The sequence below is a fragment of the Streptomyces sp. MP131-18 genome (assembly GCF_001984575.1).
Classification (GTDB): Bacteria; Actinomycetota; Actinomycetes; order Streptomycetales; family Streptomycetaceae; genus Streptomyces; species Streptomyces johnsoniae.
Map to the genome: position 1 here is coordinate 4246276 of NZ_LZNS01000001.1, position 57671 is coordinate 4303946.

General features: G+C 67.8%; 53 protein-coding genes and 2 pseudogenes (2 of these 55 only partly in view). 17 read left to right on the plus strand and 38 right to left on the minus strand.

Annotated elements, in window-relative coordinates; all coding sequences use genetic code 11:
* Positions 1-145, minus strand: the 5' end (the start) of a protein-coding gene (locus tag STBA_RS19145) for an ATP-binding protein (RefSeq protein ID WP_077060416.1). The gene continues 662 nt to the left of window position 1, outside the view; only the first 145 of its 807 coding nucleotides appear in the window; it begins with the start codon at positions 143-145; the stop codon falls past the left edge of the window.
* A gap of 273 nt (positions 146-418) precedes the next feature.
* Between STBA_RS19145 and STBA_RS19150 the strand changes: the two genes are divergently transcribed.
* The 3 genes from STBA_RS19150 to STBA_RS19160 all read left to right on the plus strand — a co-directional run bounded on the left by STBA_RS19150 (position 419) and on the right by STBA_RS19160 (position 2147).
* Positions 419-1285, plus strand: coding sequence for a helix-turn-helix transcriptional regulator (locus STBA_RS19150; protein ID WP_077060417.1), 867 nt, complete (start codon positions 419-421; stop codon positions 1283-1285).
* On the plus strand, positions 1282-1503 hold the full coding sequence (locus STBA_RS19155) for a DUF397 domain-containing protein (protein WP_077060418.1): 222 nt from the start codon (positions 1282-1284) through the stop codon (positions 1501-1503). Before STBA_RS19150 ends, STBA_RS19155 begins: the two co-directional genes overlap by 4 nt.
* A 194-nt stretch (positions 1504-1697) precedes the next feature.
* Complete coding sequence (locus STBA_RS19160) at positions 1698-2147, plus strand: GntR family transcriptional regulator (RefSeq protein WP_077060419.1); 450 nt, start codon at positions 1698-1700, stop codon at positions 2145-2147.
* 274 nt (positions 2148-2421) lie between these two features.
* Here the strand turns inward: STBA_RS19160 and STBA_RS19165 are convergent, their stop codons facing one another.
* From STBA_RS19165 to STBA_RS37850, 11 genes are all read right to left on the minus strand, one after another.
* Entirely contained in the window at positions 2422-3231 is an 810-nt protein-coding gene (locus STBA_RS19165) for a phage antirepressor KilAC domain-containing protein (protein WP_253195249.1), read from the minus strand.
* A gap of 42 nt (positions 3232-3273) precedes the next feature.
* Entirely contained in the window at positions 3274-4350 is a 1077-nt protein-coding gene (locus STBA_RS19170) for an SMP-30/gluconolactonase/LRE family protein (protein ID WP_077060421.1), read from the minus strand.
* A gap of 46 nt (positions 4351-4396) precedes the next feature.
* Positions 4397-5479, minus strand: a complete 1083-nt coding sequence (locus tag STBA_RS19175; protein ID WP_077060422.1) for an N-acetylmuramoyl-L-alanine amidase — start codon at positions 5477-5479, stop codon at positions 4397-4399.
* Positions 5480-5484: 5 nt separating this feature from the next.
* Entirely contained in the window at positions 5485-7356 is a 1872-nt protein-coding gene (locus STBA_RS19180) for a hypothetical protein (RefSeq protein ID WP_077060423.1), read from the minus strand.
* Positions 7357-7359: 3 nt separating this feature from the next.
* Positions 7360-7596: a hypothetical protein gene (locus STBA_RS19185; RefSeq protein WP_077060424.1), complete on the minus strand. Its 237-nt coding sequence runs from the start codon at positions 7594-7596 to the stop codon at positions 7360-7362.
* Position 7597: 1 nt separating this feature from the next.
* The gene (locus tag STBA_RS19190) at positions 7598-8734 is read right to left on the minus strand and encodes a hypothetical protein (RefSeq protein ID WP_077060425.1); all 1137 of its coding nucleotides are present in this window, start codon (positions 8732-8734) and stop codon (positions 7598-7600) included.
* Between the two features lie 7 nt (positions 8735-8741).
* On the minus strand, positions 8742-9977 hold the full coding sequence (locus STBA_RS19195; protein ID WP_077060426.1) for a hypothetical protein: 1236 nt from the start codon (positions 9975-9977) through the stop codon (positions 8742-8744).
* A gap of 1 nt (position 9978) precedes the next feature.
* Positions 9979-12954, minus strand: a complete 2976-nt coding sequence (locus tag STBA_RS19200; RefSeq protein WP_077060427.1) for a hypothetical protein — start codon at positions 12952-12954, stop codon at positions 9979-9981.
* A gap of 206 nt (positions 12955-13160) precedes the next feature.
* Positions 13161-14228 (minus strand): SMP-30/gluconolactonase/LRE family protein, encoded by a 1068-nt coding sequence (locus tag STBA_RS19205; protein ID WP_077060428.1) that lies wholly within the window; start codon positions 14226-14228, stop codon positions 13161-13163.
* 61 nt (positions 14229-14289) lie between these two features.
* Positions 14290-14862: a hypothetical protein gene (locus STBA_RS19210; protein ID WP_077060429.1), complete on the minus strand. Its 573-nt coding sequence runs from the start codon at positions 14860-14862 to the stop codon at positions 14290-14292.
* Positions 14859-15305 carry a hypothetical protein gene (locus STBA_RS37850; RefSeq protein ID WP_077060430.1) on the minus strand — a complete coding sequence of 149 codons (447 nt, stop codon included), beginning with the start codon at positions 15303-15305 and terminating at the stop codon, positions 14859-14861. Before STBA_RS37850 ends, STBA_RS19210 begins: the two co-directional genes overlap by 4 nt.
* 380 nt (positions 15306-15685) lie before the next feature.
* On the opposite strand from STBA_RS37850, the gene STBA_RS19220 reads away from it, so the two are divergent.
* Both STBA_RS19220 and STBA_RS38885 read left to right on the plus strand, forming a co-directional pair.
* Entirely contained in the window at positions 15686-16630 is a 945-nt protein-coding gene (locus STBA_RS19220; RefSeq protein ID WP_077060431.1) for an IS256 family transposase, read from the plus strand.
* A 217-nt stretch (positions 16631-16847) separates the two neighbouring features.
* Positions 16848-17249, plus strand: a pseudogene (locus STBA_RS38885) (hypothetical protein); the annotation flags it as partial.
* A gap of 254 nt (positions 17250-17503) precedes the next feature.
* On the opposite strand, the gene STBA_RS37240 reads toward STBA_RS38885, so the two are convergent.
* The 4 genes from STBA_RS37240 to STBA_RS19240 are packed head-to-tail and all read right to left on the minus strand — an operon-like array spanning position 17504 to position 22963.
* Complete coding sequence (locus STBA_RS37240) at positions 17504-18607, minus strand: hypothetical protein (RefSeq protein WP_143659519.1); 1104 nt, start codon at positions 18605-18607, stop codon at positions 17504-17506.
* Entirely contained in the window at positions 18604-19179 is a 576-nt protein-coding gene (locus STBA_RS19230) for a DUF6262 family protein (RefSeq protein ID WP_077060432.1), read from the minus strand. Before STBA_RS19230 ends, STBA_RS37240 begins: the two co-directional genes overlap by 4 nt.
* Entirely contained in the window at positions 19176-21770 is a 2595-nt protein-coding gene (locus STBA_RS35805) for a tyrosine-type recombinase/integrase (protein ID WP_253194830.1), read from the minus strand. The genes STBA_RS19230 and STBA_RS35805 overlap by 4 nt, the downstream gene beginning before the upstream one ends.
* Positions 21767-22963 (minus strand): tyrosine-type recombinase/integrase, encoded by a 1197-nt coding sequence (locus STBA_RS19240; protein WP_077060433.1) that lies wholly within the window; start codon positions 22961-22963, stop codon positions 21767-21769. Before STBA_RS19240 ends, STBA_RS35805 begins: the two co-directional genes overlap by 4 nt.
* 117 nt (positions 22964-23080) lie before the next feature.
* On the opposite strand from STBA_RS19240, the pseudogene STBA_RS38890 reads away from it, so the two are divergent.
* Positions 23081-23272: pseudogene (locus STBA_RS38890) on the plus strand (hypothetical protein); the annotation flags it as partial.
* A gap of 173 nt (positions 23273-23445) precedes the next feature.
* The gene (locus tag STBA_RS19245; protein WP_143659520.1) at positions 23446-23811 is read left to right on the plus strand and encodes a hypothetical protein; all 366 of its coding nucleotides are present in this window, start codon (positions 23446-23448) and stop codon (positions 23809-23811) included.
* Between the two features lie 103 nt (positions 23812-23914).
* Here STBA_RS19245 and STBA_RS19250 read toward each other — a convergent pair whose 3' ends face one another.
* From STBA_RS19250 to STBA_RS19310, 14 genes are all read right to left on the minus strand, one after another.
* Positions 23915-24334, minus strand: coding sequence for an HK97 gp10 family phage protein (locus tag STBA_RS19250; RefSeq protein ID WP_077060435.1), 420 nt, complete (start codon positions 24332-24334; stop codon positions 23915-23917).
* A 111-nt stretch (positions 24335-24445) separates the two neighbouring features.
* Positions 24446-24985, minus strand: coding sequence for a hypothetical protein (locus tag STBA_RS19255; RefSeq protein ID WP_077060436.1), 540 nt, complete (start codon positions 24983-24985; stop codon positions 24446-24448).
* The gene (locus STBA_RS19260) at positions 24982-25800 is read right to left on the minus strand and encodes a hypothetical protein (protein ID WP_077060437.1); all 819 of its coding nucleotides are present in this window, start codon (positions 25798-25800) and stop codon (positions 24982-24984) included. The genes STBA_RS19255 and STBA_RS19260 overlap by 4 nt, the downstream gene beginning before the upstream one ends.
* A gap of 61 nt (positions 25801-25861) precedes the next feature.
* Positions 25862-26665, minus strand: coding sequence for a fibronectin type III domain-containing protein (locus STBA_RS19265; RefSeq protein WP_107485076.1), 804 nt, complete (start codon positions 26663-26665; stop codon positions 25862-25864).
* A gap of 3 nt (positions 26666-26668) precedes the next feature.
* Positions 26669-28471: a hypothetical protein gene (locus STBA_RS19270; RefSeq protein WP_077060439.1), complete on the minus strand. Its 1803-nt coding sequence runs from the start codon at positions 28469-28471 to the stop codon at positions 26669-26671.
* A gap of 15 nt (positions 28472-28486) precedes the next feature.
* Positions 28487-30148: a hypothetical protein gene (locus tag STBA_RS19275; protein ID WP_143659521.1), complete on the minus strand. Its 1662-nt coding sequence runs from the start codon at positions 30146-30148 to the stop codon at positions 28487-28489.
* A 183-nt stretch (positions 30149-30331) separates the two neighbouring features.
* Entirely contained in the window at positions 30332-31216 is an 885-nt protein-coding gene (locus STBA_RS19280) for a hypothetical protein (RefSeq protein ID WP_253194832.1), read from the minus strand.
* A 52-nt stretch (positions 31217-31268) separates the two neighbouring features.
* On the minus strand, positions 31269-33152 hold the full coding sequence (locus STBA_RS19285) for a major capsid protein (protein WP_077060442.1): 1884 nt from the start codon (positions 33150-33152) through the stop codon (positions 31269-31271).
* Positions 33153-33300: 148 nt separating this feature from the next.
* Positions 33301-33465 (minus strand): hypothetical protein, encoded by a 165-nt coding sequence (locus STBA_RS37245; protein ID WP_216355940.1) that lies wholly within the window; start codon positions 33463-33465, stop codon positions 33301-33303.
* A 204-nt stretch (positions 33466-33669) separates the two neighbouring features.
* The gene (locus STBA_RS19290) at positions 33670-34431 is read right to left on the minus strand and encodes a hypothetical protein (protein ID WP_077060443.1); all 762 of its coding nucleotides are present in this window, start codon (positions 34429-34431) and stop codon (positions 33670-33672) included.
* Between the two features lie 231 nt (positions 34432-34662).
* Positions 34663-35223 carry a hypothetical protein gene (locus tag STBA_RS19295; protein WP_253194834.1) on the minus strand — a complete coding sequence of 187 codons (561 nt, stop codon included), beginning with the start codon at positions 35221-35223 and terminating at the stop codon, positions 34663-34665.
* Between the two features lie 96 nt (positions 35224-35319).
* Positions 35320-37836, minus strand: a complete 2517-nt coding sequence (locus tag STBA_RS38360; protein ID WP_216355941.1) for an NUDIX domain-containing protein — start codon at positions 37834-37836, stop codon at positions 35320-35322.
* A 60-nt stretch (positions 37837-37896) separates the two neighbouring features.
* A complete protein-coding gene (locus tag STBA_RS19305) occupies positions 37897-39774 on the minus strand; it encodes a hypothetical protein (protein WP_077060446.1) in 1878 nt (625 codons plus the stop codon).
* A gap of 24 nt (positions 39775-39798) precedes the next feature.
* Positions 39799-40176: a DUF1360 domain-containing protein gene (locus STBA_RS19310; RefSeq protein ID WP_077060447.1), complete on the minus strand. Its 378-nt coding sequence runs from the start codon at positions 40174-40176 to the stop codon at positions 39799-39801.
* A gap of 97 nt (positions 40177-40273) precedes the next feature.
* Here STBA_RS19310 and STBA_RS19315 point away from each other — a divergent pair, with 97 nt between their 5' ends.
* Together STBA_RS19315 and STBA_RS19320 are read left to right on the plus strand one after the other, a co-directional pair.
* Complete coding sequence (locus tag STBA_RS19315; RefSeq protein ID WP_143659523.1) at positions 40274-40771, plus strand: hypothetical protein; 498 nt, start codon at positions 40274-40276, stop codon at positions 40769-40771.
* 353 nt (positions 40772-41124) lie between these two features.
* Entirely contained in the window at positions 41125-41628 is a 504-nt protein-coding gene (locus STBA_RS19320; protein WP_077060449.1) for a hypothetical protein, read from the plus strand.
* A gap of 161 nt (positions 41629-41789) precedes the next feature.
* On the opposite strand, the gene STBA_RS19325 is transcribed toward STBA_RS19320, so the two are convergent.
* The 5 genes from STBA_RS19325 to STBA_RS19345 all read right to left on the minus strand — a co-directional run bounded on the left by STBA_RS19325 (position 41790) and on the right by STBA_RS19345 (position 47120).
* Positions 41790-43331 (minus strand): terminase family protein, encoded by a 1542-nt coding sequence (locus STBA_RS19325; protein WP_077060450.1) that lies wholly within the window; start codon positions 43329-43331, stop codon positions 41790-41792.
* The gene (locus STBA_RS19330; protein WP_077060451.1) at positions 43324-43902 is read right to left on the minus strand and encodes a hypothetical protein; all 579 of its coding nucleotides are present in this window, start codon (positions 43900-43902) and stop codon (positions 43324-43326) included. Before STBA_RS19330 ends, STBA_RS19325 begins: the two co-directional genes overlap by 8 nt.
* 37 nt (positions 43903-43939) lie before the next feature.
* Positions 43940-45370: an aldehyde dehydrogenase family protein gene (locus tag STBA_RS19335; protein ID WP_077060452.1), complete on the minus strand. Its 1431-nt coding sequence runs from the start codon at positions 45368-45370 to the stop codon at positions 43940-43942.
* Positions 45367-45900: a ParB N-terminal domain-containing protein gene (locus STBA_RS19340; protein WP_216355942.1), complete on the minus strand. Its 534-nt coding sequence runs from the start codon at positions 45898-45900 to the stop codon at positions 45367-45369. Before STBA_RS19340 ends, STBA_RS19335 begins: the two co-directional genes overlap by 4 nt.
* A gap of 128 nt (positions 45901-46028) precedes the next feature.
* Entirely contained in the window at positions 46029-47120 is a 1092-nt protein-coding gene (locus STBA_RS19345) for a DUF4331 family protein (protein WP_079252429.1), read from the minus strand.
* Positions 47121-47523: 403 nt separating this feature from the next.
* Here STBA_RS19345 and STBA_RS19355 point away from each other — a divergent pair, with 403 nt between their 5' ends.
* From STBA_RS19355 to STBA_RS38365, 5 genes are all read left to right on the plus strand, one after another.
* A complete protein-coding gene (locus tag STBA_RS19355) occupies positions 47524-48459 on the plus strand; it encodes a hypothetical protein (RefSeq protein ID WP_077060456.1) in 936 nt (311 codons plus the stop codon).
* Positions 48460-48493: 34 nt separating this feature from the next.
* Complete coding sequence (locus STBA_RS19360; protein WP_077060457.1) at positions 48494-49075, plus strand: hypothetical protein; 582 nt, start codon at positions 48494-48496, stop codon at positions 49073-49075.
* Between the two features lie 85 nt (positions 49076-49160).
* The gene (locus STBA_RS19365; protein ID WP_143659524.1) at positions 49161-49901 is read left to right on the plus strand and encodes a hypothetical protein; all 741 of its coding nucleotides are present in this window, start codon (positions 49161-49163) and stop codon (positions 49899-49901) included.
* A 53-nt stretch (positions 49902-49954) separates the two neighbouring features.
* The gene (locus STBA_RS36620) at positions 49955-50548 is read left to right on the plus strand and encodes a hypothetical protein (RefSeq protein ID WP_143659525.1); all 594 of its coding nucleotides are present in this window, start codon (positions 49955-49957) and stop codon (positions 50546-50548) included.
* Positions 50549-50768: 220 nt separating this feature from the next.
* Positions 50769-51254 carry a hypothetical protein gene (locus tag STBA_RS38365; RefSeq protein ID WP_216355943.1) on the plus strand — a complete coding sequence of 162 codons (486 nt, stop codon included), beginning with the start codon at positions 50769-50771 and terminating at the stop codon, positions 51252-51254.
* 148 nt (positions 51255-51402) lie between these two features.
* On the opposite strand, the gene STBA_RS19380 is transcribed toward STBA_RS38365, so the two are convergent.
* Both STBA_RS19380 and STBA_RS19385 read right to left on the minus strand, forming a co-directional pair.
* Positions 51403-51915 (minus strand): GNAT family N-acetyltransferase, encoded by a 513-nt coding sequence (locus STBA_RS19380; protein ID WP_077060461.1) that lies wholly within the window; start codon positions 51913-51915, stop codon positions 51403-51405.
* Entirely contained in the window at positions 51912-53360 is a 1449-nt protein-coding gene (locus STBA_RS19385; protein ID WP_077060462.1) for a hypothetical protein, read from the minus strand. Before STBA_RS19385 ends, STBA_RS19380 begins: the two co-directional genes overlap by 4 nt.
* 246 nt (positions 53361-53606) lie before the next feature.
* Between STBA_RS19385 and STBA_RS19390 the strand changes: the two genes are divergently transcribed.
* Positions 53607-54515 carry a phosphotransferase gene (locus tag STBA_RS19390; protein ID WP_079252027.1) on the plus strand — a complete coding sequence of 303 codons (909 nt, stop codon included), beginning with the start codon at positions 53607-53609 and terminating at the stop codon, positions 54513-54515.
* Positions 54512-55462 carry a radical SAM protein gene (locus STBA_RS19395; protein ID WP_077060464.1) on the plus strand — a complete coding sequence of 317 codons (951 nt, stop codon included), beginning with the start codon at positions 54512-54514 and terminating at the stop codon, positions 55460-55462. The genes STBA_RS19390 and STBA_RS19395 overlap by 4 nt, the downstream gene beginning before the upstream one ends.
* Before the next feature lie 57 nt (positions 55463-55519).
* Here STBA_RS19395 and STBA_RS19400 read toward each other — a convergent pair whose 3' ends face one another.
* Positions 55520-56989 carry a peptide deformylase gene (locus STBA_RS19400; RefSeq protein ID WP_077060465.1) on the minus strand — a complete coding sequence of 490 codons (1470 nt, stop codon included), beginning with the start codon at positions 56987-56989 and terminating at the stop codon, positions 55520-55522.
* Positions 56990-57258: 269 nt separating this feature from the next.
* Between STBA_RS19400 and STBA_RS19405 the strand changes: the two genes are divergently transcribed.
* Positions 57259-57671: the 5' end (the start) of a class I SAM-dependent methyltransferase gene (locus STBA_RS19405; protein ID WP_079252029.1), read on the plus strand. Its footprint extends 835 nt past the window's final position; 413 of the gene's 1248 nt are visible here — the first part of the coding sequence; its start codon is at positions 57259-57261; the stop codon falls past the right edge of the window.

The following is a 57671-nucleotide window of genomic DNA, read 5'->3' on the forward strand; positions in this document are numbered from 1 at the left end:
TCCTGACGTGCTCGTCGAATCCCCATTCGTCGACGGCAACGGCGGCCTCGTGACGCCAGCGCTGGAGGTCCCGACCCTCCGGCAGTAACTGAATGTCCCAGCAGCGGAACGGCGTGCACCTCTGGATCGGTTCAGCTACGGCCATGGGGGTCCTCCGGCTGGGAGAGCAGGGTGCCGCCGACTCAGGGCGAAACGCCTGCTCACCCGAGACGTGAGGAGACGTCAACTCGCTTGAGCCAGCCGCCGCATGACCGAGAAGGCAGTACGGCAGCTTGATTCGTAGGCTGCCATGAGGGAACGTTGTCCGCAAGTGGCTGTACGCCAACTGTTGTTCGAAGCGAGATGGACTGAAGTCGGGAGGTTCCTGATGGAAGAGGTTCCCGAGGGCGGTAAGCTACCCGCGAAGGGAGGAGCTGCCATGACGGACGCACAGCCCAACCTCCACAGGAGGCGTCTCGGTCTACAGCTGAGGTCGCTACGCAAGGCAACCGGGATGTCGCTGGACGAGGCTGCCGAGAAGCTGGATCTTCCTGGCAAGCCGTCGCTCAGCCGCATTGAGAACGGCAAGCAGCGGGTGCAGCCGACGGCGATCTTCGGTTTCTTCGAGGTCTACGAGCTGGAGGACGAAGGGCGGCGTCAGTACATCAGGCAACTGGCGAAGCTCGCCGCCTCCGGCAAGCGGAGCAACCTCATCAACGAGTACCGACACGCCATCCCAGATCCCTTCGCCGAGTACCTCGACCTTGAGGAACTGGCAACCAAGAGCGAGACGTTCGCCTTCCTCATCCCCGGCCTCCTCCAGACGGAGGCGTACGCCCACGCCGTCGTCGAGAGCAGTCGCGGCTGGCAGCACCAGCGGGAGATCGCCAGCTTCGTCGAGCTACGCATGGCTCGGCAGAAGGTCCTGAGGAGACAGGAACCCCTCCATCTGTGGTGCATTCTTGAAGAGGCCGCGCTTATGCGGCGCGTTGGTGGGAATGCCCTCATGAAGGAGCAACTACAGCATCTACTCAACGTGACCGAGGAGCTCGGTCACGTTCATGTTCAGGTGCTGCTCTTTGATCACGGGGCCCACACTGGGATGGATGGGAGCTTCCATCTCCTACACTTCCCAGCGGGCCCACCCGTCGCTGTGGTCGAGCCGATGACAACCTCTCTCTACCTGGAGGAAGACAAGCACTTGGCGCGCTACGAGACGGGGTTCAACCACCTGCGGGGCGAAGCCCTTCCCGCCAAGGCGGCTCGGGACTACATCAACAGAGTGATCAAGGAACGCTACACATGATCAAGAAGGTCGACCTCACCAACGCGGTCTGGGCCAAGAGCGCCCGAAGCAACGGCGGCACCAACTGCTTGGAGGTCGCATTTGTCGACGGAGTCGTCGCCCTGCGTGACTCCAAGGACGTCGGTGACCCCAATGCCACGGTGCTGTTCATCTCGGAAGACGACTACCGCGCCTACATCGGAGGAGTCCAGGACGGTCAGAGGGACCTCCTGCCCTGACCTTGACGACGAGGCGTCCCCGTAGCCCTCTGCCAGGCACTCCCGGCAGAGGGCTGCCCATGTCCGGCCGGCGCTCGCTGCGACCGACCGGCAGGCGCACGATGAGGCATAGTCGGAGGGCGGTACCGGGTACCCGTTACCGCTCCTGAGGAGCCAGAGAAGGGACCGCGCTCGTCCCGGGCAGAGGAGAGTGGATGCCACAGGACAGCCCGCGGGGAACATATCTTCAAGTCGCCGAGTCCATCCGCACGCGGATCGTCGAAGATCCTCATCTCGTTGACCTCCCGCCGGTCAGCAGGTTGATGGAAGACCACGGGGTATCGCGGAGCTTGGTTACGCGTGCGCTGAAGAGCCTCCAGCGCGACGGCGTCGTCACATCCATTCAGGGCGCCGGCTGGCGCGTTGTCCGAAGCGAAGACGACGCGCGCCCCTTGGTGGACCGCATCCGTGCGGTCTTCGCTGAGGACTCCCTGGGGATCGGAGATACCTTCCCCAGCGAGGCGCAGCTGTGTGCGCGATTCGGACGCTCGCGCACGGCCATCCGCTCAGCCCTTGCCGAGCTTGAGGGTACCGGGCTGCTTGAGCGGGTCCCCGGAAAGCCGCGAACTGTGCGCGTCGTGCCCGAGGAGCAGACCGGCCCGTAGCCTTGAGCGGCATGGGACTCACCGCCTCGGCGTGTCCGCTGGCCGAATCACTGCTTGCCGAAGCGCTCCCCGGGCCGCTGGGCTCATTGCCTTGGCGTGGCGGAGCGGGCCTGCACTCTCGCTCCCGTCCGCGGCGAGGATGTCGATCTGGCCGCGACTCGACCGGCAACGAAGCTGGCGCGCGCCTCCGCCAGCAGCGGCTCGGAGCACACCCGAACCACCGCAAGTACGTTCTTCCTGACCGCCGATTCGGGTGGGGGTGCGGGGTACCCGGTCAGCGGAGGATGGCGAGCTGGTGCGGCGGCGGCGTTGGGGAGCTGACGTACCCGGCCGCGTACAGCCGCCGCCAGATCAACGCCTCTCCCTTGGGAGTGACGTAGGTGGTCGAGCGGGCCTGCGGAGGCCGGTCAGGATGGGTCTCGATGACGAAGGTCTTCAGCTCGAAGTGCCCTCTGCGGACGTGGTCTGCGTACGGCTCGTTCTTACGGGTCCCGGAAGGTATGAGCAGCCCCTCGGCGTAGAGGAACTGCCGTAGCGCTCGCTCCTGGATGCCGAACCGCTTGGCGACGGAACCCACCAGAGCCAGCCCGGCAGCGTCGAGGGTCTGCCGGGCTCGGGCTGCGTCCGGGGCAAGTTCGGCGGCGCGCTGCTCTGCGGCGTCGGCGCGGTCTCGTTCGGTCTTCGCGATCTCGATCGCGCGGGCGGTCAGCTGGGTCTGCCGCTCCAGCTCGGCCAGCGGGTCGCCCAGCGCTGGGGCTGCCTCGTATCGGCCCGTCCGGCGGATGGAGGGGATGACCTCCTCGGCGATCCAGTCCTGGAAGCGCTCGGCGGCCGACAGGTTGCTGCGCATCACCAGCCGGTACACGCCTGACTCCGAGACGATCTTCCGGTTAGGGTTACCCGGGGTTCCGTCAGGAATCGTGACGGAACTCTTCATCCGGTCCGGGAGCTGGCCCACGGCCATCCGGCCGTTGGCGTACCCAAGGATGTCAGTCACGTCGGAGGCGACGAACCAGGGTTCATCGTCGATGAGGAGCGTGCGCACCCGCGCGCCGTCGAAGCTGAACGGGATCATGTTGGTCATGGCGATCACGTCCCTTGGTCGTAGTGGACAGCGGCGGGTGTTTCAGATGGGCCGGCCATCTGCTGCTGAGCCCGTCGAGGCTGGGTCGGCACGCCTGATGCGGGGCCGGAACAGTCGCTTGCCGCGTTCGTGCACGGTGACCGAGAAGATCACCTGATGAGCGGCCGGTCCTCCGAGGAACGCCTGGTTGGTGATGAGGAGCTGGTTGTCGTGGAAGGCGACGCCACCGAGGAGGTCGAAGGGGACCTGCGGCTCCTCGTTGTCCTGGGAGGCGGCCGGCAGGCGGGTGATCTCCCGGCCGTCGCGGCTGAGTACGAGCAGCGTGCTGGCGACGGCGAGTGCGACGTAGACGGTGCCGCTGCGGCTGACGGCGAACCCGTCCGGGGTCTCGCCAGGGCCGCCTTCCCAGAACAGGCGCCGCTGTCCGGGCCGGCCGTCACGCCCGATGTCCAGGGTGTACAGACGTCCTCGGGCGTTCGCGAGCTCGTCGGGGTCCTGGAGGTCGTGGGCGGACTCGGCGAGCAGCAGGGTGCGGCCGTGGTCGAGGAAGCGGACGGTGTTGGGGCCGAACAGCGAGTCCATGTCGGAGGCGGTGTACCAGACTTCTCCGGTGCCGCCGCCGGGAGGCACACGCCAGATCAGGGCCTGGGTGAGGTCGCCGATGTACAGGTTGCCGTCGGGGTCGAACGCGAGGTTGATCGGCGCGGCCGGCCGGTCGGCCGTCGCGGCGGAGCATCCGGCGTCTCGAGCGTCGCCTTCGCACAGCGGTACGTCGGGGAGTTCCGCGTACGTCGTCTGCTCGCCGGTGCGGGGGTCGAGGGTGATGACCCGCGACGGCGACTGGTCGACGGCGTAGAGAATGCCGTCATGGTCGAGCGCCAGACCTGATATCCCTTGAACGGGGTGGATTTGACCTTTCACCGTGAAGTCGGCGGTGATGTCGCCGTGGCGGTTGTAGGCGTAGATGTGTGAGGCGACGTCGGGTTGGTTGGTGATGTCGCGGTGCGTTGCGACATAGATGGTGTCTCGATCGACCGCGATTCCGAGGGGGTGCCCAGGGAAGGGCACCTCAGCCCAGACCTCGACCTGGAACGCGGGATGGTGCGGAGAGCAGTGCATGAGATTCTCCTGTGATTCTCAGGCCCGTTGCCGTGTCCGAGCGAGATCAGGTTGTCCAGTAGAGGATCTCGGCCCGGCCCCAAGTGATCGTGACCGGTTCCACATCGCCCGGTAGAAGAACCTCACAGACGAGACGGTCGTCCCGAGAACCACCGATGTGGGCTGGCCAGTTGTGAACGAAGTGGCCGTCCCCGCCAGAGTGCACAGGCGAGCTGATAGGCATCCGTGCGCCCTGGTGCCATCCGTCGTCGTCGCGGTAGTTGTGGCCAAAGCGCATCTGGATCTCCTGGCCTTCGGTCATCCCAGCAACTCGGATAGCAAAGGCTCCGGTGTAAGAGGCCGGTCCGTGGAGGACCGTCTGCTCGGGGTGCTTTTCTTGCCACTCGCCTTCTCGATAGACTCGGTCGAAGGTGAGGGTGTGCCACGCGCCTGGCCGAATGGTCTGCACGTGTTGGGCAGTAGTGCTGTAAATAGCCCGCTCGGGCATATCCTCTTCCTCCTCGTTCGGATTCCAACTTGAGGGGTGCTTGAGCCGTTCGATGACGCGGCGTCGGATATCACGCATGGAGACACCGGGTCCGCGGGGATCGATCTTGCCGGGCTGCCACTCCAGGTGACCGATCACGCTGGTGTCGCCGTCCCGGCCCCAGTGGTGAGCGCGGCAGAGGGCTGCGGAAGCGCGGACAATGGCCTCGACCTGCTCGGGAGGCCAGGGGTCCCTGTTGTCCCCGAGGTTGACGCATTCGAAGCCATAGAAATGGCGGTTGCCGTCGGTATCGGCCTCGTTGTCCGCAGGGAGTTCGCGTTCGGCGATGACTGCGGCGAGCACGTCACCATCGCCGGCTCCCGCGTGATTGGCTCGGCCGTGGCCCACCATGTGGACAGTGCCGTCCTTCGCTATGACGCCATGGCACAGCGGGCCCGGCAGGTCGGAGCGGCCTTCATAGCAGAGTTCGACGGAGGCGCCGGTGCCGGTGGTAACCGTGTGATGGATCATCACCCCGTGAACCGGGCCCCAGGACCCGACGTGATTGCGGTTATGGGTGCGCCAATTCCTGAACTCGACCACCCGCACGCCCTCGTCTCGGAGAGCGTTGATAAGCCGGTCAGTGGAAAGTGGTTCAGCCATAGTGCTTACTCTCCCGGGAGGGCCTGTAGATTGCGGACTTTACCGATGAACGGCGCGGGATTCTGGGTGGCGAAGGATTCCTCTTTCTCTACGAAGAAATAGGGGCCTCGGTACTGCGTGTCGTCGGTGGTGACGACGTACTCTGTGCCTCCGGCCAGGGTCCTCGTGAATGAGATCGATTCGGGTGTCACGGCGAGTTCATAGGTGTTCCAGAATCCGGCTGCTACGGCAGGGCTGCTGGTGTCCTCTGCGAGCGTGGTGAGAGTGGAGGTTTCGGATTCCCATTTCCCTATGCCGATAGCGCCGCTGGCGCGCTGCCATACCCGGTACATGCCCTGCGGGCCTTCCGGGAATCCAGCAGGGTTCAGGTCCGGGTTATCCGGCGGCCAGGCGTAGGGGTCGTCGTCGGATTCCGCTCCGAACAGCAGGCCCATCTTGTTGCGGGTTACCGGGTTCACCTCTTTGAACATCAGGTCGAATCTGATCCGGTAATTCTGCGGGTCCGGAAGTGGGCAGGCGCGGCCGATGAGGATCGCAGGACGGCCTTGGCTGTTGCCCCATTCGCCGGGGATGACCAGGCCAGGGCCGTCCTCGTGGAGCGGCGGGGTCGCAGGGGTGCCTTCGGTGTAGCCGCGGACGTTCGTGCCGAGGATGGCGCGGGCGTCGGTCGCGAAGGTGAGCTGGCCGGCAGCCATCCGACGGTGTGTCCAGGGGTCCTCGCCGCGGCGGTAGTCATGGCGCTCGGGGCCGCGGTAGTAGACCGGGTCCAGGCTGAAGCCGCCGCGGATGCCGAGCTGGTTCACGCGCGCGCGGTGGCTGTGGCGGGTGGCGCCCCACATCAGGACCTGGATTCCGGCGTCCCGGTACGCGGCGAACACTTCGTCGGCGTAGTAGCGGTCGAGGATCATCCATTGCGCACCGGATGCGGCCACGTCCTCCACCGGCCAGGGAAGTGCCGTTTCGCCCCAGATGGTGGGGCGCGGTGAGGCCAGTCCGGCGGTCAGCCCGGCATTGACGATCGTCGAGACGTTGATCAGCTCGGAGGCGGTGATGATGGCCCAGTCCTGAGCGCATATCTGGAGCACGCCGCGGATCGCCGCGGCGACGTTCGCGGCCTCGGAGGTCTCCGGAGCCGGGTTAATGCCGACGTGACAGTCCAGCAGTGCCACGGACTTCCCGCCCAGCCGTTGAAGGAAGGCCGGGAGCAGCATCATGTGGTAGTTCGGGGCCAGCCAGCCGTACCAGCCACCGCGTCGAGCACCGCGTTCGGAGGTGCTTACGTACGGGTCGTCCGAGCTGCCGGCGTAGACGTAGGCGGAGGCGATGGTGTCGGAGTCCAGCAGCAGCGCGGGAGCGGACTCGTAGATCGAGCACCGCCCGGAGCGAAGGATGGTGGTGTCGCCTTCCAGGATCACGCCGATGCCGTCTGCACTGGCGCAGACTGGCACCCCGGTGATGTCGATCTGGTGGGCGATGCAGTAGTCGACGCCCTGAGGGGAGTTGCCGGGGTTGTGGTATCCGGCCAGGCGATCAGCGCCGACCACATCCGGCGCGGGCGGCAGGGCAGCAATCGTCCGTACACAGGCGGCAGGGTCGCTACCACCGTCGCCGATGACCGCAAGGCCGCCGCTGGGCCCGAACGTTATCCCGCCGCCGGGTTCCAGCCGGGCCTGAAGCCGAGCGGTTCCTTCATCCCAGACGAGCCCGGGACCGGTGTGCTCCCCGACGCTCGCGGCGACGCCTTCGGTGCCGGTATGGCCCTCGTGGTTGACGCCCACGGTCCACGGGTTCAGCACCGAGCCGTTGCCGTCCCTGACCAGGGGCGGTTCGACCTCCAGGTTGCAGAAGCACCCCTGGGCACAACCGCATCTCGCCATCGGTCAGACCTCCTGTTCGTCGCAAGGGCCATCGGCGCAGCGCTGGCCGGTCTCCCGGCTCTCCCACCACGCCTGGCCAAATTGGTCATGCGTCACCCGCCACCAGCGGCCGCCCAGGCGCACGGTCATCACTGCCGCCATGGCGCCATCGCCGAGTGCGGCGCGGCCGAGCGCACGCTGCGCCGCGACGGCGGCGCGCTGAGGGCGTTGTCCGGCGCGTTGTCCGGGGGCGGCGGGCATGTCAGATCCCTTCCGGCAGCGCGGCGGTCGGCACGAGGGTCACCGCGACTTCTTCGCCGGCCGCCCCCCAGCCGACCTCGACGTCCGAGAGGGTGAAGGCGGCGGTGGTCTCCATGCAGAAGCCCTCGGTTGTAAGGTCCAGCCGTTCTCCGGCGACGAGTTGGTGGATCGACAGCGGCGCGGTGGGGGCGAGGCGGGAGCCGGTCGGTACCGAGACCACGAGCGGCGCCGGGTACCGGCCGCGCAGGGCTTCGCGCGCCATCTGCTCCAGCTCGGCCTCGCCGGCGTCGGTGGCGGAGGCAACCAGCCAGTCCAGCCGTCCGTACGGCGTGCCGATCTCGCCGGTGCCGGCGGTGGCGCCGTCGGAGATGTCGTTCGAGCGCTGGCTGGTGGCCCAGGCGTACGTCGCGGCCGCGGAGCCGTCCTTGATCACTTCGATGTCGCCGATGACGTGGTCGAGGGTGAGCCGGGTCTGTGCGCGGTCGCTCTCTCGCTTGGAGAAGCGCAGCAGGAGCGACCGGCCGCTGGTGGTGAACTCCAGTCCCCGCAGCGCGAGCTCGTGAAGAACGTCCAGGACGCTCGCGCTCCAGACCGCCGCGTTCGAGCTGCCGTCCTTCTCGAAGCGCGCGGTCGGTCCGTCATTGCGCACGATGTGCCGCAGCAGGTTCGGGTAGTCGGGAGGGTCGGAGAACGGGGAGGTGAGGTTGGCCTCGATGATGTGCTGGGCGATCCACTGCACCGGGCCGCGCCGGCGGCCTGCGGCGTCCGGCGTGTCGGTGACATAGCGCAGCAGCCAGGTGTTCTGGCAGCGCGCCAGCCAGCCGAGCATGTCCTGGGCTTCGATGACGAAGGAGCTGCGGGTCTCCCGCGGCTGCCGGGCGATCGGCCCCTGCCAGACCAGATCCAGATCCCGGTACAAGGACAGCTCATGCACCCAGGGCTCGACCTGGCCGAGTTGGGCGCAGCATTCGGCCGCGCCGGCCTTGGCGATCGTGACCTGCGCTTCCGAGATGTCGTTGACCGTTCGGGACCAGGAGAGCTCGGTGAGCGCGTCGACGGACGGTGAGACGAACGGACGGCTGCCGCCGCGCCAGTGGATGATCGCCCGGTACTCCTGCGGGCTTCCCAGGACCGGCATCAGTGCCTCACCCCATGTCCGATCGCGGGATGAGCTGGACGCGGGCGCGCGCGTCGGGGGCGACCGTGTCGGCCATAGCCATGACCTCCACGCACAGCCCGGACGGGCAGGGGAAGACCGGCCAGGTGAACGAGGTGCCTTGCGGGCCGTAGAGGGTGGGGGTGTCGGTGGCGGTGCCGACTTGAGAGGGGCATTCGACGACGGCGCGTTGCAGGCGGCCGTCTACCGTCAGGATCGAGCGGGCCGGCAGGTAGGGGATGGTGATGTGCCAGCACGCCTGGCAGGGGTCGGACACGTCGAAGCAGTCGATGCCCTGCGGGTTGGCCCAGCCGCGCAGCACCAGACGTCGGATCGCGCTGGTGCCGGTCATGACCTCGATCAACGGCACGGTCTCCAGCCATTGCGGCTGGTCGAGTACGCCCAGGGACACCACTTGCGCGCGGAAGGTGGCGACGCCGGTCGGATAGCACGCGTCGACCGGCACCGGCGGACGCGGCGGCAGCGCAGGCGGCGGGCAGTCCGGGTCCTGCGTGCAGGGAGGCGGGTCCTGGCAGTAGTCATGCACCGTGTCCGGGTCGAGATCGACCACCAGGCCCTCGCCGAGATCCACCCAGTCCGCGGAGGCGGCCAGCGGCTCACGGAAGATGAACGGACGTCCGGCGGCAAGGGCGAACGTCACGGTCGCGATCAGCCCGCCGCCAGTCAGGCGTAGGGTCGCGGTGACCTGCGGGCCGTCCAGCAACCCGACGTCATACAGATGCCGCAGCTCCGAGGTGCCGTCGATGGGGCAGGAGGCGAACACGCACATCTCGTCCCCTGCGCACGCCGTGCAGGCGCTGCCGCGCAGCGCGCTGGCCAGCCACTCCAGCCCGTAGGACAGCGCGGCGGGATCGGCGGCGACCAGGAGAACGGTGTAAGCGATCTCGCGATGTGTCCGTCGGAGAACCCCGAGGGCGGCGCCGTCGCCGACCAGCTGGGAGGGGGTGCGTTCGATCGGGTTGGTGTCGAAGCCGGCCACCGTCTGGCCGAGCACGCCGAGGAAGCCGCTGGACTCCCGGATAGCGGGGTCGAACCAGGGGGCAGGGTCCTGCCGGAGATCCCAGTACGGCATGTCGCCGACCGCAGCCGGGACCTCGGGGCATGGCTCGCAGGTGATCGGAATGCCGCTGGCGGTCGCATAGGCATGGGCTCGAGCGGAATTGATGACCTCGGTGCCGGCTAGGTCCATGTAGTCCACCAGCACGTCACACCCCTGCGGCGCGGGCGATCTGTCCCTGAAGGTGCTGCGCGAGCACCATCGGGTCGGTCATGTTCGATCGCAGGTGCCAGTGGTTGGTGATCGTCGTGGGTCCGCCCACGCCTTGTCTGGCCAGAAGCTCCAGCAGACCGGACTGCTCGGCCAGTTCGAAGGCGCGGCGGGGCCGGGTGAGAGGGATGACGACCTCGGGACCGGCCTCGCCGATCAGCGCCCGGGTGGGCGCGGTGACGATCGCGCCGGCCGCGAGACCAGGGATGAAGTCCAGCGCTCCCGAGACGGCCCCGGAGAACGCGTCAGCGAGCTGGCCTCCGATGTCCCCGATGGCGTCGAGGATCATCCCGGGCAGTTGACCGAACTCGGACACGATGTCCCCAATGAGTTCGCCGACTCCGTTGAGAACCGTGCCAGCGGCACCGGTGAAGACACCTGCGATGCGTGAGCCGACGTTCCCGATCTCATCCATGACGCCAGGGACCAGGCCGGCGAACCGGGAGATGATGTCCGCGACGAACCCGGCGACCGCACCGAGAACCATCCCGGGCAGTCCGAGGAACAGCCCGACAATGGCGGTGATCAGGTCAGGGATGATCGAGTTCCCGACCAACGTGTTATAGAGACGCTGGAAGAAACCGATGACCGATTCCACGAAGCTCGCGATCGGTTCCAGCAGACTGGTGATAGCCGACAGCAGACCGCCGAGAGCAGCGATGATCCCTTCAAGGATCGGGACAACGACGGATGTGCGCAGCCAACCCATGATCGCCGCCGTGACCTGAAGGATCGGGTTGATCAGCGCGACGACGATCTGCACCAGCGGCGTGATGGTCTCGACCAGCAGCGTGACCAGCGACGCCAGTTGCGGCAGAACCGGAATCAGCGGGTTGATCGCGACCAGCAGGAGCTGCGTCAGGGTCGGGATCAGCGGGAGGAGAGCGACCAGCAGCTCGCCCAGCGCCGGGATCAACTCCTCCGCGATCGGCGGCAGAACCGCAAGAATCAGCGGCAGCAGCTCCCCGAATGCCACGGCGAGCTGCTCGCCGAGCATCTCCGCGACCGGCCCCAGCGCGACGGCGAGGTTGTCGAACGCCTCCGCAAGAACCGGGATCACCGGCTGCAAGCTGTCGGTCAGGACGCCGATCAGCGGTTCCAGCAGCGTGATCGCCAGCAGCAGCGCGTCCGCGAGGACACCGCCGAACACCCCGGCCAGCTCGCCTACCAGGGGCAGCAGCGGCGACAACGCCGTCAAAGCGGCGCCGATGGCCTCGCCCAGCGGCTCCAGCGCTGGCCCCAGCGCATCCAGCGCCAGTGCGAGCCCTTCCGCGACCGGCGTCAGTGCCTGGAGTACCGGCCCGAGCGCCCCGCCGAGCTCGGCGATGAGCCCTTGCAGCGCCGGGCCGATGGCCTGGAAGACCGGGACCAGCGCCGGGGCCAGCGTGCCGACCTGGCGTACCAGCTCGGTGAAGATCGGGCCGAGCGCCTGCCCGACCGCGTTCAGCCCCTGGAAGAGGCCGATGAGCGCCTGCGATCCCTCGGTGCTGTTGAAGAACGCGGCCAGATGGCCGGTCAGGCTCCCCAGAACACCGAGCAGATCACCCCCTGTCGCCCCTGCCGCTTGGAAGACGCTCCGCAGAATGGAGCCGACATTTTGAAGAATCGTTCCTGCGGCTGAGAAGACATCAAGCGCTCCTCGAACCCATGCGATGGCCTGGTCACCGCTCGCGGCCGCATTGAGAAAATTCGCGAGGCGCGTATTCAGGCCGACAATGGCGTCTTGCGCATCCTGGCCGAACTCCTCCGCGATGACCTGCCCCAGGCGGAGAAAACCCTCAACAACTGGGGCGATCGAGTCAGCCAGGCCGCGAGTGGCCTGCTGCGCGCCGCTGACGATCCCCTGGATCGCATCGACGCCCTGAGCGGTGGTCAGGAAGTCCGAGACGTTCCGTGCCGCCAGGCCGAAGCTGCCGGAAATCGACGACAGCTGGGCTTCCAGCGGACCGCCCAGCGCGGCGGCGAGCTCGGTGATCTCGCCTTCGAGCTGGCTGAAGAAGGCGTCCTGAACGCTGTTGCGCAGGCCCTCGAAGGCAGGGCGCAGCGCCCGGACTTCTCGGGCGGCGCTCTGGGCGGCGGGCGAAAGCTGTTCAAGGGATTGGGTGAACTCTTCGGAGGTGCCGGTCAGGGCGGCGGAGAAGGCGTCCGAGACCCCGGACAGAGCCAGTTGCAGCGCCGCGAACGCGGCCACCGAACCGCCGAGGACGGCGGGGAAGGCGGCCAGGATACCGGCTGCCGGGGCGAGCGCGGCGGTGAACTGCACCAGCGCCGCGGCACTGGCCGCGGCCTGGGCCACCAGGATCGACAGCCCCAGGCCGCGAGTGAGCAGAGAGCCGACGTTGCCCGCAGTGCTGCCCAGCGCTGACAGCGAGCGGGTCAGGGAGTCCGCATCCGCGGTCACCGGAACCGTGACCGACGGCGGACGGTGCGCCCGGATCGCGGCGTCGAACCCGGTCAGGTCCGGGGTGACGCGGACGCTCAGCGGCGGCAACCGGTTCAGGCCGCGCTGGAGATCCAGCCAGAACTGTGCGGGTGAGTCCGGGGTGACCTGGACACTCGCCGACAGACCTGCGAGAGCACCGTCGATGGAGCTGCGCAGCGCCGCGGTGTCGGCCTGGACATCGACCGTCGCGGTGATCCCGTCCAGGGCCGTCTCGATTGACTGCCGCAGCCCAGCCGTGTCCGCCTGGACACCGACCGTTGCGCTCAGTCGGTCGAGCGAGTCCTGGATGTCGTCAGCGATCTGACGACCGGCCCGCTCACCAGTGGTCCGCAGCGCGCGGCGGATGGACGTATCCAGCGCTCTGCCGGCATCCCGCCCAGCGCTGGACAGCTCAGTCCGCAGCTCCGCGCGGAACTGCGAGGTGTCGGCGACAACGAGGACCGAGGCGCGCCCGTACGGCGGTGTGGACACCTGGCGCACCTCCGGGCAGCGCGCGCCCCGAGAAAGACGGGGGCGTGTGCCCGGCCCACCAGCCAGCGGCTACGGCCGGGAGGGTAGACGCGTGTACGGGGGCGTCAGCGGGCCTTCGACGCCGCCCCGTTCGGAGGCGCTGGCCTGCCGAGCCAGTACCTCCGAACGGGCGGGGCGTGCGCCAGCGCCCAGTAGCAGGATGCGAGCTACAGGCGCCGGATGCGCGGACGGAACAGACGTCTGCCGCGTTCGTGCACGGGAATGGCGAGGACCGCATGATGTGCGGATGGTCCGCCGAAGTAGGCCTGATTGGTTACCAGGATCTTCTTGCCGAGGAAGGAAACACTGGCGGGAAGATCATAGGGAACATCCAGGCGATCGTTCTCGGCAGGGGTGGCGGGGATGCGAGTGATCTCCCGCCCTTCTGGACTAAGAACGAGTATGGCGTTGGCTAGAGCCAGCGCGACATAGATCTTTCCAGAACACCCGATTGCAAAGCCATCGGGTGTCTCCCCAATATCCCCTTCCCAGAATATTTCGCGGCGCCCAGGATGCCCGTCACGACGTATCTCCAGAGTGTAGAGAAGTCCGTGAGCATTGGGGATCTCGCTGGGATCGCGGAGTTCGTGGGCGGACTGCGCAAACAGCAGTGTGCGTCCGTGGTCGAGGAAGCGGATGCCGTTGGGGCCGAACAACGAACGCAGATCTGGTGCGGTGTACCACGCCTCAGCAGAACCGCCGCCAGGAGCTACACGCCAGATCATGCCCTGGGTAAGGTTTGTGACATACAGAGTGCCGTCAGGGGCGAAGACGAGATCGTCCGGAACGGGCGGCTCATTGGCGGGGGTATCGGCGCTACCTCCGCTCGGGAGTTCGCTAGGACCAGGGGGAACCCCGGGAAGTTCAGCGTAGACGGACTGTTTCCGGGTTCGAGGGTCCAGGGTAAGTATCCGTGAGGGTGCCCGATCGAGGATATACACGATGCCGTCGTGATCTACTGCCAGCCCGAGAATGCCCTGGCCAGTCGGGTTCTGCCCCTCAATGGTGAAGTCGGCAGTGATCTCACCGCGGCGATTGTAGGCGTAGAGGTGAGAGGGGACGTTGGGAAGACCTGAGGAGTCCTGGTGCGTTCCCACATAGACAACGTTGCGATGGATGGCGATCCCTTCCGGGTGACCCGGGAAAGGGACGTGACCGAAAACGTCGGTGCGGAATGAGGGGTGTCGCCGGAGGAAGGGGGACATGCGGACCTCTTGGGCGTCGTTGCTGATCATTGATGCCCGGCCCACCAGCCAGCGGCTACCCGCGTAAAGGGTAGGCGCGTGTACGGGGGTGTCAGCCGTCCGCGAAGTCCTCGTGCTCGGCGAGAGCGGCGAGTTCGGCGGCCTGCTGTGCCAGGTCAGCGTCGCTGAATCCGGGCGGACGCGCGCCGGCCCGGATCATCTCCGGCGGCGGTGTGAAGACCCGCTGCTCCAGCCGCACGAGATCCTTCTCATCCCGGCATGCCGCACGCAGCCACGCCAGCACGGCCGCGCAGATGCGATGCGCCGGCGCGCCCGCCGGGTCGAACCCGTGTGTCACGGTCCACGCTGCGAAGTCGCGCCAGCGGGACTGCGCGGTGGCACACAACCGGATCGCCGCCCACCACGGCATCCCGTAGATCTCCTCGGCCAGACCAGTAGCGATCCGCCAAGTCGTCCGCCAGCTGATCGGACCGAGCGGGTCACGAAGCTCGGACATCCACACCCCCCGGCATTCAGCGGCCAGCAGGCCGGGAACGATCTCGGGCCACTGGCCGGCGGCGGCGATCCCGGCCAGCACACTGCCGTCGTCAGGGAGATCGAGCGCGTACTCGACGCCGTCGACCGTGAACCACAGGCGCCCCGCACCGGCAGGGCCGAACCTCATGCCCGCGCGCGCGGCGGGGTGCGCGTTCCCTTGCCCTTCTTCCGGACCGCGTTCTTGGCCGCCGTCGCCTGCCGCTTCGGTTCCGGCTCGGCCAAGCCCATCTCCTCGCGCTGTGCCCGGAGGTCGGGCTCGTAGTGCTCGCTGACGAGGTTGAGCAGGTGAAGGACGTATCGCAGGGTGACGCGGCGGTTGCCCAGGTCGAGCACCTTCGCCAGCAGCTGGTCCGCATCCTCTGGTGTGAACAGGCTCTGGAGGATCTGATGGACCGCCTCGCGCTGAGCGGCCGGGTCGCTCGCACGTTCCTGGAGCTCCGCCAGGATCAGGCCGACGCTGTCCTTCGGGCAGTGCGCCTGGTACACCTCCCCGTCGATCCGGACGGGAACGGGAGGTAGATCGTCCGGGGCATAGCCAGCATCGGCATCGATGACGAAGTCGGTAGGCACAGCTCTTCCCCCTTGTTCGGGAGCCCGGCCCACCAGCCAGCGGCTTGCGCGCGGGAGGGTAGAGGCGTGTACGCCGCGGCGCGCTGGATGGCTGCGGTGGAGAGCCGTGCGCTCGAGCGGCCAAGCAGCAGTGAGGCATCCCGTCGACGCTGGCTCACCACCACTTCTTGGCACTCTGTTGCAACTCCCGGCGGCCCCCAAGGCGTATAAGCATGTTGACAACCGGTTTTCAAAACTCTTAAAATGGGAGCTGTCGGCTTGGTTGCTTGTCCAAACCGTCCACCGAGCGAGCGAGATTCACGTTGATCACCAAGTGGCCGTCCGAATGGCGTCGCGCACGCCCCTCCGGGAACGTTTCAATCTGATTCAAGGAAGTGGTCATGACTATCTCGGGAAACCCCGAGGAAGAGTACGCCGGGCCGGAAGAGGAGGTGCTGTCCCTCGTCTCGCTGGGCCTGTCTTATGCGGCGATTGCCGAACATTTTCGCAGGCAGCATGGAGTTGTCGTCCCCTCGGAACGTATCGCTGCCATGGCGAGCAGCGCCGACCCGGAGATGTCAGAATGGTTGCAGCGGCCACTGGACTCTGTCTATGTGGTGATGTGGGTCGATGCCATCCGGCTCAAAATTCGAGGGACTGAGATGGCGAACAGGCCGGTATATGTCGTCTTTGCGATCGACGTCAACGGGCGCAGGGACATTCTCGGCCTGTGGGTTGGTGACGGCAGAGCGGAGAGCGCCCGATTCTGGCTACGGGTCCTTACCGAGGTTCAGAACCGTGGGGTTTCTGATGTTCTCCTCTTGGCTTGTGACGGTCTGCCTGGGCTGCCGCAGGTTGTGAACACTGTCTGGCCAGAGGCGCTGGTCCAGCGCTGCATAGTCCACTTGGTGCGTCGAAGCTGGGAGCTGGCGGGAAAGCAGCGGCACTGGGCGAAAGTGGGGCCAGCCCTGAGAAGAGTTTTTAATGCTCCGACGATGATGCGCGCTATGGATGCGCTGGAGGAATTTGAAGATGAGTGGGGCGAAAGATTCCCGGCCATCGTCAAACTGTGGCGCAAGGATTGGGCGGACATCAGTCCGTTCCTGGAGCTTCCCTTTCACGTGCGTCGCATCGTGAGTTCGACGAATCCGGTCGAATCGCTTAACGCCAAAATCAGGAAAGTCTCCAATGTGCGGATCTATTTTCCCGATGAGGCATCAGCATTGCGAACGCTGTATCTCGCCATGGTCAAGTATTGGAGCCCTCGTTCCATGCGGGAATGGCCTGAGGCGCTGAACGTCTTCCACACCTATTTCCCCGGGCGTCTCTTTCTGGACGCAGACTGAGGGGCGTGGTGTAGGCGTGTAATCGTGCTTCCCGGGAGACCCCCCCGCACAGCGCCCCTCGGGGGACCGGCCGACTGCGGTCGGTGTAGACGGTCTCGGCTGGGGCGCCGACGCGGGTTCGCCCATGGTGCCCGTCTGGAACCGCCGGGGGTCGAGCGGCTCCCTCCGTAGCCGTCATCCGACAGCAGCGGAGGGCGCCGCTACGCTGAACGACCTGATGAACTTGCAAGGGAGGAGCACCGTCGTGAGTCGGCCCCTTCTCTACCTTGACGTGGACGGCCCGCTGAATCCGTACGCTGCGAAGCCGGAGCGTCGCCCAGAGGGCTATACGACACACCGGGTGAGGCCCGAGAGCTGGATCGCCCAGCACCCGGGAAAGCCCCGGGTGTACATCAAGCCACTTCGGATCTGGCTCAACCCCAGCCACGGCCGACAACTTCTGCAACTGGCCGAGGTATACGACCTGATCTGGGCGACCACTTGGGGCGACGAGGCGAACACGTTCATCTCTCCGGTCCTCGGGCTGCCCGAGCTGCCGGTTGTGGACTGGCCCACGATGCATGACGCGGGGCCAGACGGGACGTTCTGGAAGACGCGCCACCTTGTCGCGCACGCGGCTTTACCGACTGCTAGGGCGTTCGCTTCGATGCCGAGGTGCGCAGATGCGTCGCGGGCATGTGCGGGATGGGGACCGTCATTCAGTCTGGCGGGCCGGTTCTCGCTGTTCCGTACACGGTTCTGACGAATTTGGAGTCGGCAGGGGAATTTGTTCACTGCAGGGCATGTAAAACAAGAAGGTATTCTAGGATCGGCAGCGAGAAGGGCACGTTACCTGAGACGACGAGTAAGCAAGAGTGAGCCGCGAGCGGGTCTTCACGACCCACTCCCACCACTCACGCCAAGTGCATCTCGCAAATCAGGAATCGCCGCAATCTCCTCCTCGATCTGCGGCGCCTGATCACTTTCATTCCCACCTGCAGTTGCATAGACATCGACCAGCTCACGAAGATGTCGCTCATGCGCGTCCAGGCAGCTACGAACCGCCTCCAACGGCTCCATCTCGCGCCCTCGCCATTTGAGGAGCCGTGGCGATTCTGAGGACAAACCCCTACTCCTCAACGCCTCCAACTCCTGCAATGTCCACGCTTCCTGGCATTGAGCCAGCAGCTTCCCAAGTTCGGAGCGGAGGTAGTTGATGGCTGCCCTTCGGGGATAAAATAGAACCGGCGACTGAAGCGTTTCATTGAAAGCGGCAACTCTTGTCGCGTTATAGACAACGGTCACGCGCGCCTTGAATGAAGCAACGGCCGGCCACTGCGACGTAGACAAGGAAGGTGACCAATCTAGACACACTCTGTCTACACTGCTCGGTTTCAACTCTTGGGAAAGTGGTATAGGAACTAGCACTTCTTTCGGCAGTTGGCGAATAAGTTGCTCTGCGCGGACATAAGCCCCGTATCTTGCCGACCATTCTGTCAGGTTCGCCCTGCTCAGGATGTCCTCCGACGGATCCCGGAGCCGAGGCATCTCCGTACCTGTGTGGTAAATAATTTCGGAGAGTTCCAGTTTCAGGGCATGAACATACGCTGGCTGTCCACCGTTATTAAGTAGCTTGACGTCGATGATTAACTCTGGGAGAGGCTGGCCTAGGCTGGCCCGTTCCGCAGGCTCAAGGTTGCGCGGTTCAACCAAGGCGACATCAACGAGCATGACGTGCGCCTTGGTTGGGGTGCGAGCCTTCGTTGCCGCCCAAGCGCCGATTAGGGCACCTATGATGGTGCCTAGCCCTCCGATCACTGCCTCCTGCATGGCAAGACTGTACGGGTTCAGGACGGGGGAACGCCGCGCTTCGTGAGCGATCGCGCCAGTCGGCAGACCAAGGTGATAAGTCCAGAAACCGTCCGCGGCCAGGTCGGCCAAGCGCCGCCACACCTGTTCACGGTCGAGTCGGTTCGGGAAGCCAGTCGAGGTGGTCATGTCTGTCCATATTCGAGGAGTTGGGCTTCGAGGTCGGCGATGCGTTTCTCGGCGAATCGGAGGTTGGAGCGGGCGCCTTCGATCCGTTCCTGGAGCTTGCGGTGCTCCTGGGTGAGCTGGTGGATACGGTGCTTGAGGGTGGTGTTCTCGGTGGCCAGCTGCTGGACGGACTCGCCGGGGACCATCTGGTCGAAGTCGCGGATCTGTCCCATGAGCTCACCGATCCGCTGCCGCTGGGCGAAGACCTCGTTCTGGGTGCGGGTCAGCTCGGCCTCGGCGTTCAAGGCACGCTCCCGCCAGGACGCCTCGATCCGCTCGTGCTGTTCCTGCCCGAGACGGTCGCGCTGGCTGCGGCTATCGGCGAGTGCGGTCTTCACGATGGCGCGAGCGTCGGTGTTCTCGTAGAGGAACGTGGCGGACACCCCGGCTCGTTCGGCGATGGCGCGGACGGTCAGGCGTCCGCGTTCGCGGCGGAGCTGGCCGATAGCCTTCTCGACCTGGGCGAGCTTGGTCTGGGTCTGCTGGCGACGGGCTGCGATAGCGGCCCTGGTGGATTCGGGTCCGGAGCTCATGCGGCTGTCCCAGTGTCCTCGCGGGCGAGTTCCTGGGCCCGGAACGCGGTGCTCCAAACGCGACCGAAGTAGTCCTGGGGCCGTCGCAGATCGAGGGCGAGGGCTTCCTCGAGGAGGCCGACAGCTTCCAGTGCTCTTTCCAGGCCGGCGATTGCCTGAGCGGTGGGCTCGAAGGCCTCGTGCAGGTAGTCCGCGGTCGCGCTGTCCGGGGCCCGCTCTGCAAGGATCCGCCACTGCTCCCGTTTGCGGTGCCAGTAGACGAGGTCGGCGCCGGTCATGACGAACTTGTCGCAGCTGTGGCAGTTGAGCTTCCAGGGACATGCATCTCCGTCGACGACGGGCTGGAAGGTGCAGAAGCCTCCTTCGGCCGGTGTCGACTTGCGGGTGAGATCGACCAGCATGGCTTCGGCTTCTTCCCTGGTCATGGGCTCGCCGGTGGTCAGCAAGGTTCCTGGTTCCGGGGTGCCCGGACCGGCGACCCAGATGGCGTTGAGGGCGTCGTTGAGCCGGGAATCGGTGTGGGCGAGATGGACGTAGTGCTCGGCCATTCGTTCGGAGACCTGGCCGAGGTAGCGCTTGACGTGAGTGAGGTCGGCGCCGTTGCGCAGGAGCTGGGTGGCCAGGGTGTGCCGCGTCTGGTGCGGGACGCAGTGTCCGATGTCGAGGGAGATCACCCATGTGCGGAAGAGGCGGTGGAACCATCCGTAGCTCACGCCCTTCAGGCATTCGCGGTTGGCGGTCCGCCGCGGGAAGAGCGCGATCTGCGACCTCTCCTCGGCGTTTGGCTCGTGCCCTTGCCGCTGGACGAAGCGGGCGATCGTGGTGGCCTGCCGTCGCTCGATGGTCTGGTAGAGGCGTTCGGGGATGCGGATCGCGGCGTCGAGGTTGCCGACCTTCGTCTGGTCGTGCCAGAACAGCGGGACTCCGTTGTGGCGGCTGATGCAGTTCAAGCGGGCGTTGAGGACTTCCTTGCAGCGCCGGCCGGTGAAGACGAGCGTCTCCCAGGCATCCCGCAGGCCCCTGTCGCCGGGATCGCCGGCCGCCAGGCGGGCCAGGTTGTCGGGGTGGGCGAGGGCACGGGCGACGTCGTCGGGGAAGGGACGCCGGCGCCCGGACTTGATGCCGCTGGTGGGGAGCGCGACAGTGAACGTGCGGTGCAGTCCGGCGCGTTCGGCCTCGCCCGACTCGAGTGCCTCTCGAAGGAGCTGGCGAAGGCCGTTGAGGAGCTGGCCGACGGACATTTTCGTCATCCTGGTCGGCTTCTGGCCACCTCTTCGGGTGGGGAAGGCGAGCGAGGGCAGTCCATGTTCGGCGCGGTGGCGCTGGTCGGTGAGGAAGTCGATCATGTGGTCCGCGGTCAGCAGCGTGGGGTCGTGACCGCCCTCCGGCGCCTGGGCCTCAAGGTAGGCACTCAGTTCCATGCAGCCGCGCCGTCTGGTCTCGAGGGGGTTCCGGCTGCGGGGAGGAGCCTTAACCAGTCGGTCTGCCAGAGACTCCCAGAGCAGGTCACGTAGCCAGCGCTGCGAGATGCCGCTGAGGTCGAAGAGGCCGTCGCATTCCTCGATTCGGACGCCGAAGTGCCCCAGATCGATGAAGCCCGCGTCCTTGGTGTCCTGCCGGGTGAAGTAGATCAGGCGTAGATAGCGCAGCATCGTCTTCACGATCTTGCGTGAGACCTGTCGGCAGCGTCCGAGGTCGAGATCCGCCAGCGAGTCGGCCCCCTGCCGACGGCAGTCCTCCGCGACGTGCTGGAGCCACTGGACAGGCCACGGGTTGCCTTCCACGGGCATCTGCGTGTGCTGGAACATCGACCACTGGATCTCACGCTTCACCAGCGGACGCAGACGAAGCAGGCTCAGGCAGCCGTTCATCCGCGCGATCGGGCCGGTCTCGGTGCACCACCGCCGGAATCGGGCTTCATCGGTGTAGGTCACCGGGACGGGCTTGCCGAGGTCGGCCAGCCATCTGCCCCAGTTCTTCGGGAGATCGGCGCCGCCGGGCCGCCCCTCGCTCTTGTAGCGGTAGCGGTGCCGACTGCACAGCCCCAGAGGGCTCACGGCCTGGTCGGGACAGACATCGACCCGGCACTGGCCGAACGGCACGAATGCGGACTCGGAAGCCAACCACACGTCGAGTTCGGCAGGTTGTCCCTGCCGTTGCTGCCGCAGACGGTGCTGATACCAGCGGTCCACGTGCAGCTTGCACAACCCGATCGAGCTGGCCGCCGGAATCCCCGGACAGATCAGACAGTCCGGCGGGTCGTGCCATGACACGGTCGGCAAAGGCCGGGCGTTTTGGAGGAAGGCGTTGAGCCCCTGGCCTTCCCGTTTCAGGTTCCGCCACTCGACATCATGGTTGAAGCAGAAGTCGGCCGTGGCCTCCCGTCCCCGTTGGCACTCCGGAACACCGCAGATCCATCCATAGACGGGATGGTCTCCGGGGACCTTGATGACGTCCGGGCGGAACAGCGGGTCGAAGGTGGGCGCGTCCATCAAGGCGGTGAGGAGTTCCAACCGGTCCCGCGTGGTGCGTCCGTCCCGCCCGGGAACGATGACCGGCAAGGCCCGCAGTGCCGGTGCAGGGTGCGTCATTCGTCCTCACCCCAGACGGCCTGGAGAGCAGCCGTGAACTCGGGCGAGTGCAGGTCGGGATGGCCGTAGACCTCATCGACCATCCTGGCCGACGCCCAGTTCCCGACGGCCTTGGCCACCATCGAGTCGCCGTTCGTGACGTCCAGCACGTCGTTGGTGATCTGGTGGCGAAACGCCTTGGGCGTGATCCTCCCGGGCAGCCCGGCCCTACGGCCGGCCCGGCGCAGCATCCCCCGGGCGGCATCCGCGCTCCAGGGCTCTCCACGGTTCGGGCCGGCCAGCTGGATCAGCAGCATCCCGTGCCCCGTGGCGTACGCCGCGTACTCCGTCGTCATGTACTTGAAGTAGCTGCTGATCATGGCGGGGCTGGCGCGGTAGATCTCCCCGCCGGTGATCACCCCGTCGACCGCCTTCCAGTCCGGCTTGATCTTCGCGGCGGCCCGATTCGGGTTGCCCCAGCGATGACAGACATGCAGGTGAGGGCTCTTGCATTCGCCGCAGGCCGCGTTCTCCCGCAGGTGCAGGTCCATCAGGTGTAGCCCAGCCAGCCCGCCCGGTCGCAGGCTTGTGTCCGACAGCCACTGCAGGACCATCTCGTCGCGGGCCGTGTTCAGCACGCCTCGCAACTCCTCCTTGGCCCCGTCCGGCAGCATCTTCGGGTGCCGACGACGCGGCGGCCGCTTCGGAGCCAACGGGTTGGCCGCCATCGACGTCTTCACGTGCCCCAACAGAGCCCGGTCCCGGTCCACCCTCGTCGGCAGCCGAGTGACCGCAAGGGCCTCCCTCAGCTCATTGTTCACGCCCTTGCTGGCGCACGCGTTGAGGTAGAAGCCCTTGAGACATGCCGCCGCGACCTGGAGAGCCGAGGCGCCGTACGGACGTTGAGGAGGCACCCGCCACGGCTGCCCGTAGGGCATCGGCACGTGGGCACCCACCGCCCCCATGTAGCGGTGCAGGTCACTCATCGTGATCGTCTCGGTGGTCAGCCCCTCCCGGATCCGCCACCGCAAGTGATCCACCAACGAGTAGGCGTACGTCTTCTGCGACCCCGACCCTTCGAACGGCCGCAGATACGAGTCCGCCTCCGCGTCGACCGTGCAGTCCGGCCCCACGATCGTGTACGACCTGCCACCACCAGCCCTCTCGAGCACCTGCACCCGCAGGTCCCCGAGGACCACTCGACTACGTGCCACCCCTGCCTCCCCGATCGATCTCCCTCACGTATCGAAAGGAACGGAGAGAGTCGGTTAACCGGCACGGGTCGCCAGTAGAGAACACCCGAACGATGGACACGAACACTCACAGGCCAGTTGGTAAACGCCTCCGACAGGCCCTTCGCCTGGATTGACGACGAGCTGAGCGACACCGACCGAACCTACGTCGCCGCACACCACCGAAAGCCGGCGCTGCTCCATCATGTCGATGCGCGACTGGGCCTGCGTGACCCCGACTTTGCGACGCTCAGCGCCTTCGCTCACACCACGAGTTCGTCTGTGACGTGAGCCGACGAAGTCCTAACTTCGCGCGAGAGGCGGTGTTCGGCGTAGCGCCGGTGTCACCTCCCTCGCACCACGGGCCTGACGTTCCGAGCATCGACGGCCTGACGTATGAGACCGGCCGCTGGACCGGCGATGACGTGAGCGTCGTCTCGGCGCACACCAGATGGAGGAGAAGCGTGACGGAGAGACAGCAGCCATCAGCAGTCGGAAGGCAGTTTGTCGACGAGGATGGTCGCCGCGGAGTCGTGGCCGTTCTGGAGTCCGGAACTGTCGCCGAACTCCGCACCGGACAGCCGGTCTTTCTGGACCTGAACCTCATCGGCATGGGCCGCTGGCCCTTGGGGCTCTGTGATGGGGGGTGGATGGAGCGGCACCCCGACGTTGGCCTGGTAGCGCCCGGCCCCGTGATCCACCTGACCGGCGAGGAGTTCGCCGACCTCGCAGCTGGTCAGACCGTACACCGGTCAATCGAGGTAACACCCCTCTGGGCTTCGTTCCCGCTCCGGCTCACCCAGGTCGACAGCCTCGCCGATCCGGCGTGATACAGAACCCCTCATGGCGGCGAGCTCCACAATGAATCACCCTCCGGTAGCGTGCAAAGAACCGGTTTTCAACATTCCTTTAGCGGAATCGGTGCTGCCTGTGTCAATCCCGCCGCACTGGCCACGGCGAGGCGGCGAGAAGGCCGTCCATCAGGAAGGGCCGTGGGCGTTGACCTTCCACCTGCCGCGCGAAGACACGTTCGCCGCTGCCCAAGTCCCGCCAGGTCAACACCTGCCGTCGAACGGGGCGTATCGGTCGTCGGCGCGGCCCATACACACCGGTCCCCTCATGAACGTACCGCGCGTAGTCCAGGTCGCTGAACACCTCACCCAGCACTTCTCCCGGTCGGTCGGTGATCTCGGACTGGATGCTGGCACGGAGCGGGCCGTTGCCTGGACAGCGCGCGCGTGCGGAGGCTTCGACCGCCTCGGTGACCTCTCGAACCATGGTGCCGACCCAGCCTGCTGCGGACAGTTCACGGTCGATCACGCCGTTGTCCAGCTCGATGCGGATCTCGCTCATCGCAGATCACCCAGTCTCTTGCTGCTCGTCCTGTGGTGGCCGACTCGCTACCTGCGTACCGGCCGAGCCGCGGACGTGCCGGTCTTCCCCCTCACCGCGCATCGCCTTCGTCTACGCCTCGACGGTGATCGTCAGCAGGACTCCGGCGCAGCCACCTTGGGGGCCAAGGGGGCGTTCGGTGTCGGGTTCGACGGTCACGTCCTGCAGGGCTGAGCAGCAGGCCACCGCTTCGCGGAGCAGGCGGGCGTCGGCGAGGAAGCCCCAGAACTCGGCCGCGCGCTGCTGGCAGTCCGGGGCTGATTGGCCGTCCGGGGCGGTGACGGCGACGCAGCGGGTCACGCCGAGTTCGATTACGTGGCGTCCGCGCCAGGACAGGCAGCCGCGGGAGGTGCGCCGGTTTCCGGCGAGGTCGGCGACCGGGTCGCGGCGGATCCAGCGCACCCATGCCTGTCCGTGGCCGCCGTCGCAGTCGCAGCCGCACCAGTCCAGGGCGGGGAGGCGTTCGCCCCAGGTGAGGCAGCAGGAGCAGACCGGCCGTTCGGCTGCGGTCAGCGTTGCGCACAGACAGGCGTGCAGGCCGGACAGGATCGGGCCGAGGAGCGGGTCGGCGTCCGGGGGCAGGAGAGGCTCGTGCTCGACTGGCTGGGTCATCGCTTGGCTCCTGGGGGATAGCGACGCGACAGGGGCGCTGGGGGAAGGTCGAGGGAGTAGACGGCCGGGCGTTGCTGGCCGGGGGTGGGGTTGACCAGTTGGACCCAGGAGTAGATGTGCGGCATGTGGGTGCGCAGCGTCTCGGCCCAGTCCCCGTCCGGCACGATGTCGTAGGTCACGCCCTCGCGCTGAACGGTGCGCACGCCGCGCGGCAACGCACAGCCGGTGGCGCCTGGGGTGCACGCTTTGTCGATCTCGCAGGCAAGGCGGCCGACCGCGCGGCGTCCGCCGATGGGCACCTCGAGGCCGCGCAGGTAGGTGACGGAAAGCGTTCCCGGGGCGGTGTCCGGCAGCGTGAGGTCCTGGTGGTGCGGCCAGCACGCCCCGTCCGTACGTGCGAGGAGCGCGCCGACCGCCCGAGGAAGCACGGCGTAGGCGGTGGTTGGCAACTCAGTGCCGGCGTGGCGTACGGCGAGCACGCTGTGCACCGGCCCGTGCAGGTAGATGGCGCAGCGGGGGGTGCACCCGCATCGCGTCTGTCCGCAGCCGCAGGGCGTCTCGCCCCAGTGCCCGGCGCCGAGCCCGGGAGACGTCCTGCCGGGGGATGACGCCGCGCACCGGATGCCGCAGGGGCGTTCGACCTCCTCGCACAACCCGTATCGCCCTCCGGTCAGCCGCCAGAGCACGTCGGTGGCCTCCTGCACGGCCGCGAGGTGATCCTCGGTCCACTCCCCGGGGTCGTCCGGCCAGCCGGGGCAGCAGGACGGATCGACCGGCCACGGGGCGCAGGGACCGTCCTGCACCTGATCCGGCATGGCTCTCTCCATCTATGTCTGCGGTTCGGCCGGCACCGAGTGGTGCCGGCCGAACCGGCAGCTACTTCGGCTCCGTCTCCTTCTTCTCCGGGCTGCTGGCGCGTCTCGGCTCGGAGCGGCGTGCCGACGCCTGCGGCCGCGGCTGCGACTGTGGCGGCGGGGTCTGCTGGCCCGGAGGCGGGGACTGGGGCTGCTCAGGTTCCGGCTCGGGAGCGGGCGGAGCCGGGGGCTGCGGCTCCTCGTTCCCGTCCTGGTCGGGGGCTGCGGTAGCGATGGTGATGGGCACCGTCGCAGCGGTGAGCACGCGTGCCGAGCCGTGGCCGACCGCGCCCTGGACGCTGAACTCGTAGGTGGTGTCCGGCTCCAGGCGGCGGATCGGCACGACGCGTTCGTAGCCGCGCAGTTCCTTCTTCAGCCAGTCGTGCTCGGGCTCGTCCTCGGTGGCCTGGGCCCGGTAGCGCAGCACCCAGCCGTCCGGCTCGGTACGCTCCTGTGAGTTTCCCGAGTAGTCCCAGGCGATGACGATGGTGTCGGTGGTCGGCTCGCCCTTGGCGCCGAGGCCCTCGACGACCATGTCGTACTCGATGCCGTGATCCGGGTGGATCCCGTCCACCTCGAAGACGGTCGGCTCCACCCAGACCATGCGGTCGATGCCGGGCTCGATCGGCTGTGAACCCTCGGCGAGGACGAGGTCGCCGTGGTCGCCCGCGAACACCTCGGCCGGGATGTGGACGTAGGAGACCGGGTTGCCGATGTGGTACCGGATGCGGCTGCGGTCTTCCTGCGCCCACCACATCACCCGCTGGAGCACGGCCGCTCGGGTGTCGGGATGGACGACGAGGTAGGTACCGGTCATACGGGGCATGGGCTATCGCCTCCTTGGCCGACTCGACCGGCGGCTGCGCGGCGCGGCGGCTGGCAGCGGGATGGTGACCTGCTGCTCGGTGCAGCGCGCCGGCTCGGCCCCGGACACGCAGACGGTGACGGTGTGCGCGCCGGGGGCCAGGACCTGTTCCGCGGTGACGCCGCTGGCCGGGACGTCCACGACCGGCTGGTCATCCCACTGGATCGTGTAGGTCTCGCTGTCGGTCACGGTCACCGTGATCACAGCTGAGTTCGCCGCCTGGCCGGGGGCGACGGTGAACTGCGGGCCGGTTCCCGGCTGCTGACCGCCCGGGGTGAACGTGGTGCTCGCGATCACGGCCAGGTCGGCGGTCGAGGTCGCCGTGATCGTCTGGTCGCCGGAGATGTTCTCGTCGTAGGCGTGGGTGGACTGCGTCTGCCCGGCGGGAACGACAGTGACCGGCGTGCCGTCGCCCCAGTCCACCTCGATGTCCGCCTCCGCCGGGAACCCGGTGAGGGTGATCAGCGCGGTGCGGCCGGTGGCATCGGACGGGTCGGCCTCCGCAGTCAGGGTCGGCTCCGGGGGCTCCTGACCGCCGCCCGGGGTGAACGTGGCGCTGGCTGTCACGGACGGGTCGGCCTGGCTGGTGACCGTGATCGCCACCTCGCCGGTGACGCTCTCGGCGAAGGCGTGGGTCGCCTCAGCCGTGCCGGCCGGCAGCGACTCCGGCTGTGTGCCGTCGCCCCAGTCCACCGTCAGCGCGTCCGCGGCCGGGAATCCGGAGAGGGTGATCAGCGCGGTGCGGCCGGTGGCGTCCGCCGGGTCGGCCTCCGCAGTCACCGTCGGCTCGGCGGGAGCCCCCTCACCGGGGGTGAAGGCGGCGTTGGCCCGAAGCTGTGGGTCCGTCTCGGAGGTGAGGGTGATGGTCACCGTCCCCGTGACGTCCTGTGCGTAGGCGTAGGTGAGTTCCCCCTCGGCCGGGTGCCCGGTCTCCGGAGCCGTGCCGTCGCCCCAGTCGATCGCCACCGTGCTGTCGGCGGGGAAGCCGCTGTAGGACAGGAGCGCGGTGCGGCCGGTGGGGTCGCTGGCGTCGGCGGTTGCCTGGGCGGTTGGCTCCGTCCCGCCGCCGTCGAACGGCACGGTGACCTGCTGGCTCGTGGTGCGGGAGGCGTCGACCGTGTCGGTGGCGGTAACGGCGTAGTCGCCCGGGGTGGTGAACGCGTGACCGGTGGGCGTCTGCCCGTCGCCGGGGTTGGTCTGCGGCTCGGTGCCGTCGCCGAAGTCGACCAGCGCCTGATTGCCCTGGTTGTCGATCAGCGCGTTCACCGACATCCCGGTGGTGTCGGCGGTGTCCTCCTCGATGGTGAGCGTGATGTCGGCGACCTCGCCGAACGGCACGGTCACCTGAGCGGTGCCGGTGCGGGTGGTGTCGTCGGCGTCCCTGGCGGTGACGGTGTAGTCGCCGGGGGCCGCGTACGGGTGGGGCGTCGCCTCCTGGCCGTCACCGGAGTTGGACCCTGCGGGGGTGCCGTCGCCGAAGTCCAGGGTCACGGGGCCCTGGCCTCGGTTGTCCACGGTGATGGAGGCGGTCATGCGCGAGGCGTCGGTGGTGTCCTCGCCGGCGGTGACCTCCATCTCCTCCGGCTCGCCCCCGACGTCGAAGGGCAGGGTGAACGTGACTTCGGTGCGCGCCTGGGGGTTGTCGGCGTCGGCGACGACGGCGGTCTTCGCCCCGGGGGTGGCGTACTGGTGGGAGACCTGCCCCTGCTCGGGGCCGTTCTCCACCGGGCTGCCGTCGCCCCAGTCGATCGTGGTCGGTCCAGCCATGGCGATTCTTCTCCTTCAGGCCGTGGTGGCGTTGTCGATGTCGAGCTGTATGGTCATGCCGCTGGGATCGGAGGTGTCCGCTCCTGCGGTGGCCTGCGGCTCGGTGGGCTGCCCGGCGCCGGTGTTGTCGATGTCGAGCTGGACCGTCATGCCGCTGGGGTCGGACGGGTCGGCGGCGGCGGTCACCTGCGGGCCCGGCTCGTCTTGGCCGAGAGGCACGGTGACCGGCAGCTCGACGGCCGCGGTGGGCTCGGCGACCGAGGCGACACGGATGGTGTAGTCGCCCTGGGCGGTGTAGGCGTGCTCGGCGGTGCCGGACTCGGGCACCTGCTGCACCGGGGTGCCGTCGCCCCAGTCGATCGCCACCAGGCCGTTGCCGGTGTTGTCGTAAGTGACAACGGCGGTCATGCCGGTCGGGTCGTCCGGGTCGGCTTCGACCTCGGCGGCGGGCGCCTGGGCGACGGGTACGCGGATGGCCTCGCGGGTGCGGTAGGTGGGCAGGTCTCCGCGCCGGGCGGCCACGTAGTAGATGTTCGGGAACTGGTAGGTGTGCAGGACAGAGACGGTGCCTGCCGCGCTGACCGTGACCTCCTCGGCGGCGGTGCCGTCGCCCCAGTCGACGGTGGCGGTGCGGTTGGCGTGCGAGGGCAGGCCGATGGTCGCGGTGATCTCGAAGGGGTTGTCGGGGTTGTCGCCGCTGAGGGTGAGGGTGGGTTCGTCGGCCGGCAGCGGGATCGTCACGGACCGAGTGGCGGTGACTACCGGGGTCTGGGCGTCCGCGACGGTGATCGGGTACTCGCCGTCCCCTTCGTAGGTGTGGGTGACCCAGGTGCCGTCGGCAACCTGCTGCGGCTCGGAACCGTCCGCCCAGGTCACCAGCACGGGGCCGAGGCCATGGTTGTCCGCCCGCAGTCGGACGGTGCGGCGCGGCGTCTCGTTGACGACGCCGGTGACGTACAGGTCGGCCGGGTCGGGCACGGGACGGTCCACCGGCAGGCACTCGGTCTCCGGCTCCGGCGGACGCAGCGTGGTGACGGGGATGAGACGGCGGTGCTTGGTGGGCGGCATCGGCTGAGGCAGCGGACCGGGAACTCCGTTGGCGTCCGCCCAGACCTGGTAGGGACCGCGTCGCCAGCCGTTCGGGGCGCGGGTCGTCCCAGTGAACGTGGTGGTCAGCGCAGCGTTCGCCACTTCGAGATCGCCTTCGGAGGCGCCGACCACGCGGGGGTAGAGCAGGTAGCCCCAGCGTCCTTGTGCGACGCTGCCGGTGCACACATCGTCTTCGGAGCTGACCGCCATCCACAGCTCCAGTGCGAATCCGACCTCATTGGTCGACAGGCCCGAGCTGTCGCCGGTGTCGTAGCCGATGATCTCCTCGCCGTCGTGGACCAGCTCGACGCTCGGGTCGATGATCTGGGCGAGCACCGGGTTGACCGCACACAGCACGATCTCCAGCTCGTAGTGGGAGAATGTGTTGGTGGCGGGGATGTTCAGGCAGGTCCCGCCGTCAGCGGCGGGCTGGGATATCTCTTCACCCTCAGTGAACTGCGCGCTCTGCGAGACGCTGACGAAACCGCGGGTGACGATCTGGCCGCACTCGCCGTAGACGGGGCGGCCACACACATCAAGCCTGGTAAAACGGGCGACGAGGCCACGGTAGAGACGTGCCTCAGGCATGACGTACTCCTTCATTGAGGGCCGTGGTGAGCGGCAGCGGGCGGAGGTCGTTCTCCGGGGTGGTGCGGCCGCGAGTCGTCAACCTCCGGCCCAAGAGGGGAGCTGTCCGAGGGCCCGGGAGGGGTGGGTGGGTTGCGGATCTACCGGCTGTTCGAGGAGCCGGCAGGCTCTTGAGGGCCGCCATCACCACTCACTGCTTCCGGAGGGAAGCTGGAGAAGGACGGCTGCGGCGTAGCAGTCGGCGTCCAACGCGTAGGTGCGCTCCGCGATTGCGATACGGGTGTTGGTTTCCGGGGTGACGGCCTGGTGGGCGAAGGGGGCGCTGCGGCGTGCGGTGACGGTGCCGGTGGCGATCAGCCAGCACCGTCCCGAGACGGGGTCCGGCTCGGCGGGTTCTGAGGGGTCGTCGAAGTAGCCGCCCCCGAACGCGATGCGGCTGCCGAGCTCGGTTCGCATCATCGGTCCGTTCGGCGTCACCTGCCGCGCCGCCGCGAAGTGCGGCTGCGTCCAGCGAGGAGCGTGAACGGTAGGCCGCCCGGCATAGTGCAGGGCCGCGTCAGCCTCCAACGCCCCGAGTGCGGTCAGAAGCGGAACCGGCTCGGTGCCCAGGGGAAGCCGCGGGTCAACATCGGCGATCTGAAGCGAGAAGACGCGCTCCACCTCGCGCGGTTCGATCAGATGCAGGCGGCGCAACGCGGTGCCCTCGGGGTCAGCGAAACCGACCGTCGAGCACTCCAGCCGCGTGTAGACCGTGAACGGTCCGCCGCCGTTGACCCAGGTCACCCCCTCGGCCTCAGGCTTGTCGTGGCTGGTGCCTCCGGGCGCGGGCTGCGGGCGGGAACCGATCACGTGCCCGCCTTGCGCACAGGCATCGGTGGCGTAGGTGACGCCGTCGAGCTGCCAGCGGCCGTCCTCGGTGATGACCCGAGCCACGCTGAGCAGGCCGTAGGTGTAGGTCTCAAGGGGCGGCGGGTCGACTTCCACACTTCCCGGGACCGGGATCGTCATTGCGTCTCCAGATGGGTCCAGCGAGGCGGCCCGGAGCTGGGTGACGGAGCCGAGCAGCACAAGGGAAGAAAGGTGCGCTCGCGCAGCTCCGAGCCGCTGGATTGAGAAGAAGTCAGGCCGCCAGGGCGGGGACAGGAGCGGGGGCGGCGTAGGTGACCGACTGGAAGGCGCCGGACAGGCCGTTGGCGAACAGCGGGATCGTCAGGGCGTAGGAGGTGCCGCCTCGAATGCAGACCTGGACGCCTTCTTCCGTGAAAAGGCTGGTGAAAACGTTGTGCGTGAGACCGTCGTGGTCGTACACCCCGTCCAGCGAGATCACATCTGCCTGCAGGCGGAAGAACGTGCCGGCCGGGTACAACAGCACGCGCACTTCGGTCGGCCACGCGGTGTGCACCAGACGGCCACCGAATCCCGCCTCATCGCCGTCGGCGTAAGCGTCCTGCCAGTCGTACACCCACTGCGGCGCCACCCCGGCGTTGCGGAGGTAGGCGTCGAGCTGCTGATCAGAGATGGACCAGCGGTTGTCGATGCCGGCCTTCTTCCTCAAGTCGCTCTTCAAGATCCCTTTCAACCACAGCGGTGCGATGAGTTCCAGCGTCGCGTTCGGCGCCAGCCGCTCGCGGTAGCGCTGCTGCATGACCTGGTGCTCCAGAATCGACAGCACCGACTCCACCGCGCCCGGTCCGTGCAGATCCACGACTGCCGCCTGAGGGTCCGGGGTACCCACTGCAGGGAGGGCGACCGGCCTGGACAATGCCTCCATCCGCGCGAGCTGCCAGGCGTTCATCTTGTGGCTGTGCACCGCGAGCGCGCCTTCGGTGAAGCGCGCGATGCGCTCCGGCCACCCGCGCTGGGTCAGGATCGGCGTACGCAGGCACACCCCGTCCGCATCCAGGCGGCACTCGACAAAGTCGTCATCGCACGGGACTTCCAAGCACGCTTTGCTCTCTCCCGCGACAGCCTGGGCCTCGGTCTGATGGAAGCCGACACTGCCCCAAATTTCGGCCCAGTCGAACTCGGCCGGGTATCTCAGCCCACCACGGGTTGCGGTCAGCGTCGGCAGATCCACCATGCCCTGATCGGTGATACGCAGCTCGGTCAGGTCGTAGAGGGTGAGGCTGGGCGCACACCAGCCGCCGGCCGCGACCAGTGAGCCGCCCTCCAGCCGCGACTCGTCCGTGACGAAGTCGATCTTCGAAAGGCCCTCGTCATGGTTGGTCGGGTCCAGGACAGTGACCTCGTCCGGGGAGGCGCGGATCAGGCGCGCGACTGGGATCTGCTGCCGGTCCCGGCTGCGTGAGTTGATCAGCGGCCTCAGCCGTTCCTCCCACACCGAGCCAAAGGCCCCCAGGGTCTCCAGGCGTTGCCCGGCGGTTACCTGCCGACCGCCGCCGCCAGTTACATCGGCCGAGGCGATCAGGGTGTAGGAGTCCTGCCAGGACTCGGCGTCGTCCGGCTGCTGGGGCGGCGGCGTGGAACGCAGCCCCAGCGGGACACGAGGCGGTGCCGAAATCGGCACTCGGCCGGAAGAGACGGAGAGTTCCGCACCCGCTGCGGCAGGCTGCGGGTCGGAGGGACCTGCCGGAGCGGAGGTACCGGTCGCGTCAGCCTCAGCGGAAGGGGCCTCCGGTTGAGCTACCGGCTCCGGACCGGTCGGTTCCAGCTCCGGATCGGCAGCAGGCTCCGAGGGAGGCGGGGGCGCGAGGGCCTGGATGCGGGCCTGGGCGTCCGCTATCCGCTGTACGCGCTCCTCGACAGCAGCGGTGTACTCGTGAACGCCGTCAGCGACGCGGGCCAGTGTCTCCAGGGAGTCCACCGCAGCGTCGTTGACCAGGCTGTCCTCGACGGTGGCCTCGTTGAAGCGGGCGTGGATGTCCGCCGTCAGAGCGACGAGATCGAGATCGGCTGCCTCGGCCAAAGCGGAGCGGATGATGTCGGCGTGCTGCTCGACCGGTTCATCAGCGAGCCTGGCCAGCAGGTTGTCGAGGAAGCTCACGCGAGCCCCTTTCGCAGGGGTGTCGTCGAGCTCTCGGCCCACCAGCCAGCAGAGCAGAGGTCGTGGCTGGGAAGGGTAGGCGCGTGTACGCGCCCGTCACGCCTCGGCGGGTTGGGCCCGTCGCCTCTCGAAGGGGTCAGGCGACAGTTCAGGTCCCCGCTGGCGGCACGACCAGTTCCAGAACCTCATTGGTCCTCGTGTTGATCTTCTCGACCTTGCCGCCGTTCCGGTGTTGGGCGAGCAGCGCGAGGTTCTGGTCGTAGTAGGGAACGCGCCCACCGTGCTGATCGGTGTGGAGCCAGGCGACGGGCACACCACTGGCCAGCAACGGCCTGGCCGCTTGACGTCCTCCGCAACCGCACGCCATGACCTGCCTCCTCGTTTCCGGGGCTGGCAGGGTAGGCGCGTGTACGTGTTCGTCGGGACAACCAGGACGTGATGGCGCGCTCGGCGGGGGCTCAGCCCGGCAGGTCGACTCCGTGGGCGTAGCGGTGGGCGCCGGCCGGGCCGGGGCCTGCTACGGCTTCCGCTCGCGTTCCTCGTCGAACAGGCCGTCGCACAGCTCGGTTAGCTCCCACGCCTGCTTCACGAGCGTGTCGACGATCTTCTCCAGCTTCTTCTCCCGCTTCGCGCCGGCAGGAGTGCTGTCCGGGTCGGTGACGATTCCGCCGATGAAGTGGGCGAGGTGGTTCAGCACGGAAGCGGTGAGGCGCAGCTGACTGATCGCGTCGAGGTCCGGCTCGGCCACCGGGCCGTGCTGGGTTGGGTAGCCGTTGGCGAGGCGTTGGGTCACCCGGGTCTGGGTCAGCCGCAGTCCAGCGGCCACGAGCCTGGCCAGTTGGACGCTCTGCGGCGGCACCACAGGGGTATCGGCGTCAGCCGGGCCAGGCGGAGCGTCCCCGGGGAAGCCCACGACGCTCGCCCCGAGCAGTTCCAGGATCTCCTCGGTGCACCGCTTCGGCCGGGCGATGCCCTTCTCGTCCAGGGGCAGCACGTCGAAGGTGTCGTGATCGGGCGCCGGCCCCCCGTACGGCGGGTAGTGCCGAACCACCGTCACCGGCGGGCCGAACTCCCGCACACAGGCCCGCACCAGGGCCTCCGCCGCGTTGATCAGCCCGGCGCCCAGCTCCAGGTCGGTGGCAATCACCAGATGACCGCCGTCGTTCGTCGGCCACACCCGCAGCCGCACGTGAGTGCGGTGGCCGTTGATGTCCGGGAAGTGCCAGGCATGGTCATCACGGATCGGCGACAGCCGCGTCGGGGTGGGCAGTTCGGGCACAGGCGGTCCTCTCGTCGTGCAGCAGACAGACGACGATTACGCTAGCCAGCAGCCCGGCGCACACGCCCGAACCCGGAACTTTGGCCGGAACTCCCGTCCCGCCCGACGGAGACGTGACCGCTCCGGCTGTACGGGGAGACCACCGGGGCGGAATGCCATTATCGCAGTTCAGGCCCTACTTTGTTGATTTTCCGGCGACTAGCCAGGGCGAAGTAGCACCTGCACACCCTGTCAACGGCGGGTGACGTTGAACCCGCTGTCATGGAGAGCAGCGGTCCACTTGTCGCGGTCGAACCACTTCATGATGTCGGGCACCTGCGCGGTGATGCCCTTCATACGCGCGTCCCAGTCGTGGCCGGCCGATCCGCGGCTGCCGTCGCACCCGGGGCAGCCATCCTCACCGTGGATGTGACCAGCCAGCCACGCATTCACGATCGCGTTCAGAACCACCGCGTACAGGTCGCCGCCGGTCTCGGCCAGGGCATCGGGAACGCTCCCCAGGATCAGCGCCAACTCGGGGTTGTCGATCGGCGGCATGGGCGCCTGCCCCACCCCGTGGGCCGCGCTGCCGCTCTTGAAGTCCCGGTGCTGCTGGGCGATCGTCTCGGCGAGCCCGGCGGCGTCGAAGTACCGCCAGGCGGAACGCACCTGGATGCCCATTTGTTCAGCCACCGCGTTGACGTTCTTTTCGATGACGTCCGCGACCGTCCCAGACCGCACAGTGACTCCTCGCCGGGCCAGCTCGGCAAGCGTCTGCGCTACCGCTTCCTTAAACGCCTTGGTGTTCCTCACCCACAGCAGAGTAGGCCCTCACAGGTGGCTCCCGAGCCGGAGAGCCGGCTGGCCTCGACCATGATCAATCTCACCGCTCCCATGCCGACGCCACCGTCAGGCGCGGGACTCGGTCATCTCCTCACGCATGAAACCGTCGGCAATGTCCCGGATGTACGCGGAGAGCCCGCCGACGTCATCCACCCAGTTCAATGACGGAACCGCAGCCCCGAATCCGGGCGCTGGATCATCCTCCTTGGAGTCGGCTGCGACAGTGGTGGGCGTGAGTCTCCGTGGCGGGCGCACGCGGCGGGACGCGGTCTGAACGCGTAGGGCCTGGATCGATCGATGCGCGTCTTGAACCCGGCGGCGGAACTCCGCTCGGCGGGCGTGTTCCGCCTCGACCGCATCGACAAGTCGGCTGAACGCCTTCGGGGAGAGGCCCTCCGGCTCGTCGAGGGAGCGGGGTCGGATACCGGCGGCGATCAGCGCCCAGGGGCGACCGGCTGTGTCGCGCTGTTCGAGCGGGGCCAACAGCGGCTGGTAGTCCACGGTGGCGGAGGCGGCCAGGGCCTGCCGTTCTTCCTCCGGCAGATCGACCGAAATCTCCAGGAACCCTGGTGTGTTGACTGCGTGCGCGCCGACCATTTCCAGTTGCCCGTTGATCACGCGCCAGTCGCCGGACCAGTCGGTGATCCCGAGTGCGTTGGTCTGGGGCACCCGCAGGTGCGGCAGAATCGCCCCGGCGACCCAGATACCGTGGGCGTCCTCGCCACAGGCGACGACCGCTCCCTGGGCGCAGGTGTTGTCGTAGTGGTCGATAGCTGCGGCAGCCGACAGACGCTGGTGGGCGTGCCGGCTGGCGAAGGTGAGCTGACCGACGCGAATGATCTCGCTGGTGTCGGTTTCTATCGCTCGCCGCAGGAAGTATCGGTATCCGCTGGACGAGCGGGGTGGGGTGATGGCCTGTCCGGGATATGAGATGTGCTGGGCCGTCCAGTCGGCGATGTGGCCGTACAAGCGCCCGGAGGCTTCCACCACCGGTCGGGTGTAGCCGGAGAGCTGCGGGTCGGCGAGCCAGTGGCGCGGTGGGCGCCAGACGTTGCCCTCCGGCTCGCGGATCACGACCAGATCAGTGACCGCCGCGGCCAGGAGCGCCACGCGTGCTTCGTCTTGGCTTGATCCGATGGTGATGTCAGGATCGTCGAACGCGATGCTCGCCGCCTCGTACAGGTCCGCCACGGCGTTGAGAGCCTGTTGCCGCTGCTGCTCGGTGATGTCCGGTTCGGAGCGCGCGCCGTTGAGCGCGGCTTGCGCGGAGGTAACGCCTCGCCAGACCAGCCTGAGTTCCCCGTCGATGACGTCGGCTACACCGAACCGGTAACTGGTCGCGTTCTGCGGCGGCCCGTCCGCGATCAGGAACGCGCGTGACATCTGACCCGGGTCGAACTGGTCGCTCCCTTCGGGAGCGGCCCACTGCCGCACGCGGTTCATCGCGGCCGCGCCGTCCCACTGTGTCTCCCGCGGTGCCCACGGCAGCGTGACATCCACCGCCAGCACAGCGCCGGACGCCGCGATCGGAGCCTCTGGCGGGTTCTGGGCGGTCGGCGCGCCGGCGGCCGTCAGCAGGTCCCAAGGAGTGCCACGCACCTCGTCCCGCAGGGCTGGCATCTCCGACAGTCCTTCGATATCCCACCAGGCGATGACTTCGATGCTGTCGCCATCCGGGTCATCCGGGTTGAGCACAGCCCGGTCCTCGTGGTCCATGTTCAGCGGCACGTCCGCCTCGGCGTCGACCAAGGCGATGTGGCCGCGGTACACCCCGTTCGCGGAGGTCCACTCACCAGCGATGGGCGCTGAGGACGGCAGCGCGACGCCGGTCTCCTCGCTGAATTCCCGCATCGCGGCGTCGAGAGGCGTCTCGCCCTCTTCGATGTGTCCGCCGGGGAACTCCCAGGTTCCGGCCGCCGGATCGTCCTCGGCGAGAGCGCGCTGGATCAGCAGCACTCGACCGGTGTCCAACGCTTTGACCGCCAGACCGGCCACAGTGGGGACAGCGACGGCGTCCGCCAGGCCCTCTGACGGCAGGCCCTCCGGCGTGGCGCGAGGCTCGGCCATGTCGATCTGCGCGTTGGGGAAGGCAGGGTGAGCCAGCAACGTCGCGCCCATGATGCGCCAGCGGTCCCACAGCTCGCCGGACTCGCCCTCGCTCTCCACCGGGTCGCAGTCTGGGAAAATCTGCCCGTCGTCGCCGACACACACCATGCGGGGCTGAACGCTGTCGACATCCGCGCTGACGAACCGCAGGTACCCCTCGCGTATCTTGCGGGCCAGCCGAGGCCCGTCAGGGTCCTCCATGTCGATCTGGCCGCGGCCCCACACCGCATCCCCGTCCCGCCAGACTTCATCCAGGCGCATCAGACCCACCTCCGCGCCGCGATGACCCTCATCGATGCGCCACTGCACGCCGACGCTCAGCGGCAGCGGCCGGACCGGCACCTCGTCGTACGGGGTGAGCATGCGGCCGTCAGCGGACCAGGTGTTCGTCCAGGTGATCGGTCCTTCCCAGGTGCCGTCGTCCTGGACGGAGATGGGCAGCGCGGCGGCTCTCAAGGATGTCCACGGGCTACGCATGAACCTTCTCCTCCTTCGACTCTCGGTCTGATGCGCCCGGCAGCGACGAGTGATCGCGCATCACGCCGCCTGATCGCATCCGGCTTGTTGGATGGCGCGGGCCAGGTAGTCGCGGTGGTGGTCCTCGCGAGCCAACAAGAGGGCGCGGACGTAGTGATCGATGGCTTGGTGGAGGCAGTGCTCCTCGGGGGTGGCCGCGATGAACTCCCTGTAGGCACCGGCGAGCATCTGGTCGAGCTGGTCTTGCTCTGCGCCCAGCACGACGTGAATGCGGTGCAGCGGCACATCCCGGTACTGGCCGCGCAGGCTGCGGCTTCCTCGGTTCAACAGCCACTGGCCGGCTCGTTCCAGCGCTCGCAGTACAGCCATGTCCAGGCAGTTGGTCCGCCACTCCATGTCAGCGGCGGAGGCGGTTACCACCGCCGGTGGTTCAGGCGGGCCGGAGCGGGGAAGCTCGGCCGGCTCGGGACGAGATGCCACCGGGGCGCGGGGTCCTTCCGTCCGTGCCGGCTGGTCCAGGCCGGGTATTGCCATGCCCAGCGCGGTCAGCGCGGCTGGCGCGAGCTGCGGAGTGGAAAGGGCGAGCTGCAGCAACAGGCGACGGCGTTGCTCCTCCTCGTCCGGCATGTCTTCCGTCGAGAAGCCGAGTTCTCTGAGATAGGCGGCATCGCTGAGCACACCGCGCTCATGAGCCTGGGCTGCTTCTGGGCCGCGGTTGGGGCGCTGGCGAAGGTCGGAAGTGTCGTACCAGACCGCGTACCGGCCGGGCTCGGGAACGCCGAGCGCTTCCAGAGCAGGCCGGTACCAGCTCGTGGTGAGCGCGTCGCAGATCAACCCGAGCTTGGGCTCGACATGCAGTTTGATCCCGGATTCCTCGATCAGCCACTGCCCCCAGTGGTTGACATTCCCCATCCCCAGAAGGATCTCCGGCGGCATGTCCATGCCGATGGCGACCCGGCGTATCGCGGCGTCGCGCAGCGGCAGGATCTGTTCGTCCAGCGGCGTGGCGAAGGTGAGGTGCTGGAGCTTGTCGCGTACCTCCCCGGGCGCGGTCAGCAGCAGCGGCACGATGCTCGCAGCTGAATCGCGGTCCCTCAGCGGTACGGCCATGGATTCCAGCAGCGCCTCGGCGACCGGTGAACCATGCATCGGGTTGGGCCCGTCGCTCTGCGTCGGGGCAGCGGGCACGACATCCTGCGAGGCCAGCAGCAGACCGGCTCCGGCGAGCCGGGAGTCCGTCGTCGCGATGACGTGAGCGGACAGGCCCTGAAGCTCGCGCAGCGGGTCGCGTAGCGCGTGCATCGGGCTGTCGGCCCGGTAGGCCAGTCTCGCGTGCGGGTGCCACAGCCGCACGATGGTCGAGGACTCCGGGGAGAGGTCGATCCGGGCGGTCGGCCCGTCCGGGAGCTGTACCCGTACCCGGTCGGCTCCCAGCGTGGTGACCTCGTCCGGGGAAGCGATGTGCCAGCGCCGCTCGCCGTCCGCGTCGAAGCCGATCAGATAGGACTCGCCTGGAACATCGAGGTGGATCGACAGGCGCCGCAGCATCTCTGACTGTCCGGTCTGCCCTCCGGCCAATTCCTCCAGCGGGGCCAGCAGACGAGCCACCAGTTCGGGGTCAGCATCCGCGTCCTGGGCGTCGACCGGGACAGGCTCGGAGGAACCGTCCGGATCGATGCTGCCGGCGTAGAGCCGCGTCCGGCTGCAAGCGTTCGCGGCCCACCGCGTGCCGGAATGGATCTCCGGAACGGCGTCGTACAGCTCCCACGCCTGAGCCTGCCAGCCCTCCTTGCGACCGACGGCGGCGCGAACCTGGCTCCGGGAGACCAGCGCGGCCGAGGCAAGCACGGCTGTGCCAGCGGGCCGGTAGCGGACCGAGCCGTCTCCGAGATCAACGACCTCGTGCTTGGTGCGTCGGTGGATCTGCCACCAGGCCATGCTGTATGCCTCCTCCCGGGCGTGTCAGCGCCGCCGCTGATCGCGGAGCGTCAGGACGAGCTGGACCGGGGCTATCTCGTGCTGCTTCACGGGAGGCGGAGCGTCGAGCCAGGAAGCTCCGAGAGCGACAAGATGGGAGGCGGTCAACGCCCCCGCGGCATAGACGAACAGCGCGGCGTCATGCCACCAGTAGTGAGCTGCGGCCGCACCGGCCGCGATCCAGATGGAGGCGCACCACTGGCAGCGGATCAGCTCGGACACCCACCGCCATCCGCTGGACTTCACCCCGCGCAGCTCGACGACCGCGCGCAGGGGCGCGGTGATGGTGTCTTCAACGACGAGCCGAGTCAGGCGCGCGATGGCGCCGAGCGTCAGCAACGCAATGAGAACTGTCTCGGTCACCCCGGGAGGGTAGGAGCGTGTACGGGGGCGACCAGATGTGTACGGTGGCCGCCAGCAACAGGGCCGCCCCGCTACGACGCCAACTCGAAGGACGACCATGGGAGCAATTCAGGAACCCGCCCCGGCCATGGGTCCCTACCGCGTGGAGCTCCGAAAGGAGTCGTTCTACCTCAGTCGCGCCGACGCCGTACCGGACTTGATCAGCGCGTCCAGCCGCTACGAGCTGAAGGTGCCGTCCGAGGACGCGCCGGCGCTTCTCTCCGCGCTGGACCAGGTCACGGGTCACCCGTCGTGGGGCAAGTGGCCGCGCCCGGCCCAGGACGAGCGGCCGGACACCACTTGGGCGCTCCCGCCGGGCAGCGACGGCCCAGCCCCAGACCCACACTGGACCGTTACTCCCACGGGACCCGCCCTCTCCATCCGCGGCCCATGGATCGTCTACTACGAGACGGACCGTGCTTTCCTCTCCACCGAGATCTGTTACCGCGACCTGGAGGAACTCCGCGAAGCGCTGGTGAATCTTTCTCCGGAAGAGTCGCCGGGAACCCATCCGAAGGGGCACCCTTCACCTTCGCCAGCCGAGCGGTCTCGCTGAATCTCCTCTTCAACGATGGGTGCAGCCGCGCCGAACTCCCTTGCGTGTAGCCAGCCAGATGGTGACGGCTGCGGCTGCCACTCCGATGATCTGGTGCAGAGAGCTGTCCGCTCAAACCATGCACTGCCGGGACCGTTGATCTCGGCGCGCACGGTGCCGTCCTTGGCCAGACTGACGGTCTGGGTCGGCTGGCCGTCACGGAGGTTGCAGAGATCCGGACGGAATGAACGATCACCTACGGTCACAGCTGGTGGGGGAGCCGGCTGTGGTCGTTGACACGCCTGCGGCGTGCTGAAGATCACTCGGTTGGGAACCTCCCCTGTCGCTGAACGGAACCTGCAATTCTGGTCCGCATGGAGGCGAACGGTGCACAGGTCAACATCGGTGCTGTGCAAGCGGCTTGGGATCAGGCGACCGGACTGCGGCAGGCGGACAACAACCCGGCGGCGCTGGCGGAACTGGCCGAACGCATCGCAGCAGCCACAGACCAGTACGGCTGGCGCGAGTTGGCCCGAGGCACGGTGTTCTTGATTGGCGGAGCGTTGGTTGAGATTGCCGTTGACGCCCCCGGCGCCGAGCAATTCCGCCGGGAGTTCACCGATGTGCTGATGACCAAGCTCAAGCGATCTCAGTTTGTGGACCTCGCCGACCTGCCGATGGTTCGCCGGGTGGTGACTGTCGCCCTCGAGGGACGCGACGTCGTTGCCTGGAGGGATCAGGCTGGCCCGGTTGGCGACAGCGAGCGGCGGGCGCTTACGAGTGCACTCGCACTCATCAGCGATTTCGTGGATCGGGTCGATGGCCCGGGATCGTGCGAGCGTCGAGTGCTGAAGGCTCTCGGCAATGCCCTTGACTGAGCCCGCGAACGGACCGCCGGTGCCCGCGGTCATGGTCGGCGACGGATTCGGCGACTCCTCGCGTCCGGCACGGGCGACTCACCCTGCTGGACGCACGCGAAGTCGTCGATACGAACGGGCCAGAGGGCGCGTTCCAGCACTCACCTGGGCCCGGAGCGTCGTCAAGGGCCGGTGCGGCCGAGCCGGACAGATCCCAGCCCGCCCGGCTGAGCAGAAGCCTGGGCCAGAGAGATTCCCGCCGGGGAGCTGATGACCTGAGCGGTGTTCGGCGGGCGTAGCAGCCCGTAGGCGAGATACACGCTGGCGTCGATCCGGCCCGGAGATTCCGATGACCCCGGCTGCCAGGTCGCCCACTCCATCTCCAGCTCCGGCAGGTACGCGGCGGTGCGCACCCGGTCCTCCCGCCACTGCTGCGCGATCGGCTCGGCGCGCAACGCCTTGCCGACCTTCGCATGGACCGGTTGGACGTACGGGGGGAGTTGTCCACTGGGGATCGCATTCTCGCGCTGGAGGGCGTCCCAGGCTGTTCGGATGGCCAAGTCGACCATGTCGCCGCCGTAGTTCCGCTCGACGAGGACGATCTGCGCTCCGGTCTCCGCGGCCAGAAGGCAGGCGGCGCGCGCCCACTCGGCCGACGACATCGCTTTCGTGTGGTCGTGGGTGAGGTAGAGGCGCTGGTCGGAGCCGAGATAGCCGCCGACGACGCCTGCGGTGTCCCGGCCACCGCCGGACGGATCGACGGCAACCGCGATCCGCTGCGGCGTGACACCGGCGTCGAAGTGGCGCTGACGCTGGAGGATGTCGGTGGAGAGGAGCGCGCCTTCGAGGGGTTGAGGGTCGAGCTGGTAGAGGGCAGCCCAGTCCCGCGCCTCGATCTGAGCCCGCCTCGCTGTCCAGTGCGCGCGGGCCGCTTCGATGTCGTCCACCGGGATCTGCGGGTGCGGCAGTGGGTCGCCGACCGCGCGGCCGAGCGCGTCGTGAGGAGAGGTGGCGAAGGCCGGCAGCGCGATGACCCGCCAGAGGCCGCCTTCTTCCTGGCGGCCGTCCCGCTCGAGCACGCGATGGGCGAGGTCATCCCAGTGCCAGGGGGTGAGCATCATGCACAGCGGCGCACCCGGCGACAGGCGGGTCATGAAGTCGGCGCTGTACCAGCTCCAGACGCGATCCCGGATCGCACGGGAGTCCGCTTCGGCTCTGTTCTTGTGCGGGTCGTCGATCACGGCGAGATTCGCCGGGAAGCCGGTCACGCCTCCGCCGACGCCGACGGACTTCACGCCTCCGCCGGTCTCGGTCTGCCAGTCGGTGACCATCGTGGAGCCGGCGGCGAGCTTGAGGTTCCAGCGCCAGCCGTGTGCGTCGATGAGACGGCGGATGGCGCGGCCGCGGTGCATCGCGAGCTGCTGGCCGTAGGAGCCGATGATCACACGGTCGTGAGGGCGGCGAGCCAGCCACCAGAACGGGGTCCAGACGGCGGCGAGCGTGGATTTCCCGGACTGGGGCGGGAGCATCAGCAGTAGCCGTGTGGTCTCTCCGGTGGCCAGGCGCGCCAGCTCCAAGGCCATGTATTCCAGATGGGGCCGGGGGAAGAAGCGGGCATCGAGGTAGCGGGCGATGGTCGCGGGGTCGTTCAGCGCGTCCTGGTTGGCCTGGCGAGCGGCCTGGGCCAGCCGGGCGAGGGCTCGGTGGTCAAGCGCGTCAGCCACTCTTGCCGCCCTGGTAGAGCCGAAGCACCCCCTCGGCCATCTCCTGAGCGCGCAGCCGCTTCTCCTCCTCGCTCAGCCCTTCGAACTCGCTGATCTCGATGGGGCCGCCGTCTTTGCCGGTGACCTCCATCAGCACCTTGTCGGGCTGATCCAGTGCGATTCGGCGCATCCGTTCGATCGCCTCGACCCAGCGCGGCACGATATGGGCGTCGAGGGGTTCTCGGGTCTCGGCGATGTGCTGGATGGTGCGGGCGACCAGAGTGGAGGTGGCGCGAGCAAGATCCATCAAGATCCGGCACAACTCTTCATCGCGCTCACGAATCCGCTCGCGGCGCTGACGCGACCGCTCCGCGTCGTAGGCTGCGACACGTTCCTGCCAGAGGTGGACAGCGGCCTGCTTCTGGATGACGCTCACCGAGCAGCCGTAACTTGCTGCTATCTCGCTGTAACTGCGCTGGCTCGGGGTGGTGTCGAGGAAGAGGGAGAAGCGTCCGAAGGCCTTCGCGGATTCGCCAGGCTGGCGTTCCCAGACCTCGCGGTCCGGGTGCAGGGCGATCCGCTTCAGGGCCATGGTCTTCTGCTCTCAGGGTCGTGGAAGGCTGGCCAGTTCAGGCGATGACCTTCGGTTCGGTGAAGCCGTACAGACCTTCCGGGCCAAGCTCCCGGCCGATCCCGGATTCCTTGAATCCCCCGAGGGGTGCGTCGATGCCGGTCTCCGCTCCGTTGATCCGCACGGTTCCGGCGCGGATACGGCGGGCGACGCGGTGGGCCTGTTCGGGTTCGGCGGAGTGGACGGCTGCGTCTAGGCCGTAGCGGGTCGCGTTGGCCAGCAGTACGGCGTCGTCCTCGGTGTCGTAGGTGGTGACCGCCAGGACGGGGGCGAATACTTCGCTGCTGAAGAGCGGGTTGGCCGGTGTGACGTCGGTGACGATGGCGGGGGTGAGGAAGTACCCCTCTCGGTCCAGCCGGTTCCCGCCTCGGTGCACCCGGGCTCCGGCACGTTCAGCATTGGCGATCTGGCGGACGGCGGCGTTCCGCTGCTGGCTGCTGACGAGCGGGCCGATGTCGATGGTCCGGTCCGTCGGGTCTCCGATGGTGAGTTCGTCGAAGACCTTGTCGAGGGCGTCGAGAAGTTCACCGTGGCGGCGGGCGGGGACAAGGACGCGGGTGAGGTTGCTGCAGATTTGGCCGGAGTTGGCCAGCGACTGGGCGGGTACGGTCGCGGCGGCGGCGGCGATGTCGGCGTCGTCGAGCAGCAGCATGGGCGACTTCCCGCCCAGTTCCAGGGAGCAGCGGCGCATGGCCTTACCGCACAGCGAGGCGATGAGTGAGCCGGTGCGGGTGGAGCCGGTGAAGGCGATCTTGTCAACGCATGGATGCGCGGCGAGCTGCTGCGACGTCTGTGCGGAGGCGGCCGGCACGACGTTGACCACACCGGGCGGAAGGTCGCAGGCGTCCAGCAGCTCGGCGAGCGCGAGCGCGTCCAACGGGGTGGCAGGAGCCGGTTTGACCACCACGGTGCATCCAGCGATCAACGCTGGGACCAGCTTCATCACGATGGTCTTCTGCGGCATGTTCCAGGGCGTGATGATCCCCACCACCCCCACTGGTTCGCGGTGCAGGGTGTAGCCGTCTCGGGGCTCGGAAAAGGAGAACCGTTCCTGCGGCCGGGTGGTGTAGTAGTCGATGATCTGGCGCGGGTGTGAGGTCTGGGAGGTGAAACCCGCGGGGGAGCCCATCTCGATCGTGATCAGCTCGGCCATCGCTCGTTCGTGCTTGGCGTACTGCTCGGCGAGAGGAGCAAGCGCGGCGGCACGCTCGTCCGGGGTCAGGCGCGGCCACGGGCCGGCGTCGAACGCGGTGCGGGCCGCGGAGACCGCCAGGTCGATGTCCACTGCTGTGGCCTCGGGAGGTTCGGCCAGCGGTCGTTCGGTGACCGGGTTGATGAGGGTGTGGGTGCCGCGTTCGAAGGGAAGCTGCCAGCGGCCGTTGATGTAGAGGCTGTCGCGATGAAGCCAGCGCGCAAAGGGGTTCGTCATACGGTCCATCCGGTGTTGAAGCCGCCCGCGTTGTGGCGGCGGGTCATCTCACCCCGGTCGGCAAGGCGATCGACTTCCTCCTCGTCCATCTCCAGGCGCCGGCCGATCTCCTCGCCCGACAGCCCCAACTCGAGCAGGTCCGCGACGATGTCGGCCATGCCCAGCACATGGTGTGTGCCTCTCGCGCGGTTGTGGCGGATGGTGGCCATTCGGGCGAGCACCGGATCGGTGGGCGGAAGTACCACGACAGGCACCATGCCGTCGGTCAAGGCCGCGACTTCGGGGTCGGCCGAGACCAGCCAACGGTGGTAGCCGTCCACGATCTCCAGCCCGGAGTCCTCCTCCCGGGCCACAATCGGCTGTGTCCACCCGTTCTCCAAGATGCTGATCTTCAGCAGACGGTGCTCCGGCGGCGCCTGCTTGTTCGGGTTCCAGGAGTTCGCTGACAGCTCGTCCCGCTTGAGCCAGCGGATCGTGGCAACCGGCTGATGGGACGTTCCGCTCTTGGCGCGCATTGCGTCGGCAGGCACGGCAGCAGAACCACCTTCCGTCCACAGCCCGGCCCACCAGCCAGCGGCTACTGCGGTGGGAGGGTAGGCGCGTGTACAGCGCCCTTCTGGAACGGGTGCTTCGCCGACAACTCCATTCCGCTCATCCTCTACGGCTCCGAATGCGTATGAAGCGACGGCGTGGTGAAAGGGTTCAAGGGACTGATGGAGACCTGCTCGCGAATCCTGCGAGCTGTCTCGGGGTCAGGCGCCACCGGCTCGCTGACGTAGGGGAAGACATCACGAAGCTGCCCGCTGGCATCGTCTGGCCCCAGTCCCGTCGCGAGCGACCGATTCAACACCAGCCGGAACATCCGCTCCGGCGAGTTCTCGATCAGCCTGCGACCACCCCGATGACCAAGCACCCACCAGCCGGGCCGGTAGGTCAGCACGTCAGGAAGGAGGAGATCGCGTATTCGCTCACCATGGGCGTCCGGATCGGTGTGCGTGCCGTTCACGTGGACGGCGCGAGCGACGAGGGCGCGGATGACCTCGCCGTACTCGTTGAGATCGCGGCGGGGATGAGCCGCGTTGAAGTCGTCAGCGGAGTTGAAACCGAACAGCGTCGAGACCAACGGGTTGCCAGCTCGGTCGATCTGACGCCACCCGCCGCCCGCGTCGGTGGGCACGGTCACCGCCGCCCAGGCATGGACAGTGCGACGGCCGAAGAGACGGTCAGGGAGCTCTACAACCAGTGCCTGGACGTTCGTTCCACCGAACAGGTTGCTCGGGGTGTCCGGATCGAAGTCACTCAAATCCAGCCTCGTGCCCTCAAGGAGGGAGGTCCGTACTGCGGCCACCACGCTTCCTTCGATGAAGAATGGATCACCGGCCGCGCCAGCGAAGACGCGAATGCCGCGCTCACCGTGGATGACGCTTCCACTTCGGCCGACCGCGATCAGCCGACCCCGCGTCTCCGGGTCCCGAGCACCGCGCCCGGCCACCAGCCACAGCTTCAGCAGTTGCCGACCTACGACACCCTGACCGCTGAACTCCGCCCGCAGCACCACATCCTCGATCACATCGCCATCGGTATCGAAGCGAACTTCGTACCGAGCCTCGGGATGAAAACCTCCCCCGCCGGAGACCGGGTTGACGTTCATGATCGCCACGGTGCCGTGATGCCCACGGAAGAGGTAGAAGTCCGCGACATCAAGGCGCGGCTCCTGAGATGCGGTGAGCCCGTCGAGGTGATCTGACACGCCGACTCCCTGCTGATCGAGACCACGGTCCGCGCTTCTGGACAGCGCTGAGCCCAGGCAGGGTAGGCCGATGTATGCCTCAGCCGGGGCTGCGGGCGCGGGAACCTCCGCCACCAACTCCAGGACGAGAAGCACGAGGAGTTGCTACGACCCACCGCCGTTTGCGACGCCTCGACCAGATCTGGCTCAGCGACGCTCTGGTCCCCGCCATCGTCGCCTGCGGCCTGGTCGACCACGGGCACTTCGATCACTCCGGAGCCTGGGCCCGCCTCGACCTGGACCAGGCAGCGACCGAGAACGTGTGGGCCGCCAGGCAGGTGCCTCCCTGCGCAGAGCAGCCCCGTTGCCAACGGTCCGTTGGCGCCCCGGTTCTCGCGCCGTCGGAACGGCAAGGGGATGCGAAGTGGCGCTGATAGCCTCGGCGCATCACCACCTGACCAAGGGGGGCACCGTGGACGATGACTTCATGACCCTGATGCCGCCGGCAATGAGGGAACGCACCGGCCGGATGGTAGGCATGGTGCTCCGGACGGTTATCGCGTACCTCGACGGCGAGGCGGCAACATTGGCCGCTCTCATCACGCGGATCGGCACGTGGGACGACGACCCCGGCCGCGAGCCCTACCCGCTGCCCCGCTACCAGTTCGCGACCCAGCAGGTAGTGAGCATCGTCAACGACTTCCTCATCAGCAAAGAGAAGGCTACAGGCAGGGAAGTACCCAACGAGGACGTGGCCGCCGGTGCCATACCGCTGATCGAGCGGTGCACCCCGGCGGAGTACAGGGACGCCGCGCTGACGATCCTGCGCGAGGTGCCGCCCGGCACCGCGCCGATGGACCTCCTTCGGGGCGACGGCGACCCCGGCCCAGTCGAGTTGTGCGCCGCGGCGGCCGCGGCGGCCTGGCTGGCCACCAGCTCCGGCGTCCCGCAGACGGCCCGGCTCCATCTCGTCCGCCGGGTTCATGACGCCGAGGGCGTGGCCACGGGAGCACCGACGGCCGAACGCATCCTCGACATCAGCGATGACGACGCCCTGGCCCTCCTCGCCCGGCTCTACGCGGACAGTGACCCCGGAGACAGCTTCGCCCGGCTGATCCCCCGGTCACCCGGTCAGCGTGGCCCGTGGGAGTGGGACATCCTCAGCGCCCTCAAGGCCCACCTGATGGAGACGCCCGCCGCCGCGACCACACCAGAGCAAGCCGCAGCGCTCCGTACGCTCATCGACGACATCCTCCTGGCCGCCGGTGGTGTGCGACGCCAGACCGCTCCGCCCAAGGCCAAGGCAAAGGGCAGTGGGAAGCGCACGCAGCCCAAACGGAAGCCGCGCCGGAAGCGCTGACTGTGCGGCGGCACCAGTGACGAGAAGGGAGCGCATGACGGACCACGACAGCGGCGATCTTGGCATCGGCGGCATCGACATCGCGCTGAACTGCCGCACCTGGGTGCCCTCCGAGATCGAGCTGCGGCTGGGCAACCGCCATGCCCAGGAGATCATGGCGTTGCAGGAGAGGGTGCGTCCCGACATGCCGACACAGGACACCGAACGCCTGTGGACGACACAGCTGATCGTCTACAGTGCGTCCGTCGTCACCATGACCGACCGGCTACTGGTACAGGAGAACTCGGGCGTGCCAGCCGAAAGTCCGATGGTGCGCCTGCTGCGCGCGTACGCGAACGCTGGCAGGCCGCTGGTGCAGTTCGCGCCTCGGCTGGAGGAGGCATGGGAGGCCGCACCGGTCCCGGAGCCGTCAGACGAGGAGATCGCCGAGGAGGCCGCCCAGTTCGCCCTCTCGGCCGACCGGGCGTGCGGTTGGTTGATCCAGAAGAACGTCCAGCGGTGGGAGGAGGTCCACCTGCCGTCGGGCGCCATGGAGCTGTGGCGCACCGTCTCGCACCGCATGATGGTGATCGGCGGCGTGATCACCGCCGCGATCACCGGGGACCTGGACTGGTGATCGGCGGCACGCCGTGCCCGGTCGCGTGATCTGATGGTCTGGACAATGAGAAGGCGCGTAGGGGTCAGCATCGGAGGTACGCGCGATGGGCAAGGGAAAGCGGCTCAAGCAGCAGAGAGCAGCCGGTCGGCGGCGTAAGACGGCACCACCGCGCTGGTCGGGTCTGGCGAAGGAACCGAACACGACGCCGACGATGGGCGACCAGCGTCGCGGCCAACTCTCCTCCCTGACCCGGCAGGAGATCCGCTCCAGAGTCACCGCCTGGATGATCTTGCTCTCCTACCTGGAGTCCGCTCGGGACGCCGGCGAAGCTGCCGACGACTTCCTGGCGCCGCGCCACGACGATGAAGGCGAGGAGGAGTTCGCGCTCCGGCGGGAAGCCGCCCACAAGCTCGCACTGGCCAAAGCGCTGACCGGCGGGGCGGCCGAGGAAGTGGCCGAGGTGCTGGCGAGCTGGGTCACGCCGTCGATGGCGCCCACGGTGATCGCCACCCTCACTGCCGAGGCCACGAAGATCCTCGACGACAGCCGCTACCAGGCGGACTCCGCAGCCTGGCGGGCCGGGGCCAGGAAGCTGTTCGGGACGCTGTGCCCTGCAGAGTTGTGGGATGCCGGCCTGGACCAGATCGAGACCCTGGCCGAGCACCGCCTTGCCGTACCCGAACAGAACGACCAGCTCAGCGACGACCAGCTCATTGCCACGATCCACGCGGCGGCAGCCCTCGTTGCCTGGCTGTACGACCAGCCAGAGGCGGTACCCGACCGCGCAGCCGCACAGATGGAGCTCGCCGAACGAGCCGGGAAGTTCGGCAACCTCGCATTCTGACGACCAAGCGAGACATCAACCATGGGGACCGCGCGTCCCCCGGAAGGAGACCGGTGACAGATCCCATCGGGTACATGGCCTCCACCGCAAAGGTCATCGAGCACTTGGAGGCCCGGCGCGGCAGCGGCGGCTCTCCGGAGTACCTGGCGGCCTGGGAACGGGCCCTGCACGTCGTTGACGGCCTGCTGGAGCCGTTCCGGGAGAAAGAGCGAGCCTCCAACCGTGCCGAGGTCGGGGAGGCGATGATCCTCGTCGACGGCGGCACGGCACTAGCTGTCGCGTTCTACACGATCGCCCGCGAGAACGGCATCGCCGTCTCCGAGGTGACCCGGCAGCCGCTCGAGCACCTGGTGCACTGGGAACAGGTGCAGGCGATGCGGAACGAGCAGCAGTGGTCCGACCTGATCATGTCCGGGCAGCTCGTTCCCGAGGGCCGCATCATGGACGACTGGGAGACACGGCTGGCCGCGCTCGGCCACGCGATGACTGACCCGGCCGATCCGATTGTGCCCGTGTGGCATCACCTGCGGAAGGACTACGGCCCTCCCGATCCCAACTCCCCTATGTGGGAGGACTCCACCATCATCGTCGGGATCGCTGGCTACCTGGGCATGAAGCGCATACTCCGCGACTGGCCGGCCGTCTAACCGGCATACCACCCTCCTTGCCAGGCGCGGAATCCGATCCTTCGCGTTCTGGGGGCGGGGCAAGCTGCCCGGTCAGGTGGCAGAACACGCGCCGGAGATCCACGCCGACACCGTCGAGTCCGCGCGGCCACCACCCTCCATGAGGTCGCCTCTCGGGCGCCTCCTCGCCATTCCGCCCGGAGCTCGGCTGATGTCAGTGCCATGGGGGAGGCTGGGCGCTATGCGTGCGTTCCCGTTCGGAGTTGGCGAACCCGATCAGCAGATCCCCGCCCACCTCACCGAGGTCGGCTCGGGCTGGCATCCACTGCTGATGCGCTTGCACGAACACCTGACCGCCCTGGCGCCCGACTACCGAGTAGAAGAGTTCATTCCCCGCCTGGGAGGCTTGCGTATCTACCTCGCGGACCGCTACGACGACGAGGGCGAGTTCAACGGCACCTGGGTCGACGTCTCGGGACAACTCGTCGACGCGGCCCGGGTCGAAGCGGAACGAACCTGTGAGTCCTGTGGAGGGCCAGGACGTATCCGCTTCCATGGTGACCGGCGCGGTACACACCTGCGAGCACTGTGTGATCGGTGCCACACTGCTCGCTTGACGTGTGAGGATGTCTCCGCGCTGGACGACGGGACCCCGCGCATCGTGACCACGGTCCTCGTAGGGACAGAACCAGACAGGGGCGGCACAACTGAGGAACCACACCCTTGACCAGCGGCGTCACGACGACGGGGCGGGTACTCCTTCGCACCCCGTACGAATGCCCTCGCTCCAAGACGGGACGCGGTCTTCAGCGAGCGTGCCCTTCAGATGATCGAACGGACACCCTGTTCCGTCTACTTCAGGACCTCCGGTCGGCTCAGGACTCGGTTGGCTGAACGCATTTGATCATGGCTCGATTCACCTCTAGGTTCCTGCCAGGCACATAGGAGGCGGTGAGCCGGTAACCACTGGCCTCGTAGAGGGCAAGAGCGGCCTCGTTGCGGGCGCCAGTTTCCAGGATGAAGCGGGAGATCCCGCGACCAGCGGCTTGCCGCTCCAGGTGATCGAGGATGCGGCGGCCCAGTCCTCGGCCGCGCGCGGTGGTTGCTACGTACATGCGCTTGATCTCCGCGGTACACGGGGCAAGGAGCCGCCATCCGCCGCATCCGACCGCTCCGGAGATGCCCTCATAGCGCGCTATGACGAACAGTCCGTGCTCTGGATGAAAGGCGTCTTCCGGTGTTTCCTCGGGATCGTCGGCGAACCCGTAGAGGGCCATTTGCTCCTCATGGAGTGCCCGGGTGAGGCGCCGTGCGTCGGGGTGGCTGTACGGCACGGCGGTGAGGTGCGGGCTTGGCAGGTAGGCCGGTGCCGCGGGGAGGTGGCTCATGCGGCTGATAGTGCCCTGTCGACAGCCGCGAGCGCATCCGCGCCGCTGGAGGTGTGGATGCGGGAGCCGGCTTGGCGGCGAAGGTGGGCGAGCAGGTTGCGACAGCGGATGGACTGGACCTCGTCCAGGTGAGACGCGAGCCGGTGCAGCGTGTCCACGGTGGACGTCGCGTCACGGGAGAGAAGGTGAGCGCGGGCGAGGTGGATACCGTGCAGCAGGGCGGAGCGCTTGAAGCCCGTGGTGAGACCGTGGTCGGTAAGGGGGGTGAGCAGGTCGGTGGCTTCGGAAAGGAGGCGATTGGCTCGGTGAGGTTGGGAGGCAGCGAGTTCGACGAGTGCGTGGCCGGATTCGGCGGCGACCTGGTCAGGGGTGAAGTAGTAGAGCGCGGGCGGATGGTGCTCGGTGCCGGGGTTGTCGAGCAGGGTGCGGCATAGTTCGGTGGCTGCACGGAAGGCCCCGGCGTTGCCGGCGGCGGCGTGGGCGGTGGCGAGGCGGCCCAGAGCACGGGCACGGACGACCGGGGCGCTGCGGGCGGTGTGGTCGACCGCGGCTTCAGCCAGGCGTAGCGCGGAGGCGGCTTTGTGGCGGGCGGCGTGCTGGTAGGACAGCATCCCCAGCACGTTGGCGATGGTGTCCTCGTCGTCGGCGGCGCGGGCAAGGCGGATGCCGAGGAGTTGGTAGCGCTGGGCGGCGGCGGTGAGATCGGCGTCGAAGGCCATCCAGCCGGCCAGTTGTGCCATGCCGCTGGCGATGCCGAGCAGCCGTGTGCCGACGACAGGGGTGTAGCGGCTGTTGTGTAGCAGGTCGAGGACGCCGGCCAGTGCGTTGCGGACGTAGCGCTGGGACAGGGCTCCGCCTCCGGCGGTGTCGTCCAGGCGGCGGAGGTCCGTGAGGTGATCTTCGAGGACGTCCGTGTGCGGGGGGTCTACACGGTCGGCGCCGGGGCCCGCCAGGAGCACGGGCGCCTGGGGATTCTTCCGGGTGGCGTCCCAGACGGCGGTGAACAGATCGTTGTCGCCGACGGCGTATAAGGCGGCTTGGTCACCGGGAGAGGTGGTGGTCCACGCTGCGGCGACGGCCAGGACGTCCGTGAGCGGGCGAGGGCCGACGAGGCCGTCTGTGGCGGTCTTCAGCTGTTCCGGACGGCCCGGCTGGGTGCCCCACAAGCCGGCGGCGGTGTACGGGCAGCCGGTGGCCTCGGTGAGCAGCGTGGCCACCGTGCGGCGTACCGTTCCCGACCGTGGGGCGCTGCCGCGCAGCCAGCCCTGTGCCGCGGTGAGGTGCAGGATAGGCTCGCCGATCGCGGTGAGACGGGGGTTCAGGGCTCGTACGAGGTCTCGGGATGACCAGCCAGCGCGTTTGAGGGCCTCGGTGAGCGTCTGGTTGGTCCCCCGCGTGGCGAGAGACGTTCCCCTTGATGTCGATGTGTCGCGCACAGTCGTCACATCGGCACGGTACGCCAACTGCCCTGCACGGCACCGGTTTTCGCAGCTTTTCGCAGTCCCGTCGGGACATTCTCAACGTTCGCGGTGATCCTCCCTGCCACCAGCTGATCTTCCGGTGTGTGCTGGTGCTCCGCCCGGAGGTTGTTCGGGTGGTGACGGCCCCGTTTCCCGCAGGGCCGCAGTTAGGGATGTCCGTACGGCGCGAGGACCGGATGTCGGCTGCCGCGCCAAGGTGGTGGAGAGCTCATGTTGCATTCCGCACCATTCGGTCAGGTGCTTGAGCACGTGACGCAAGAGCTGTCGGGGTTCATGCGCGACAGAGATGATGGACAGTCAGCGGAAGCTGCTGGAGGCGGCGTTCGAACGGCCGTCGGCGCTGGCCGACCCAGGGGCGGCGCGGTGTGGCAGGAGACCCGCGCCGGGAGCCTGTCGGTGTACGTCAAGCGCCACACCTCGGTCGGCCCGTTCGAGCGCGAGCTGCGTGCGTTGCGGCAGATGCCGGACAGGCTGGCGCCCCGCGTGGTTGAGCACTACGCGCAGCCGCCGACGCTGGTTCTGGAGGACGTACCCGGTGTCCGGCTCGGCGATTCGGCGGCAGGCAAGGCAACGCAGTGGCTGGACACGGCTGTGGAGACCGTGGTCGCCTCGGTCGGCCTTCCCGGCCCGTGGCCGGAGGACCCGCCCCCCGAACTCGACGAGCTTCAGGTGGGCTTCGCCGCGGCTCTGGCCGCGAAGGTGCCCGCCAGCGTGCGAGCGCTTCGGAGCACGCTGCATGACCCGTTGAGAATCCCCTGCCACGGGGACATCAGCCCGTCCAACATGCTCGTCGACGCCGGTCCACCGGTCCGGGTGCGGCTGCTGGACTACGAGTTCTACGGTCCGGGAGATCCGCTGGCCGACATCGCCGCGCTGTGCCTGACCCCCTCGGTGGACATCCCGGCAGCCATCCGCCTGGCGGCGTTGCGACGTGGACGCGCGCTGGTCGAGGAGAAGACCGGGCTGTCGCTGGCCGACCGGATGGCCGGCGCGATCACCCTGTGGGCCGTCCAGTGTGCGGCATGGCATCGCCGCCACCGCGGCACATTCCGTTTCGAGCAGGCTGTGCTCGACCACGCCCGCATGGGCATCGACGCATCCGTAGGAGAGGACCTGTGACGAGCACCCTCGGCGATCGCTGCCGCTTCCGTCCCCCGGAGACCGGCGCGACGGTCATCTGGGAAGTCACCGACTTCTGCAACCTCGCCTGTACGCACTGCCTGTCGGACTCCTCACCGGAGCGCTCCCGCCAGGACGACCTGGAGACGGCTCGGATGATCTCAGCCGTCCGGGAGATGACCGAGGCGGGAGTGACGGAGTTCTACTTCTCCGGCGGTGAGCCGTTCGCGCGCGAGGACTTCAGCGACATCATCGCCGCGGTGGACCCCGGGGTGGCCGAGGTGTACTGCAACACCAACGGCTACTACGTCACGCCGGAGGTCGCCGGCGCGCTGGCGGGAACGGCGCTGCGGCGGATGACCGTCAGCATCGACGGGCACGACCGGGCCGCTCATGCCCTGGTCCGCGGAAAGCCGTCGTCCTTCGACCGTGCCGTTGCCGCCGTGCAGCACCTGCTGGCGGCGAACGTTCCGGTGCGGGTCTCTCACGTCGTCCACCCCGGCAACGTCGACCATGTCGAAGAGTTCTGCGCCACGATGGCCCGCATCGGCGTGGACGCCCTCCTGATCAACAGCGTCTTCCTCGCCGGGCGAGCCGCCCGGCACCCGCAACTCCTCCTCCCCTCCGAGCGCCAACAGGACCTGTTCGACGAACTGACCGCCTTGCAGGACCAGTACGCCCAGCGCGGCATCCAGATCGACCACAGCCTCGGCACACCGGAACCCAACGACACACCCGGCTGCCCGGCCGGCCGCCGAGTGTTCCACGTCGCACCGAACGGCGACCTGTCCACCTGCTCCTGGCTGTACAAGCTGGACCCGGACCGCTTCCGGCTGGGGAACCTCAAGACCTCCTCCTACGCCAAGCTCCTGCCGGGCGTGGAGCCCATGATGGGGCCGGTCCGCGCCCTGGCCGCGTGCCGCCCGCTGCCGGTGATGGGCTCGTGACGCCGTCAGCCGCACTTGGGCCGGTGCTGGACGAGACGTGGCAGAACTCGATGCGGCTCAGCCGTACGTCCAGCGCTGGCCGGTCCCGCGGTACTCCTCTACAGGGATCGGCTGCACACCCGGTCGCATGCGCTCGCCATACAGCACGCCGCCCAGGTGGTCGACCTCGTGGTGGACGAGCCGGGACAGGCCGTGGGTGAACCGCGACAGGTGGGTGGAGCCGTCGAGGTTGCTGTGAGCGACGACGATGCTCAGCGGGCGAGGCACGAGTCCTCGGACGTCGAAGAAGCTGAGGCAGCCTTCGTACTGCTCGTCTTCGTCCTCGGAGGCCTCGGCAACGTGGGCGTTCAGCAGCATGATGGGCTCTGTCCCGGCATCGGGTGGAAAGACGACGGCGGCGGAGCGGTCGATCCCGATTTGAGGGGCGGCGATGCCCATGCCCTTGCCGAATGTGTGGAGTTGGCGAACGCGGCCGACTGCGTCCATCAGCTCGGTAATGACCTCCTGGGCCTCTTCAGCCTCGGTGGGCAGGTCGAAGGGACGGGCGGCGCGGGCGAGGACGGGGTCGCCGTCCTGGACGATGCCAGCGTTGGCCATGGCCTGGCTCGCGGACAGGGTGCTCACGGGGTCGTTCGCTTTCTCGTCGGCTGCGTTCTTCAGGCGCCATTCGAGGCGGAAGCGGGCGTGCAGGGGCGGGTCGAGGGTGGCCCAGGAGAAGACGCTGTGCTCGCCTCGTTCCGTGCGCTGCGGGGGTGTGCGCAGTGGGGCGAAGTCGGCGCTCATGGAAGTCTCGGTTCCCCAGACGGACGGTTCACTGTCTCGGGGGAAAGACAGTTCCACAGCCAAACGCCTGGTGGGCAGTCGCACCGCGCGCTGGAACCAGGGACCCCATTTCTCGGCGCCGACGCAGTACGAGTAGGAGATTTCGGCTTCCTGGCCGGGGTAGAGAGGGAAGCGGCTCGTTGGGTTCTGGAACTGGAGCCACACCTCCTTGAACGCGTCCCGGTCGTGTTTGACGGTCCAGCCCATCGGCTCGTCCGCGCAATGCGCCGTGAGCTGGAGTTCTTCCCAGGTCAGAGGGTTGCGGCGGTAGAGGGCGTTGGACCGTTCCGGTTCGGAGGGGTATCGGTCGACGGCGATTCGTACGAGGTAGCGGGTGACGGGCTCGGTGCCGTTGTTGTGCAGGAGCCTGCGCATGCTGAGGTGGAAGCGTCCGTCGTCGTAGCGGAGCGCCGCCTCGTCCTCCAGGACCAGCAGGCCAGTGCTGGACGGCGGGTCGTTCTGTTCGGCCGCCTGCGGGGAGGCGTCGGTGCGCTGCCATGCCCGCCACAGTGCTCCGCCGGCGTCGAGTTCGGTGTCCGCCCGGCGGGCGAGCTGGGAGCTGCCGTGTTCCCGGCCGGCCTCAAGGTGGCTCACGTACGAGGGGTCGATGTTCAGGCGCTGGGCGAGAGCTGCCTTCGACAGGCCCCGCACGCTGCGCCAGTGCGTGAGTTCCGCAGCGAACGTAGCCCGCTCCTCCCTCTCCAAGGTGGCTGTCCTCTCCGAGAGTTGCTGACGATCGTGAGTGAGCGCTCCTCATGGTCGCCTCATCCTGCCCAATTGAAGCCCAATGGTGGTAGGCAGCGGCCCCGGCGAACCTCCAGGACGGCGTGCTCGTCGTCCTCCAACCGTTGCCGCAGCGACCTCATCCGAAGATCACGTTCCGTGTCACTACGAAGGATGCCCGTGAAGGTGATCACCCGCTTGGTTCTGCAAACCAACAGGAGGGTCAGTTCCGCCGAGGGACAGAGGCCCACATGAGTCCGAACAGTACCTACTGGATGAAATACGCCATTCGCGTCGCACAAAGGGCGTCGCAATCAGGTCGGCGGGTCGGCGTTGCGCTCGTTTCTGAATACAACGAGTTGATTTGCTCCGCCTTCGAGGGAGAAGTCCGCGGCGCATCCTGGTATCGCATTCTGCGGAGCAGGATGCAGGAACTCGGAATATCCAGCACACACGGCGCATATCTGACAATCAACACCCTGTCGGTAAACCAGTCGTTTGAGCTTGCCGAGCTCTTGAAGGAAGTGCGCATCGACAGGGTTTACATCGGTCTGCCAGACCCCGCGCTGACGAGTTACCTCGACGACGATCCCGTCACTGCACGAGGTCTCGTACACCGCTTTCCCGACGATCTGCAGCGCGAGATCCTCGAGCAGAACCGAGA

Bases quoted from the DNA above. Each gene is read 5' to 3' on its own strand.
- STBA_RS19150 (WP_077060417.1), top strand. From the start codon at position 419: ATGACGGACGCACAGCCCAACCTCCACAGGAGGCGTCTCGGTCTACAG.
- STBA_RS19155 (WP_077060418.1), top strand. From the start codon at position 1,282: ATGATCAAGAAGGTCGACCTCACCAACGCGGTCTGGGCCAAGAGCGCC.
- STBA_RS19160 (WP_077060419.1), top strand. From the start codon at position 1,698: ATGCCACAGGACAGCCCGCGGGGAACATATCTTCAAGTCGCCGAGTCC.
- STBA_RS19165 (WP_253195249.1), bottom strand. From the start codon at position 3,231: ATGACCAACATGATCCCGTTCAGCTTCGACGGCGCGCGGGTGCGCACG.
- STBA_RS19170 (WP_077060421.1), bottom strand. From the start codon at position 4,350: ATGCACTGCTCTCCGCACCATCCCGCGTTCCAGGTCGAGGTCTGGGCT.
- STBA_RS19175 (WP_077060422.1), bottom strand. From the start codon at position 5,479: ATGGCTGAACCACTTTCCACTGACCGGCTTATCAACGCTCTCCGAGAC.
- STBA_RS19180 (WP_077060423.1), bottom strand. From the start codon at position 7,356: ATGGCGAGATGCGGTTGTGCCCAGGGGTGCTTCTGCAACCTGGAGGTC.
- STBA_RS19185 (WP_077060424.1), bottom strand. From the start codon at position 7,596: ATGCCCGCCGCCCCCGGACAACGCGCCGGACAACGCCCTCAGCGCGCC.
- STBA_RS19190 (WP_077060425.1), bottom strand. From the start codon at position 8,734: ATGCCGGTCCTGGGAAGCCCGCAGGAGTACCGGGCGATCATCCACTGG.
- STBA_RS19205 (WP_077060428.1), bottom strand. From the start codon at position 14,228: ATGATCAGCAACGACGCCCAAGAGGTCCGCATGTCCCCCTTCCTCCGG.
- STBA_RS19210 (WP_077060429.1), bottom strand. From the start codon at position 14,862: ATGAGGTTCGGCCCTGCCGGTGCGGGGCGCCTGTGGTTCACGGTCGAC.
- STBA_RS19220 (WP_077060431.1), top strand. From the start codon at position 15,686: ATGACTATCTCGGGAAACCCCGAGGAAGAGTACGCCGGGCCGGAAGAG.
- STBA_RS37240 (WP_143659519.1), bottom strand. From the start codon at position 18,607: ATGACCACCTCGACTGGCTTCCCGAACCGACTCGACCGTGAACAGGTG.
- STBA_RS19230 (WP_077060432.1), bottom strand. From the start codon at position 19,179: ATGAGCTCCGGACCCGAATCCACCAGGGCCGCTATCGCAGCCCGTCGC.
- STBA_RS35805 (WP_253194830.1), bottom strand. From the start codon at position 21,770: ATGACGCACCCTGCACCGGCACTGCGGGCCTTGCCGGTCATCGTTCCC.
- STBA_RS19250 (WP_077060435.1), bottom strand. From the start codon at position 24,334: ATGAGCGAGATCCGCATCGAGCTGGACAACGGCGTGATCGACCGTGAA.
- STBA_RS19255 (WP_077060436.1), bottom strand. From the start codon at position 24,985: ATGACCCAGCCAGTCGAGCACGAGCCTCTCCTGCCCCCGGACGCCGAC.
- STBA_RS19260 (WP_077060437.1), bottom strand. From the start codon at position 25,800: ATGCCGGATCAGGTGCAGGACGGTCCCTGCGCCCCGTGGCCGGTCGAT.
- STBA_RS19265 (WP_107485076.1), bottom strand. From the start codon at position 26,665: ATGCCCCGTATGACCGGTACCTACCTCGTCGTCCATCCCGACACCCGA.
- STBA_RS19270 (WP_077060439.1), bottom strand. From the start codon at position 28,471: ATGGCTGGACCGACCACGATCGACTGGGGCGACGGCAGCCCGGTGGAG.
- STBA_RS19275 (WP_143659521.1), bottom strand. From the start codon at position 30,148: ATGCCTGAGGCACGTCTCTACCGTGGCCTCGTCGCCCGTTTTACCAGG.
- STBA_RS38360 (WP_216355941.1), bottom strand. From the start codon at position 37,836: ATGCGTAGCCCGTGGACATCCTTGAGAGCCGCCGCGCTGCCCATCTCC.
- STBA_RS19305 (WP_077060446.1), bottom strand. From the start codon at position 39,774: ATGGCCTGGTGGCAGATCCACCGACGCACCAAGCACGAGGTCGTTGAT.
- STBA_RS19315 (WP_143659523.1), top strand. From the start codon at position 40,274: ATGGGAGCAATTCAGGAACCCGCCCCGGCCATGGGTCCCTACCGCGTG.
- STBA_RS19320 (WP_077060449.1), top strand. From the start codon at position 41,125: ATGGAGGCGAACGGTGCACAGGTCAACATCGGTGCTGTGCAAGCGGCT.
- STBA_RS19330 (WP_077060451.1), bottom strand. From the start codon at position 43,902: ATGGCCCTGAAGCGGATCGCCCTGCACCCGGACCGCGAGGTCTGGGAA.
- STBA_RS19335 (WP_077060452.1), bottom strand. From the start codon at position 45,370: ATGACGAACCCCTTTGCGCGCTGGCTTCATCGCGACAGCCTCTACATC.
- STBA_RS19360 (WP_077060457.1), top strand. From the start codon at position 48,494: ATGACGGACCACGACAGCGGCGATCTTGGCATCGGCGGCATCGACATC.
- STBA_RS19365 (WP_143659524.1), top strand. From the start codon at position 49,161: ATGGGCAAGGGAAAGCGGCTCAAGCAGCAGAGAGCAGCCGGTCGGCGG.
- STBA_RS38365 (WP_216355943.1), top strand. From the start codon at position 50,769: ATGCGTGCGTTCCCGTTCGGAGTTGGCGAACCCGATCAGCAGATCCCC.
- STBA_RS19380 (WP_077060461.1), bottom strand. From the start codon at position 51,915: ATGAGCCACCTCCCCGCGGCACCGGCCTACCTGCCAAGCCCGCACCTC.
- STBA_RS19390 (WP_079252027.1), top strand. From the start codon at position 53,607: ATGTTGCATTCCGCACCATTCGGTCAGGTGCTTGAGCACGTGACGCAA.